At 69.8% G+C, this 57,113-nt stretch carries 51 protein-coding genes (1 of these 51 running past the window's edge); 28 read left to right on the top strand and 23 right to left on the bottom strand.

What is annotated here, in order from left to right; translation table 11 throughout:
• Nucleotides 1-2,359, bottom strand: the 5' portion of a protein-coding gene (locus tag VFZ39_RS02360) for a S8 family serine peptidase (RefSeq protein WP_330864118.1). The gene continues 2,051 nt to the left of window position 1, outside the view; only the first 2,359 of its 4,410 coding nucleotides appear in the window; its start codon is at nucleotides 2,357-2,359; its stop codon lies beyond the left edge, outside the window.
• Nucleotides 2,360-2,709: 350 nt separating this feature from the next.
• Here VFZ39_RS02360 and VFZ39_RS02355 point away from each other — a divergent pair, with 350 nt between their 5' ends.
• Together VFZ39_RS02355 and VFZ39_RS02350 are read left to right on the top strand one after the other, a co-directional pair.
• Complete coding sequence (locus tag VFZ39_RS02355; RefSeq protein ID WP_330864117.1) at nucleotides 2,710-3,282, top strand: winged helix-turn-helix domain-containing protein; 573 nt, start codon at nucleotides 2,710-2,712, stop codon at nucleotides 3,280-3,282.
• 9 nt (nucleotides 3,283-3,291) lie between these two features.
• Nucleotides 3,292-5,388 carry an NAD(+) synthase gene (locus tag VFZ39_RS02350; protein WP_330864116.1) on the top strand — a complete coding sequence of 699 codons (2,097 nt, stop codon included), beginning with the start codon at nucleotides 3,292-3,294 and terminating at the stop codon, nucleotides 5,386-5,388.
• A gap of 15 nt (nucleotides 5,389-5,403) precedes the next feature.
• Here VFZ39_RS02350 and VFZ39_RS02345 read toward each other — a convergent pair whose 3' ends face one another.
• Nucleotides 5,404-5,904, bottom strand: a complete 501-nt coding sequence (locus VFZ39_RS02345; RefSeq protein WP_330864115.1) for a GNAT family N-acetyltransferase — start codon at nucleotides 5,902-5,904, stop codon at nucleotides 5,404-5,406.
• Between the two features lie 239 nt (nucleotides 5,905-6,143).
• Here VFZ39_RS02345 and VFZ39_RS02340 point away from each other — a divergent pair, with 239 nt between their 5' ends.
• The 8 genes from VFZ39_RS02340 (at nucleotide 6,144) to VFZ39_RS02305 (ending at nucleotide 15,096) form a co-directional block, all read left to right on the top strand.
• Nucleotides 6,144-7,481, top strand: a complete 1,338-nt coding sequence (locus VFZ39_RS02340; RefSeq protein WP_330864114.1) for a glutamine synthetase family protein — start codon at nucleotides 6,144-6,146, stop codon at nucleotides 7,479-7,481.
• Between the two features lie 75 nt (nucleotides 7,482-7,556).
• The gene (locus VFZ39_RS02335; RefSeq protein WP_330864113.1) at nucleotides 7,557-8,273 is read left to right on the top strand and encodes a type 1 glutamine amidotransferase; all 717 of its coding nucleotides are present in this window, start codon (nucleotides 7,557-7,559) and stop codon (nucleotides 8,271-8,273) included.
• Entirely contained in the window at nucleotides 8,270-11,245 is a 2,976-nt protein-coding gene (locus VFZ39_RS02330) for a bifunctional [glutamine synthetase] adenylyltransferase/[glutamine synthetase]-adenylyl-L-tyrosine phosphorylase (protein WP_330864112.1), read from the top strand. The genes VFZ39_RS02335 and VFZ39_RS02330 overlap by 4 nt, the downstream gene beginning before the upstream one ends.
• Before the next feature lie 23 nt (nucleotides 11,246-11,268).
• Nucleotides 11,269-12,036: an isocitrate lyase/PEP mutase family protein gene (locus VFZ39_RS02325; protein WP_330864111.1), complete on the top strand. Its 768-nt coding sequence runs from the start codon at nucleotides 11,269-11,271 to the stop codon at nucleotides 12,034-12,036.
• Nucleotides 12,037-12,118: 82 nt separating this feature from the next.
• Nucleotides 12,119-12,748, top strand: coding sequence for a SatD family protein (locus tag VFZ39_RS02320; protein WP_330864110.1), 630 nt, complete (start codon nucleotides 12,119-12,121; stop codon nucleotides 12,746-12,748).
• Nucleotides 12,745-13,491 carry a hypothetical protein gene (locus VFZ39_RS02315; protein WP_330864109.1) on the top strand — a complete coding sequence of 249 codons (747 nt, stop codon included), beginning with the start codon at nucleotides 12,745-12,747 and terminating at the stop codon, nucleotides 13,489-13,491. Before VFZ39_RS02320 ends, VFZ39_RS02315 begins: the two co-directional genes overlap by 4 nt.
• 97 nt (nucleotides 13,492-13,588) lie before the next feature.
• Nucleotides 13,589-14,836, top strand: a complete 1,248-nt coding sequence (locus VFZ39_RS02310; RefSeq protein WP_330864108.1) for a glucose-1-phosphate adenylyltransferase family protein — start codon at nucleotides 13,589-13,591, stop codon at nucleotides 14,834-14,836.
• Between the two features lie 29 nt (nucleotides 14,837-14,865).
• Nucleotides 14,866-15,096, top strand: coding sequence for a hypothetical protein (locus tag VFZ39_RS02305; protein WP_330864107.1), 231 nt, complete (start codon nucleotides 14,866-14,868; stop codon nucleotides 15,094-15,096).
• Nucleotides 15,097-15,114: 18 nt separating this feature from the next.
• On the opposite strand, the gene VFZ39_RS02300 is transcribed toward VFZ39_RS02305, so the two are convergent.
• From VFZ39_RS02300 to VFZ39_RS02275, 6 genes are all read right to left on the bottom strand, one after another.
• Nucleotides 15,115-15,810 carry a hypothetical protein gene (locus VFZ39_RS02300; protein WP_330864106.1) on the bottom strand — a complete coding sequence of 232 codons (696 nt, stop codon included), beginning with the start codon at nucleotides 15,808-15,810 and terminating at the stop codon, nucleotides 15,115-15,117.
• The gene (locus VFZ39_RS02295; RefSeq protein WP_330864105.1) at nucleotides 15,807-16,265 is read right to left on the bottom strand and encodes an RNA polymerase sigma factor; all 459 of its coding nucleotides are present in this window, start codon (nucleotides 16,263-16,265) and stop codon (nucleotides 15,807-15,809) included. The genes VFZ39_RS02300 and VFZ39_RS02295 overlap by 4 nt, the downstream gene beginning before the upstream one ends.
• A 62-nt stretch (nucleotides 16,266-16,327) precedes the next feature.
• The gene (locus VFZ39_RS02290) at nucleotides 16,328-17,956 is read right to left on the bottom strand and encodes an AMP-binding protein (protein ID WP_330864104.1); all 1,629 of its coding nucleotides are present in this window, start codon (nucleotides 17,954-17,956) and stop codon (nucleotides 16,328-16,330) included.
• Nucleotides 17,957-18,095: 139 nt separating this feature from the next.
• Entirely contained in the window at nucleotides 18,096-18,434 is a 339-nt protein-coding gene (locus VFZ39_RS02285) for a TraR/DksA family transcriptional regulator (RefSeq protein WP_330864103.1), read from the bottom strand.
• Complete coding sequence (locus VFZ39_RS02280; protein ID WP_330864102.1) at nucleotides 18,431-20,731, bottom strand: aminotransferase class III-fold pyridoxal phosphate-dependent enzyme; 2,301 nt, start codon at nucleotides 20,729-20,731, stop codon at nucleotides 18,431-18,433. Before VFZ39_RS02280 ends, VFZ39_RS02285 begins: the two co-directional genes overlap by 4 nt.
• Nucleotides 20,732-21,065: 334 nt before the next feature.
• A complete protein-coding gene (locus VFZ39_RS02275) occupies nucleotides 21,066-21,761 on the bottom strand; it encodes a GAF and ANTAR domain-containing protein (protein WP_330864101.1) in 696 nt (231 codons plus the stop codon).
• 246 nt (nucleotides 21,762-22,007) lie between these two features.
• On the opposite strand from VFZ39_RS02275, the gene VFZ39_RS02270 reads away from it, so the two are divergent.
• Entirely contained in the window at nucleotides 22,008-23,507 is a 1,500-nt protein-coding gene (locus VFZ39_RS02270; protein WP_330864100.1) for an arylsulfatase, read from the top strand.
• Nucleotides 23,508-23,635: 128 nt separating this feature from the next.
• Here VFZ39_RS02270 and VFZ39_RS02265 read toward each other — a convergent pair whose 3' ends face one another.
• A complete protein-coding gene (locus VFZ39_RS02265; RefSeq protein WP_330864099.1) occupies nucleotides 23,636-25,012 on the bottom strand; it encodes a glutamate decarboxylase in 1,377 nt (458 codons plus the stop codon).
• Between the two features lie 2 nt (nucleotides 25,013-25,014).
• Nucleotides 25,015-25,632, bottom strand: coding sequence for a hypothetical protein (locus tag VFZ39_RS02260; protein ID WP_330864098.1), 618 nt, complete (start codon nucleotides 25,630-25,632; stop codon nucleotides 25,015-25,017).
• Between the two features lie 365 nt (nucleotides 25,633-25,997).
• Here VFZ39_RS02260 and VFZ39_RS02255 point away from each other — a divergent pair, with 365 nt between their 5' ends.
• The 8 genes from VFZ39_RS02255 (at nucleotide 25,998) to VFZ39_RS02220 (ending at nucleotide 33,192) form a co-directional block, all read left to right on the top strand.
• Nucleotides 25,998-26,432: a pyridoxamine 5'-phosphate oxidase family protein gene (locus VFZ39_RS02255; RefSeq protein WP_330864097.1), complete on the top strand. Its 435-nt coding sequence runs from the start codon at nucleotides 25,998-26,000 to the stop codon at nucleotides 26,430-26,432.
• Nucleotides 26,433-26,549: 117 nt separating this feature from the next.
• Nucleotides 26,550-27,098, top strand: coding sequence for a dihydrofolate reductase family protein (locus VFZ39_RS02250; protein ID WP_330864096.1), 549 nt, complete (start codon nucleotides 26,550-26,552; stop codon nucleotides 27,096-27,098).
• A 184-nt stretch (nucleotides 27,099-27,282) separates the two neighbouring features.
• Nucleotides 27,283-28,212, top strand: a complete 930-nt coding sequence (locus VFZ39_RS02245) for an ABC transporter ATP-binding protein (protein WP_330864095.1) — start codon at nucleotides 27,283-27,285, stop codon at nucleotides 28,210-28,212.
• Nucleotides 28,209-29,834: an ABC transporter permease gene (locus VFZ39_RS02240; RefSeq protein ID WP_330864094.1), complete on the top strand. Its 1,626-nt coding sequence runs from the start codon at nucleotides 28,209-28,211 to the stop codon at nucleotides 29,832-29,834. The genes VFZ39_RS02245 and VFZ39_RS02240 overlap by 4 nt, the downstream gene beginning before the upstream one ends.
• 425 nt (nucleotides 29,835-30,259) lie before the next feature.
• The gene (locus VFZ39_RS02235) at nucleotides 30,260-30,739 is read left to right on the top strand and encodes a CPBP family intramembrane glutamic endopeptidase (protein WP_330864093.1); all 480 of its coding nucleotides are present in this window, start codon (nucleotides 30,260-30,262) and stop codon (nucleotides 30,737-30,739) included.
• Between the two features lie 50 nt (nucleotides 30,740-30,789).
• Nucleotides 30,790-31,239: a sulfatase-like hydrolase/transferase gene (locus VFZ39_RS02230; RefSeq protein WP_330864092.1), complete on the top strand. Its 450-nt coding sequence runs from the start codon at nucleotides 30,790-30,792 to the stop codon at nucleotides 31,237-31,239.
• Nucleotides 31,240-31,319: 80 nt separating this feature from the next.
• Nucleotides 31,320-32,234 (top strand): formylglycine-generating enzyme family protein, encoded by a 915-nt coding sequence (locus VFZ39_RS02225; RefSeq protein WP_330864120.1) that lies wholly within the window; start codon nucleotides 31,320-31,322, stop codon nucleotides 32,232-32,234.
• Nucleotides 32,235-32,265: 31 nt separating this feature from the next.
• On the top strand, nucleotides 32,266-33,192 hold the full coding sequence (locus VFZ39_RS02220) for an HAD family hydrolase (protein WP_330864091.1): 927 nt from the start codon (nucleotides 32,266-32,268) through the stop codon (nucleotides 33,190-33,192).
• Nucleotides 33,193-33,209: 17 nt separating this feature from the next.
• Here VFZ39_RS02220 and VFZ39_RS02215 read toward each other — a convergent pair whose 3' ends face one another.
• Nucleotides 33,210-34,487, bottom strand: coding sequence for a cation:proton antiporter (locus VFZ39_RS02215; RefSeq protein WP_330864090.1), 1,278 nt, complete (start codon nucleotides 34,485-34,487; stop codon nucleotides 33,210-33,212).
• Between the two features lie 843 nt (nucleotides 34,488-35,330).
• Here VFZ39_RS02215 and VFZ39_RS02210 point away from each other — a divergent pair.
• Nucleotides 35,331-35,831 carry an LURP-one-related/scramblase family protein gene (locus VFZ39_RS02210; RefSeq protein ID WP_330864089.1) on the top strand — a complete coding sequence of 167 codons (501 nt, stop codon included), beginning with the start codon at nucleotides 35,331-35,333 and terminating at the stop codon, nucleotides 35,829-35,831.
• 131 nt (nucleotides 35,832-35,962) lie between these two features.
• On the opposite strand, the gene VFZ39_RS02205 is transcribed toward VFZ39_RS02210, so the two are convergent.
• Nucleotides 35,963-36,343, bottom strand: coding sequence for a RidA family protein (locus VFZ39_RS02205; RefSeq protein WP_330864088.1), 381 nt, complete (start codon nucleotides 36,341-36,343; stop codon nucleotides 35,963-35,965).
• Nucleotides 36,344-36,952: 609 nt separating this feature from the next.
• Nucleotides 36,953-38,371, bottom strand: a complete 1,419-nt coding sequence (gene glnA / locus VFZ39_RS02200; RefSeq protein WP_330864087.1) for a type I glutamate--ammonia ligase — start codon at nucleotides 38,369-38,371, stop codon at nucleotides 36,953-36,955.
• 262 nt (nucleotides 38,372-38,633) lie between these two features.
• Between glnA and VFZ39_RS02195 the strand changes: the two genes are divergently transcribed.
• A complete protein-coding gene (locus tag VFZ39_RS02195) occupies nucleotides 38,634-39,014 on the top strand; it encodes an RDD family protein (RefSeq protein ID WP_330864086.1) in 381 nt (126 codons plus the stop codon).
• Between the two features lies 1 nt (nucleotide 39,015).
• Here VFZ39_RS02195 and VFZ39_RS02190 read toward each other — a convergent pair whose 3' ends face one another.
• The 5 genes from VFZ39_RS02190 to lipB all read right to left on the bottom strand — a co-directional run bounded on the left by VFZ39_RS02190 (nucleotide 39,016) and on the right by lipB (nucleotide 43,563).
• Nucleotides 39,016-39,723, bottom strand: coding sequence for a DUF4191 domain-containing protein (locus VFZ39_RS02190; RefSeq protein WP_330864085.1), 708 nt, complete (start codon nucleotides 39,721-39,723; stop codon nucleotides 39,016-39,018).
• Between the two features lie 28 nt (nucleotides 39,724-39,751).
• Complete coding sequence (gene lipA, locus VFZ39_RS02185; RefSeq protein ID WP_330864084.1) at nucleotides 39,752-40,690, bottom strand: lipoyl synthase; 939 nt, start codon at nucleotides 40,688-40,690, stop codon at nucleotides 39,752-39,754.
• Between the two features lie 57 nt (nucleotides 40,691-40,747).
• Nucleotides 40,748-41,731, bottom strand: a complete 984-nt coding sequence (locus VFZ39_RS02180; protein ID WP_330864083.1) for a hypothetical protein — start codon at nucleotides 41,729-41,731, stop codon at nucleotides 40,748-40,750.
• Nucleotides 41,728-42,660 carry an ABC transporter ATP-binding protein gene (locus VFZ39_RS02175; RefSeq protein WP_330864082.1) on the bottom strand — a complete coding sequence of 311 codons (933 nt, stop codon included), beginning with the start codon at nucleotides 42,658-42,660 and terminating at the stop codon, nucleotides 41,728-41,730. Before VFZ39_RS02175 ends, VFZ39_RS02180 begins: the two co-directional genes overlap by 4 nt.
• Nucleotides 42,661-42,822: 162 nt before the next feature.
• Entirely contained in the window at nucleotides 42,823-43,563 is a 741-nt protein-coding gene (gene lipB, locus VFZ39_RS02170) for a lipoyl(octanoyl) transferase LipB (RefSeq protein WP_330864081.1), read from the bottom strand.
• A gap of 63 nt (nucleotides 43,564-43,626) precedes the next feature.
• On the opposite strand from lipB, the gene VFZ39_RS02165 reads away from it, so the two are divergent.
• Nucleotides 43,627-44,163, top strand: a complete 537-nt coding sequence (locus tag VFZ39_RS02165; RefSeq protein ID WP_330864080.1) for a hypothetical protein — start codon at nucleotides 43,627-43,629, stop codon at nucleotides 44,161-44,163.
• On the opposite strand, the gene VFZ39_RS02160 is transcribed toward VFZ39_RS02165, so the two are convergent.
• The 3 genes from VFZ39_RS02160 to lpdA are packed head-to-tail and all read right to left on the bottom strand — an operon-like array spanning nucleotide 44,151 to nucleotide 48,379.
• Complete coding sequence (locus VFZ39_RS02160; RefSeq protein WP_330864079.1) at nucleotides 44,151-45,038, bottom strand: TIGR01777 family oxidoreductase; 888 nt, start codon at nucleotides 45,036-45,038, stop codon at nucleotides 44,151-44,153. The two genes, VFZ39_RS02165 and VFZ39_RS02160, sit on opposite strands and share 13 nt — an antisense overlap.
• 20 nt (nucleotides 45,039-45,058) lie before the next feature.
• Nucleotides 45,059-46,951, bottom strand: coding sequence for a 2-oxoglutarate dehydrogenase, E2 component, dihydrolipoamide succinyltransferase (gene sucB, locus VFZ39_RS02155; protein WP_330864078.1), 1,893 nt, complete (start codon nucleotides 46,949-46,951; stop codon nucleotides 45,059-45,061).
• A 45-nt stretch (nucleotides 46,952-46,996) separates the two neighbouring features.
• The gene (lpdA, locus tag VFZ39_RS02150; protein ID WP_414690254.1) at nucleotides 46,997-48,379 is read right to left on the bottom strand and encodes a dihydrolipoyl dehydrogenase; all 1,383 of its coding nucleotides are present in this window, start codon (nucleotides 48,377-48,379) and stop codon (nucleotides 46,997-46,999) included.
• 123 nt (nucleotides 48,380-48,502) lie between these two features.
• Here lpdA and VFZ39_RS02145 point away from each other — a divergent pair, with 123 nt between their 5' ends.
• Nucleotides 48,503-48,862, top strand: a complete 360-nt coding sequence (locus tag VFZ39_RS02145; protein ID WP_330864076.1) for a hypothetical protein — start codon at nucleotides 48,503-48,505, stop codon at nucleotides 48,860-48,862.
• 101 nt (nucleotides 48,863-48,963) lie between these two features.
• Nucleotides 48,964-49,269: a hypothetical protein gene (locus VFZ39_RS02140; protein WP_330864075.1), complete on the top strand. Its 306-nt coding sequence runs from the start codon at nucleotides 48,964-48,966 to the stop codon at nucleotides 49,267-49,269.
• Here the strand turns inward: VFZ39_RS02140 and VFZ39_RS02135 are convergent.
• Together VFZ39_RS02135 and VFZ39_RS02130 are read right to left on the bottom strand one after the other, a co-directional pair.
• Nucleotides 49,198-52,131 (bottom strand): helix-turn-helix transcriptional regulator, encoded by a 2,934-nt coding sequence (locus tag VFZ39_RS02135; RefSeq protein ID WP_330864074.1) that lies wholly within the window; start codon nucleotides 52,129-52,131, stop codon nucleotides 49,198-49,200. The genes VFZ39_RS02140 and VFZ39_RS02135 overlap by 72 nt on opposite strands.
• A gap of 44 nt (nucleotides 52,132-52,175) precedes the next feature.
• Nucleotides 52,176-53,681, bottom strand: a complete 1,506-nt coding sequence (locus VFZ39_RS02130; protein WP_330864073.1) for a leucyl aminopeptidase — start codon at nucleotides 53,679-53,681, stop codon at nucleotides 52,176-52,178.
• An 87-nt stretch (nucleotides 53,682-53,768) separates the two neighbouring features.
• Here VFZ39_RS02130 and gcvT point away from each other — a divergent pair, with 87 nt between their 5' ends.
• From gcvT to VFZ39_RS02110, 4 genes are all read left to right on the top strand, one after another.
• Nucleotides 53,769-54,890: a glycine cleavage system aminomethyltransferase GcvT gene (gene gcvT / locus VFZ39_RS02125; RefSeq protein ID WP_330864072.1), complete on the top strand. Its 1,122-nt coding sequence runs from the start codon at nucleotides 53,769-53,771 to the stop codon at nucleotides 54,888-54,890.
• Nucleotide 54,891: 1 nt separating this feature from the next.
• Nucleotides 54,892-55,149: a hypothetical protein gene (locus tag VFZ39_RS02120; protein WP_330864071.1), complete on the top strand. Its 258-nt coding sequence runs from the start codon at nucleotides 54,892-54,894 to the stop codon at nucleotides 55,147-55,149.
• A gap of 32 nt (nucleotides 55,150-55,181) precedes the next feature.
• Nucleotides 55,182-56,720 carry an RNA polymerase sigma factor gene (locus tag VFZ39_RS02115; RefSeq protein WP_330864070.1) on the top strand — a complete coding sequence of 513 codons (1,539 nt, stop codon included), beginning with the start codon at nucleotides 55,182-55,184 and terminating at the stop codon, nucleotides 56,718-56,720.
• A 16-nt stretch (nucleotides 56,721-56,736) separates the two neighbouring features.
• A partial coding sequence (locus tag VFZ39_RS02110; RefSeq protein WP_330864069.1) for a PhzF family phenazine biosynthesis protein occupies nucleotides 56,737-57,113 on the top strand: 377 nt, incomplete at its 3' end.

Here is a 57,113-nt window from a genome sequence, read left to right as displayed (position 1 = left end):
GCACGCTGGTGGTCTGGTGCAGCACGGTCTGCCAGGTCTGGCCGCCGTCGACACTCACGTCCACGTCTGCGATGTCACCAAGGTTGTTGTAGTCCTGCTTGAACCCGACGACCGGCGCGGTCAGCGACGACATGTCGACCACCGGCGACACCAGTGAGGTGTCCTGTATGCCGGTCGAGCCGTAGTAGTCGCTGTCCATGATCGCGAAGTTCCCGCTGCCACCGGTCAGGTTGGCCCGGCTCCTCGGGTTGTTGAACAGCCAGACCTGCCCGTTGCCCTCGTGATCGACGACGGTCCAGCCGTCGGGGGCCTCGGTGGAGTCGAAGGACTCCGTGACCCCGGCGGTGTTGAACTCGTACCCGGGGGCGATGCAGGTGGCGGTGTTGACCGTCAGCGCCACGTCGTGGGTCGTGTCACCGTCGCCGATCGCGACCGTCTCGGTGGAGGCGGTGTAACCGGGGTAGTCGGCGGTGATCGTCACGTCGTACGACGCATTGCTGGGCACCGTGACCGAGTACTCACCCGTCTCCGGGTCGGTCCAGGTGTCCTCGGCCGGTCCGCCCACGTCGACGCGGGCGTACAGCGGCCAGTCGTGGCCCGATCCGTCGGCGACCGTCCCGCTCAGCGTCACCGACGGTGCCGCAGTCAGCGCGTGGTCGGACGTCGTGGTCTCCCCGGCCACGACCGTGAGCGTGGTCGTCTCGGTCACGTAGCCGAACTTCGACACCGTGACGTCGTAGTCGCCTGCCGACAGCGCGACCGAGTAGGTGCCGTCGTCACCGGTCAGGACATTGCGGTTGGACTCACCGACGAAGGCGATCGTCGCGTCCGCGAGCGGGTCGCCGCTGCCGGCGTCGGTGACAGTGCCGGCGACCGTGCCGGCGTCGCCGACCGGTGCCGCCTCGAGCAGCGCGAGCGCGTCGAGTCGACCCTCGCCCCACACGTTGTTGTCGTCGGCAGTGCCACCACATGTGGTGTCGTTGACGTCGATCGCGGTGTCGTCCAGCAGCTGCCGGGTGCCCGGGATGTCGCCGATCAGGCCCGGCGCGGCAGACCACAGCAGCGCGATCGTGCCGCCCAGGTGCGGTGCGGCCATCGAGGTCCCGCTGATCGACGCGTAGCCGTTGCCGGGAACGCTCGAACGGACGTTGACGCCCGGCGCCGAGATGTTCGGCTTGATCTCACCGTCCTGCCCCGGTCCGCGGCCAGAGAACGACGCGATGACGTTGTTGATGTCGTACGCACCGACGGAGTAGGTGATCGTCCGGCTGCCGGGAGATCCGGAGGTCGCGCACGCCGGTCCGCTGTTTCCGTTCGACCAGGTGCCGAAGATCCCTGCGGCCTCCCAGGCGGCGATGACGTCCTCCATGAAGGGGTCGTTGGTCGGCACCTGGCTGCCCCACGAGTTGTTGATGATGTCGGGGCGCTTGCTGGTGTCCGCGTTCTCGCCGTTCAGGTCGGTCGGCGCGATCATCCACTCACCGGAGGAGATGAGGGCGGCGTCGGAGGGGCAGCAGCCGTTGGCCGCGATCCACGTCACACCCGGAGCCACGCCGATCTGGTTGCCGGCACCGTCGTCGCCGGCCATGGTGCCCATGGTGTGGGAGCCGTGGCCGTTGTTGTCGCACGGCGCGTCGCCACAGGTTCCGGCCGCGTCGAACCAGTTGTAGTTGTGGTCGAACGTGCCGTCGCCGTTGTTGCCGCGGTAGGAGTCGACGAGCGCCGGGTGGTCGAACTGGACGCCGGTGTCGATGTTGCCGACCACGATGCCCTCACCGGTGACGCCGAACTGGCTCCAGACGTCGTCGGCATTGATGTTCGCGATGCCCCACTCGACGGCCTGCGGCTGGCGGATGTCCTTGCCCTTCTTGGGCTCTTCCAGGCGGTAGTCGAACTGCGGGTAGAGAGCCGTGACCTCGGGCGTCGCAGCGACGGCCAGGGCGAGATCCTCGGATCCGCCGTCGACCCGGATCGCGTTCGTGGCCCAGAAGGACTGGTACGACGCGCCGTCGTCCTCGAGGAGGGAGCGGACCTCCTTCTGCCGCTCCTCGGCGGCCTTGGTCAGGGTGTCGTAGACGGCTTGGCCGCGCTTCTCCCAGTCGTCGATCTTCGACGCCGCGGAGAGGTCCGCCTGCTCGAAGCGGATCCAGAAGGTGGCCTCGCCCTTGGCGTCGAGCTGTTGAGCGAGCTTCGGCCTGATCTTGTCGGCCGCTGATTGCGGCTCGGCGGCTGCGGGGGCAGCCGCTCCTGTGACGACGAGGGCCGCCGCGGCCATGACCAGCGCCAGCAGCTGTAGCAACAGCTGGCGTGGTGACCCGCGATCGGCCCGAGCGAACGCCCGAGGGGTGGGACTTGACATGGTGGTTTTCCTCCCGAGAGACGCTCCGGAAGCGCATGTCGCACGCCCACGGAGCAGGGTGTGAGGGGGGTTGTGACGCTGCCCCGGTGCGGGGCAGCCCTTCGACCGTAGGAAGCCGGAGTCAGGCGGACAACGGCGTACGCGCGGCAACTAACGGGCGAACCGGGCAGGTCACGGTCGCATTGCGGTCATCGGGAACCCTTGACTTCCTTCGCCCCTAGGGGTGAAGGTCTGGCCAGCGGAAAGGATGAGAGATGTCTCTCGCTCGGGGAGAGGCTCTTGTTCCGGAGGCAGTTGCGGGCTCGTCGTCGGAGAACGAACCGGCGGTCGTGATCGCGATCGCTGCATCCATGGATGAGCGCCTGAGAGTCGCCAGGATCGTGAGCCCGCATGCGCCCCTGCTGCTGGTGGCCACTCGCGAGGAAGCACTGCAGCTGCTCGCACGGGGCAACTTCGAGACGGTGCAGCCGGTTGGGACGGTCACGGCCGTCCCACCGATCGAGCCGGTCGACGCGGCGCCCCAGCTGTCGGCTCCCGACCCGCCACCGCTGGTCGACGGGGTCGAGGTCGACTCGGAGTGGCGCACCATGCGCTGGCAGGGGTCGAGCGTCGCGCTCTCGCCGCTCGAGCACGACCTGCTGCTCTGCCTGCTGGACCCGCCGCTGCGGACCTGGACCTTCGAGCTCCTCCACCGCACTGTGTGGGGCAACGACCACCTCGCGGGTCGCGACGACGTGCAGTCTGTGGTGAAACGCCTGCGACGCAAGCTGCGCGACGTCTCCAGCCCGCTGGGGATCCGCGCCGTGCGCGGCGTCGGGCTGCGCATCGTCGACCACCGCCAGCCGCTCCCGGTCCAGCGGTCGGCGGCCGAGCCCACGCGGGTGCGAGGCGGGCCGGCCGGGCCAGCGGAGGCCGCACCCTAGACTCGAGGCGTGGACTTCCTCTCGGCGTACGACCAGGGATTCGCCCGGGTGGCCGCCTGCACCGTCCCCGTGTCGATCGCCGACCCCGCGTCGAACGCGACCACGATCCTCGAGCAGGCGCGGGCCTGCCACGATGAAGGTGCGGCGGTGGCGGTGTTCCCGGAGCTGTCGATGTGTGGCTACGCGATCGAGGACCTGTTCCTGCAGGACACCCTGCTGGAGTCGGTTGTCGAGGGGATCGGGACGGTCGTGGCGGGGTCTGAGGAACTGACGCCGATGATCGTGGTCGGTGCTCCTCTGGTGCACGGCTCACGCGTGCTCAACTGCGCCGTGGTCATCCACCGTGGTCGCGTGCTCGGCGTGGCTCCCAAGTCCTACCTGCCCACCTATCGCGAGTTCTACGAGCGGCGATGGTTCGCGGCCGGCGACGACCGGCGCGGGTCGACGATCACACTGCTGGGTGCTGAGGTGCCGTTCGGGCCGGACCTGCTCTTCACCGCGACCGACGTGCCGGACCTGGTGGTCCACGTCGAGATCTGCGAGGACATGTGGGTGCCGGTGCCGCCCAGCTCGGAGGCCGCGCTCGCGGGAGCCACCGTGCTGTGCAACCTCTCCGGCAGCCCGATCACGATCGCCCGCGCCGAGGACCGCCGGCTCCTGGTGCGCTCCGCGAGCTCGCGCTGCAGCGCAGCGTACGTCTTCGCGGCCGCGGGCCAGGGCGAGTCGACGACCGACCTGTCGTGGGACGGGCAGACGATGATCTACGAGTGCGGCGATCTGCTGGCCGAGAGCGAGCGCTTCCCCGACGGTCCACGTATGAGCGTCGCCGACGTCGACTTGGACCGGATCCGGCAGGAGCGACTGCGACAGGGCACCTTCGACGACAACCGGCGCGGGGTCGCGGAACGTTCGGTGCTGGGCGACTTCCGGACCGTGGAGCTCGAGCTACGCCCGCCCACCGGTGACATCGGGCTACGCCGCAAGGTCGACCGGTTCCCGTTCGTCCCCGACGAGGCGGAGCGGCTCGCGCTGGACTGCTACGAGGCCTACAACATCCAGGTCTCCGGGCTCGAGCAGCGGTTGCACAGCCTGGAAATCAAGCAGAGCGGACAGCCCAAGATCGTGATCGGCGTCAGCGGGGGTCTCGACTCGACGCACGCGCTGATCGTGGCCGCCAAGGCGATGGACCGGCTCGAGCGCCCGCGCGAGGACATCCACGCGTTCACCCTGCCCGGCTTCGCCACCGGCGAGGAGACGAAAGCCTTCGCGACCCGGCTGTGCAAGAGCCTCGGGGTCACCTTCGAGGAGATCGACATCACTCCGGCGGCGAGCCAGATGCTGTCCGATCTCGACCACCCCTTCGCCGCGGGCGAGGAGGTCTACGACGTCACCTTCGAGAACGTGCAGGCCGGCCTTCGCACCGACTACCTGTTCCGGCTCGCCAACCACCGTGGCGGGATCGTGCTCGGGACCGGTGACCTCTCCGAGCTCGCCCTCGGCTGGTGCACGTACGGCGTGGGTGACCAGATGTCCCACTACGGCGTCAATGCCGGGGTCCCCAAGACGCTGATCCAGCACCTGATCCGCTGGGTGATCGACTCCGGTCAGTTCGCCGATCCCGATGGGAGCAGCGACACGAACGACGTGCTCCAGGAGATCCTCGCGCAGAAGATCACGCCCGAGCTGATCCCCGGCGGCACCCAGAGCACCGAGGATTCGGTCGGGCCGTACTCGCTCCAGGACTTCACGCTCTACAACGTCATCCGACGCGGTTACCGGCCACGCAAGATCGCGTTCCTCGCCCACCACGCCTGGTCCGATGCGACGGTCGGCGAGTGGCCGCCCGGTTATCCGGAGGAGGGGCGACCGGCGTACGACCTGGCGGCGATCCGGCACTGGCTCGAGGTGTTCGTCAAGCGCTTCTTCGCCAACCAGTTCAAGCGGTCCGCCCTCCCGAACGGCCCGAAGGTCAGCGCCGGCGGGACCATGAGTCCGCGTGGTGACTGGCGGATGCCGAGCGACGCGAGTGCCGCCGCGTGGCTCGCCGAGATCGAGCGCGACATCCCCCGCGACATCCCCCGCGACATCCCCCGCGACACTGCCTGAGGCCCGACGCAGTTCCTACGGCTTCGGCTGCACCATCCACCGGTACTGCGTCGACTGGCCCTCGTTCCAGGCCGCCTCGGTGTCCGGGTCGACGAACCTGAACCCCGCCGCCTCATAGGCGCGATGTCCCGCCGTGTTCTCCGGCAGCACACGCAGGCACACGGTGGGGAGGTCCGGGTGGTGCCGGCGTGCGGCATCCGCGAGCAGCGAGGTCAGGGCGCGACCCACGCCCTGCCCGCGCCGGTCGGGTGCGACCAGCAGCCTCGCGAGCTCCACCTCGCCCTCCTCGTCGTCGAGCCACAGCTCGCCGTACGCGACGGGTGCGTCCCCGTCGCGGAGGAGGAACGCCTCGACGTCACCGGCCGTCGACCACTGCGCGATGACGTCGGGCGGTACCGGGGCCTCGGTCCGGGCGCACCAGGAACGGACCTCCGCCGCGGTCGGCGCCCACGAGCTCACGAGGTCGGCCTGCGCAGAGGCGAACGGCACGAGGTCGAATTCGAGATCAAGAGTCATGGTCGGACTCCCATCGGATCGCGTGCTCCGCAGGCTAGTGGGCGGTGAGCGGTTCTGGCACGCCGTGGTGCATCACTGGGCACCTCGTGCTCCACGTTGTGTCACGGTCCGTGACACAACGGTCGTCCGCGTCCCCCGGGATCGGGACCCCCTTGTTCCAGCCCGTTCCTTCCTCACCGTGTTCCAGAACCGGGCCGAGGCGACACATGTCTGCAACATGCGGGCCATAGGGTGGCGCCATGGGCAAGCAGGAAGACTTCGTGCTGCGGGCGCTCGAGGAGCGTGACGTCCGGTTCGTGCGGCTGTGGTTCACCGACGTCCTCGGTTTCCTCAAGTCGGTCTCGGTCGCGCCGGCCGAGCTCGAGGGGGCCTTCGAGGAAGGCATCGGGTTCGACGGCTCCGCGGTCGAGGGTTTCGCCCGCGTGTACGAAGCCGACATGCTCGCCAAGCCCGACCCCAGCACGTTCCAGATCCTGCCGTGGCGAGGGGAGGGTCCATCCACCGCGCGGATGTTCTGCGACATCGAGATGCCCGACGGGTCCCCGTCGTACGCCGACCCTCGCTTCGTGCTCAAGCGCAACCTCGCGGTGGCGGCTGAGCGGGGCTTCACGTTCTACACCCACCCCGAGATCGAGTTCTACCTGTTCAAGCACACCCCGGGCCCGGGCGACGAGCCGGTCCCGGTCGACCGGAGCGGCTTCTTCGACCACACGGCCCAGTCGCGCGGATCGGACTTCCGGCGCGAGGCGATCACGATGCTGGAGTCGAGGGGGATCTCGGTCGAGTTCAGCCACCACGAGGGAGGCCCGGGGCAGCAGGAGATCGACCTCCGGTACGCCGACGCGCTGTCGACCGCCGACAACATCATGACGTTCCGGACCGTCGTGCGTGAGGTGGCGCTGTCGCAGGGGATCTGGGCCAGCTTCATGCCCAAGCCGTTCACCACCCACCCCGGGTCCGGCATGCACACCCACGTGAGCCTCTTCGAGGGCGACCAGAACGCGTTCTTCGAGGCCGGCGCGGAGTACCAGCTCTCCAAGACCGGCCGGCAGTTCATCGCCGGCATCCTCCACCACGCCAGCGAGATCTCGGTCGTCACCAACCAGTGGGTCAACAGCTACAAGCGGCTGCTGGCAGGAGACGAGGCGCCGCCGTACATCTGTTGGGGGCACAACAACCGCTCGGCGATGATCCGGGTGCCGATGTACAAGCCCAACAAGGGCCCCTCGACCCGGATCGAGATCCGCACGATCGACGCTGCGTGCAACCCCTACCTCGCGTTCGCCGTGATCCTCGCCGCCGGCATGAAGGGGATCGACGAGGGATACGACCTGCCGCGCGAGGCCGAGGACGACATGTGGTCGCTCACCGAGCGGGAGCGCAAGAGCCTCGGGATCGAGCCGTTGCCCAAGAGCCTCTACGACGCGATCGGGATCGCGGAGAGCTCCGAGCTGCTCGCTGAGGCCCTGGGGGAGCACGTCTTCGACTTCTTCCTGCGCAACAAGCGCCAGGAGTGGGCGGACTACCGCATCCAGGTGTCGCCGTTCGAGCGCGACCGGATGCTCCCGGTCATCTGATCGCCTCCCGACCCAACCCGCTGACCGGGTTCCATGGGTACACAACTGACTGGGCGGCATAGGAGGGTGGAGGGTGTGAGCGCTCAGATCCTGGTGGTGGAGCACGAGGCCGGCTGCCCGCCGGCCCGCGTCGCGACCTGGCTCACCGACGCCGGCGCGGACCTCGACGTGTGTCGGCCGTGGGCCGGCGACGAGCTGCCGCCCGTGACGTCGTACGACGCGGTGGTGGTGCTCGGCGGCTCGATGGGGGCCAACGACGACGACCGCCACTGGTGGCTCGGCCCGGTCAAGGAGCTGATCCGCGAGGCCGTCGAGCAGGCGACCCCGCTCCTCGGGATCTGCCTCGGCCACCAGCTGATGGGCGTCGCCATGGGTGGCGTGGCCGAGCCCAGCCCGCTCGGCCAGCAGGTCGGGCTGTACGACGTGGGCTGGCTGCCCGAGGCAGCGGCTGACCCGCTGGTCGGTGACCTCGGGCCGGTGCGCGGCATCCAGTGGAACCACGACCTGGTCACGAAGCTGCCGGACGGCGCCGCCGCCCTCGCCCAGACGCCCCAGGGTGAGCTGCAGGTCGCGCGGTTCGCCCCCTCCGCGTGGGGTGTCCAGCTGCACCCCGAGGCCGATGAGCTGGTGATCGCCTCCTGGGTGGAGGACGACCGTGCGGAGCACGACGCCCGCGGGATCGACACCGACGCCCTGCTCACCGAGATCGCCGCGGCTCGGGCCGAGCTCGACGACGCGTGGCGTCCGCTCGCCGAGCGGCTGGTCGAGCTGGCTCGGAGTGCCGACCGGTGAGCAGACCCGACCGGGGTCGCGCGGCGCTGGCCCGGTTGGGCTTCGCCGACCCCGAACAGGCGACCGCGCAGCTGGACCGGATCGGCTCCGTCGGCGAGCAGCTGGTGGAGGCGCTCGGCCACAGCCCCGACCCGGACCTCGCCCTGGCCGGGCTATCGCGACTGGTCGACGCGACCGACGACCCTGCCGAGCTGCTCGCCACGCTGTCCGACGACGAGGGCACCGCGACCCGGCTGCTCTGCGTGCTCGGTGCCAGCGTGGCCCTCGGCGACCACCTCAGCCGGCACCCCGAGCACTGGCGCGAGCTGACCGACCGGGCTTTGGAGTCGACGCGCGCCCCCGCCTTCGCCGTGCGAACGGGGCTGATGCAGGTGGTCGGCGCGGATCCCGACGACCCGACACCGACCGCGACCGTGCCTCAGCCCGAGGCGCTCGATGCGCTGCGCGTGGAGTACCGCCGGGTGCTGCTGCGACTGGCCGCCCGCGACCTGGCCCACGCGCAGCGGCTCGACGACACCGCGGCCGAGCTCTCCGACCTCGCCGCAGCCACGCTGGACGCCGCGCTGGCGATCGCCCGGGCACAGGTCGGCGAGGCGAGCCGGAGCGCGCGGCTCGCCGTGATCGCGATGGGAAAGTGCGGTGGTCACGAGCTCAACTACGTGTCCGACGTCGACGTCATCTTCGCCTTCGAGCCCGCCGACGGCGTCGACGAGGCCGACGCCACCCGGGTGGCCACCCAGCTCGCCACCCACCTGATCCGGGCCTGCTCCGACCACACGGGTGAAGGGACGATCTGGCCGGTCGACGCGGCGCTTCGCCCGGAGGGCAAGGCAGGCCCGCTGGTGCGGACCATCGCCAGCCACCGCGGCTACTACGAGCGATGGGCGAAGACCTGGGAGTTCCAGGCGCTGCTCAAGGCCCGGCCCGCGGCCGGAGACCTCGCCCTCGGTCGCGAGTACGTCGAGATGGTGCGGCCGTTGGTGTGGCAGGCCGCGGAGCGCGACGGCTTCGTCACGGACGTGCAGGCGATGCGGCGCCGCGTCCTCGACACGATTCCCGCCGAGCACTCCGAGCGGCAGCTCAAGCTCGGCTCCGGTGGGTTGCGCGACGTCGAGTTCGCGGTCCAGCTGCTCCAGCTCGTGCACGGGCGTACTGACCCAGGCCTGCGCGCCCCGGCCACGCTGAGCGCACTGGCGGCGCTGACCCAGCGCGCCTACATCGGACGACGCGACGGCGAGGCGATGCACGAGGCGTACTCGTTCCTGCGCACCCTCGAGCACCGGATCCAGCTCTTCCAGCTGCGGCGCACCCATGTGGTCCCTGACGACGACGCCAGCCTGCGCCGTATCGCTCGGAGCATGGGGTTCGTCAAGGACCCGGTCGCCGAGCTGGAGGCCGCGTGGCGTCACCACCGCCGCGAGGTACGACGGCTGCACGAGAAGCTCTTCTACCGCCCGCTGCTCGCGGCGGTCGCCAGGCTCCCCGGCGACGAGGCGCGACTCTCGCTCGAGGCAGCGACGGCTCGGCTGTCGGCGCTCGGCTACCTCGACCCTCGGGCCGCGCTGCGCCACCTCGAGGCGCTCACGACCGGGGTCACCAGGGCCGCCCAGATCCAGCGCACCTTGCTGCCGGTCATGCTGGAGTGGTTCGCGGACGCACCGGACCCGGACGCGGGACTCTTCGGCTTCCGTCGGCTGAGTGAGGCGCTCGGGAACACCCCGTGGTACCTCTCGACGCTGCGCGACGAGGGCGAGGTCGCCCAGCGGCTCGCGACGCTGCTGGCGACGTCGCGTTACGCGACCGACCTGCTGGAGCGCGAGCCCAAGGGCGTGAAGATGCTGGGGGAGGACCTCACGCCGCTCACCGCGGAGGCGCTCGCCGAGGAGATGGAGGCGACGGCCGGCCGACGCGACGACCCCGAGGACGCCTCACGGGCCATCCGCGCCGTACGTCGTCGTGAGCTGTTGCGGATCGCGGCCGGTGACCTGGTGGGTCTCACGGACGTGGCGGAGGTCGGCGTGGCGCTGACCCGGCTGACCGACGCCACCCTGGGGGCCACGCTGGCGGTCGCGGAGCGCTCAGTGCGCGAGACCCGCGACCTCGACGAGGCGCCCACCGCGATGGCGATCGTGGCGATGGGGCGCTACGGCGGGTTCGAGCTGTCCTACGGCTCGGACGCCGACGTCCTGTTCGTCCACGACCCTCGACCCGACGTCGACCAGCGGGTCGCGTCCGACTACGCGGTCGCGGTCGCGAACGAGGTGAGACGGCTGCTGGCCCTGCCCGGCTCCGACCCGGCGCTGGAGGTGGACGCCGACCTGCGCCCCGAGGGCAAACAGGGACCCCTGGCCCGCTCGCTCGAGTCCTACGCCGCCTACTACGCGAAGTGGTCACGGGTCTGGGAGGCGCAGGCGCTGCTGCGTGCGGACGCCGTGGTCGGCGACCCGGAGCTCCGCCGGCGGTTCACCGCCCTGATCGACCCGCTGCGCTACCCCGACGGTGGCTTGTCGCACGACGACATCGTCGAGATCCGCCGGATCAAGGCGCGGGTCGACACCGAGCGGCTGCCGCGCGGCGCGGACCGCAACACCCACCTCAAGCTCGGTCGCGGCGGCCTCGCCGACATCGAGTGGACGGTGCAGCTGCTGCAGCTCCGCCACGGTGCAGAGGTGCCCGGGCTCCGGACGACCCAGACGCTCGCCGCCGTGGCGGGCGCGCGCGAGGCGGGCCTGCTGAGCCAGGACGACGCGCAGGTGCTGGCCGATGGCTGGCGCACGGTCAGCCGGGTCCGCAACGCGATCACGCTGGTCCGGGGCAAGCCGGGCGACCAGCTGCCACCCAACACCCGGGAGCGGGCGGCGGTGGCGATGTCCATCGGCTACCCGCCGGGAGCCACGGACGAGATGCTGAACGACTACCTTCGCCGAACCCGTCGCGCTCACGCGGTCGTCGAGCGCGTCTTCTGGAGCTGACCCCACGTGATTGGATCATGAGCATGGCCGATGCGACCGACTTCCTCCGACTCCACCGCGACCCGACGCTGCTGACGGTCGTCAACGTCTGGGACGTGATCAGTGCGAAGGTGGTGGCGCAGACCCCCGGCACCCGGGCGCTCGCCACCGCCAGCCACGGCATCGCAGCGACGCTTGGGTATCCGGACGGGGAGAACATCAGCGCCGACGAGATGCTGGACATGTGCGGTCGGATCGCCGCGGCGGTCGATCTGCCGGTCACAGCCGACCTCGAGGGCGGGTACGGCGACGCGCCCGAGACGATCCGACGGGCGATCGGGCTCGGCATCGTGGGCGCCAACATCGAGGACCAGATGAAGCCGCTTCCCGAGGCAACGCGCCAGGTCGAGCAGATCGTGGCGGTGGCCGCGGAGGAGGGGGTACCCGACTTCGTGCTCAACGCTCGGACCGACGCCTTCGTGCGGGCTGGTGACCGTGACCCGGGGGCGGTGCTCGCGGATGCGGTCGAGCGTGGCCGGGCGTACCTCGACGCCGGTGCGCCGCTGGTGTTCGTGCCGGGCAGGCTCGACGAGGCGCAGGTCTCGACGTTGGTGGACGCGTTCGGTCCGCAACGGCTCACGCTGATCGGCGTCCCGGGATCACTGCCGCCGAAGGCGTTGGAGGAGCTCGGCGTGGCTCGCGTGTCGTACGGACCGAATCCGCAACGCGTGGCCCTGACCGCCCTGCAGGAGCTCGTCGAGTCGGTGCACGCTGGGGGAGGGCTCCCCGCGAGCATGCGGATCCTGACCTGACCCGGGCCGGCAGCCAACAGCGTACTGCTAACTTTCTTCACAAGTGAAGTAATATGCTAAACTTCGCTCGAGGTGAAGAGAGATGCCGATCGCCACGCTCATCGGGGACGTCCGCCAGGCGCGACGCGCAGCCGACCGCGACCAGGTCCACCAGCGGCTCACCCGGGCATTGCTGGAGGTCAACCAGTCGTTCAAGCCGGTCACGCCGCTGCGGATCACGGTCGGTGACGAGTACCAGGGCGGCTTCGCCCGGATCCATGACGCGGTCCGGGCGACCCTCCGGCTCCGGCTCGCGCTCGCCCCGGACGTCGAGGTGCGCCACGGCATCGGCTGGGGAGACGTGCAGGTGCTGCAGGACGACCCGCGGGTCGAGGACGGCCCCGGCTGGTGGGCGGCCCGCGACGCCATCGAGGCGGCGGCCGAGGCGGAGGCGCGGCCCGGGACCCGGCATCGGCGTACCGTCTTCCGGCGCGCCGACGGCCACGAGGCACCGGATCCTGCGACGCTCGAGGCCATGCTGATCCTGCGCGACGAGCTGCTGGGCGGGCTGTCGGAACGGTCGATGCTGGTCCTGCGGGGGCTGTTGGCCGGCCGGACCCAGCGTGACCTGGCCGAGGAGCTGGGGGTCACGGCCTCGGCCGTGTCGCAGCGGGTGCGCGCCGACGGACTGGCCGCACTGGTCGCCGCCGACGAGGAGCTGGGGGCCCGATGATCTGGACCGCGCTGCTCCTGATCGGGGTCGGGGTCACCGACCTGGTGTTCTCGGTCCGGCCGATGCGTCATGTCCCGGAGATCGTCGGGGCCGTCACGGTGGTGGGCGTCGGCCTGCTGTCGGACCTGACCGAGGTGCGTCACCTGCTGCTCGTCGCGATGGTCGCGCTCGCCGTCCTGGCCTGGGGGCAGGCGGTCACGCGCGGGTTCGCCGTCGGTGGCCGCGCGTGGGTGCCGCTGCTGGTCTTCGGGGGCTCGCTGACGTTGGTACTGGCGCTGTCGCCGATCGACCCCCGAGGCGGGGGGCTCGTCGGGGAGTGGCTGGGCCGCACACCGCTGACCGTGCTCGCCGACCTGCCCGTCGACCGAGCCCTGCTGCTCGTCGGGGTGCTGCTGGCGCAGCTGTCGACGGGCAACGTGCTGGTGCGCCTGGTGCTCCGCGCCACCGGCACCGTCAACCCCGCCCGGGTCTCGGGACGCTCGGTGCCGTCGTACCGCCTCAAGGGCGGTCGGCTGCTCGGGCCGATGGAGCGGGTCTTCATCATCGGGCTGGGCCTGGCGGGGGAGCTCACGGCCGCGTCGGTCGTCGTCGCGGCGAAGGGGCTGCTGCGGTGGCCCGAGCTGCAGGCGGCGCGCACCGAGGGGCAGCGCGGTCCGGGGATCCACGCGGTCACGGAGTACTTCCTGGTCGGCAGCTTCGTGAGCTGGATGCTCGCGCTCGGCTCGCTGGTGCTGCTGGCCTGAGCAGGGCGCTGGCACCCGCAGGGGTGGTGGCCGTCCCGCCGACCGTTCCTAGGGTGGGGTCACGGCCTGCGGGCACCCACCACCGGGAGGTACAGTCATGACCCGAGCTGAGGGGGCGGTTCGTACGCCGCGCGTGCTGGCGCTGATCCAGGCCGGCGGCACCGGAAGCAGGATGGACGTCCTCACGCGGGAGCGTGCCAAGCCTGCGCTTCCTGTGATCGGCGTGTACCAGCTGGTCGACTTCGCGCTGTCCAACCTGTCCCACAGCGGGATCAGCGACGTCTGGCTCTCGGTCCAGTACCACGGCACGTCGCTCGAGGACCAGGTCGCGAACGGCCGGCCGTGGGACCTGGACCGCACGCGGGGCGGACTGCGGCTGGTGATGCCCGAGGAGGGCACGGGCGGCGCCGACGAGGAGGGCTTCGCCCGGGGGAACGCCGATGAGCTCTACCGGATCCGCGACCAGATCGAGCAGTCCGGGGCCGAGGTCGTGCTCGTGATGAGTGCTGACCACGTCTACCGGTTCGACTTCCGCGATCTCGTGCAGGCTCATCTGTCCGGGGGTCACGAGTGCACGGTGGTGACGACCGAGGTCGACGTGACCGATGCGGGTGACCACGCCGTCGTCACCGTCGAGGAGGGGAAGGTGGTACGGGTCGACCACAAGCCCGACGACCCGCAGCACGGCACGGTCGCGGCCGAGATCGTCGCCTACCGGACCGACGCCCTGCTCGACGTGGTGCAGGAGCTCCATCGCGAGCTGGGGCCCGACGCACCCGAGGGTGACTCCGGCCTGGGCGACTTCGCCGAGCACCTGCTGCCGAGGTTCGTCTCCCGGGGCCGTACCGGAGCGCTCGCGCTCGAGGGCTACTGGCGCGACCTCGGCCAGCCTCACTACTACCTTCGCGCGCACCGCGAGATGCTGCGCGAGGACGTGGGCGTCATCGACGTACCCGGGTGGCCGATCCTCAGCCGGCAGGCGCCCCGTGGCCCGGCTCGCGTGCTGGACGGAGCGGAGCTGGTCGACAGCCTCGTGAGCCCCGGGTGCACCGTGGCCGGTCGCGTCGAGCGCAGCGTCCTGGGTCCGGGGGTGCGCGTCGAGGCAGGTGCGCGGATCCGCGATGCGGTGCTCTTCGACGACACGGTCGTCGAGGGCGGCACCACCGTGAGCCGCGCGATCGTCGACAAGCGATGCCGGATCGGCGCCGGGGCGCAGGTCGGGTCCGACGACGCCGATCTGGACGACAGCGACGACATCGCGCTGCTGGGTGCAGACTCCGTGGTGGCTCCCCAGGGGCAGGTGCCGCGCGGTGCTCGGCTCGAGCCGGGCGGCCACGCGAGCTGACGACCGACGACCAACCCAGGAGGCGAACCATGGCCACGTACGACCGTGACCTGCAGGCGGCCGTCGACGCGACGTCTGTCGCGCACGACGCAGGCACCGCCGAGGACCTCGAGTCCTACTTGCGACAGCAGCTGGCCGAGCGCGAGATCGAGACCAACGACGACGCCTGGCTCACCTACGTCGTCGAGCAGATCCGGGCCGACCCCAACTACATGATCGACCGCGAGCCCGAGGACTTCGAGAAGCGCCACCGCCGATGAGAGCGGTCCACCCGTCCGTCACCCGGTGGGAACGACGTGCTCCCGCCGCTCGTCGGCGGGTGGTGGCACGGGCCGACCGTCGACGAGGTAGTCGACGGTGAAGACTGCCGTCCCGGGCGGAACCTCCAGGAGGTAGTAGGTGTCGCCCTCGTGCTGGAACGTGTCGACCTCGAAGCCCTCGCCGCCGTCGAGCGACGCGCGCACCTCGTCGACTTCGCTGTGGAGCGCGCCCATCCAGAGCATCCCGTCGGAGACGACCACGCCGCCGTCGGAGTGGTACGTGTCTGCGGGCCCGCCCCGGCCGGTGACGCAGCCGTCCTCCGTGTAGGAGCCGAAGGCGGCTCCGGTGGTGTTCCACTCCTGACCGACCAGGTTGTCCTCCTCGACGATCAGCTCGATCCCGGACGGACTGCCCGCGCACCGCGGTATGTCGCGGCCGTCGACCAACCAGTACCGCTCCCCGTCGAGGCTGCCGCTGACGATCGGGTTCGCGGGCGGGATCCGGTCGACGTACTCCGGGCCGAACTGCACCCACGCACCAGCTGCGAGGGGGAGGGCTGCGATCGTGACACCCGCACCGATCGCACGTCCGCGGCGGCGGCGCGGCTTCGCGACGGTGACCGGTTCGTCGTCGACCGTCGCGGCCACCGCCTCGAGCGTGCGACGCAGCCGCTCGTCGAGGTCGGGGTCGACGTCGTGCTGTCGCGTGGTCATGACAGGTCCTTCCGGAGACGGGCGAGGGCGCGGCGGAGGTCCGAGCGCACGGTGCTCGCGGGGCGGTCGAGCAGCAGGCCGATCTCGACGAGCGGCAGGTCCTCGTAGTAGTGCAGGACCACGACCCTTCGCTGGGTCAGGGGCAACCGGCGTACGAGCGCCCAGGTCTCGTCGAGCTCGGGGATGGCGGTGACCGGTTCCGGGGCGGGTGGCAGCAGTCGACGGTGACGGAACTCCCGTCGTTGACCGTCCTTGGCTAGGTTGACGACGCTCCGTCGCAGGTACGCCCGGGGATCGTCGATCTCCGGCCAGCGGGGGGTCGCCGAGGCGAACGCGCTCTGCACGACGTCCTCGGCGGTCTCGCGGGAACCGGTGAGCAGGAATGCCAGCCGTAACAGCGGTAGCCGCAGATCCCGGTAGGTCTCCTCGATCACCGGCAGCTCCGAGTCGCTCATGTCCAGGTGGGTCACACCCGTTAAGTCGTCCGAGGCGGGCACAGCGTTGCAGCTGCGCCGGGTCAGGCGTCGAGGCCCAGGTCCGTCGCCGTCTTCTCGCGCATCTCGACCTTGCGCACCTTGCCGGTGACGGTCAGGGGGAACTCGTCGACGACCATGACGTAGCGCGGGATCTTGTAGTGCGCGAGCCGTCCCGTGGCGAACGCCCTGACCGCGTCAGCGTCCAACGGTTGCTTCCCGGCCTTGACCTTGATCCAGGCGCAGAGCTCCTCGCCGTACTTCTCGTCCGGCACCCCGATCACCTGGACGTCCTCGATGTCGGGATGGGTGTAGAGGAACTCCTCGATCTCCTTGGGGTAGATGTTCTCGCCGCCGCGGATGACCATGTCCTTGATCCGGCCGACGATCGTGGCATAGCCGTCCTCGCGCATCTCGGCGAGGTCCCCGGTGTGCATCCAGCCCTCGGCGTCGATCGCCTCGGCGGTCTTCTCCAAGCCCTCGTCCTCGTCCAGCGGCCAGTAGCCCAGCATCACGGAGTAGCCACGCGTGCAGAGCTCGCCCGCCTCACCACGCTCGACGGTTCTCCCCGTCGCAGGGTCGACGACCTTGATCTCCACGTGCGGGTGGACCCGGCCGATGGTGGCGGTACGCCGGTCGAGGTCGTCGTCGGCCCGGGTCTGCGTCGACACCGGGCTGGTCTCGGTCATGCCGTAGCAGATCGACACACCGGCCATGTGCATGTCGTCGATGCAGTGCTTCATCACCTCGACCGGGCAGATGGAGCCGGCCATGATGCCCGTGCGCAGCGACGACAGGTCGTACGACGAGAAGCCGGGCGCGTTCTGCATCGCGATGAACATCGTCGGCACCCCGTAGACGGCCGTGCACCGCTCCTCGGCGATCGTCCGCAGGGTGATCTCCGGATCGAACCCGGGGGCGGGGATGACCATCGTCGCGCCATGGGTCACGCAGCCGAGGTTGCCCATGACCATGCCGAAGCAGTGGTAGAAGGGCACCGGGATGCACAGCCGGTCCTGCTCGGTGAACTCGATCAGCTCGGTGGTGAAGAAGCCGTTGTTGAGGATGTTGCGGTGGCTCAGCGTGGCGCCCTTCGGCCGCCCCGTCGTGCCCGAGGTGTACTGGATGTTGATCGGGTCGTGAGGGGAGAGGCGGTAGTCGACCAGCTCCAGCAGTGTCACCCCGGGGTCGTGGACGTTGTGATCGGTCCACTCCGGGCTGCCGAGGAACAGCACCTGCTCGAGGGCGGGGCAGTCGCCGCGGACCTCCTCGACCATGGCGCGGTAGTCGCTGGTCTTGAACGCCGGCGCCGAGATCAGCAGCTTGGTCCCCGACTGCTGCAGCGCGTACGCCAGCTCGTGGGTCCGGTACGCGGGGTTGACGTTGACCAGGATCGCCCCCAGCTTCGCGGTGGCGAGCTGGGTCAAGGTCCACTCCGCACAGTTGGGCGACCAGATCCCGACCCGGTCGCCCTTCCCGATGCCCGCGCGATGCAGGCCGATCGCGAGCGCGTCGACGTCCCGGTTCAGCTCCGCCCACGTCCATCGCCGGCCGCTGGCGACCTCGACCAACGCCTCCCGGTCCGGGTGCCTGGCCACGGTCGCCTCGAAGTTCTGCCCGATCGTCTCCTCGAGGAGTGAAGGAGTGGTCTCGCCCCGTGTGTAGCTCTCCATCACGTCACGGTAGCGCTGGCCGAGCCGGGCGGCGGTGAGTGTGGCACCGATCCCGGCTGACTAACCGCGCAGGACTCACTGCCGCGGTTCAGCTGAGCCGATCACCGATTGGCCCGCGCGACGAACAGGGGCACACCCGTCAGGGCTGGGACGCGCACCGGACGCAGCGCCGGGCAGTCGGCCGCGCCTCCAGCCGCTCCGCGGCGATCGGCTGCTCACAGCGCTCGCACACACCGTAGCTGCCGACCTCGAGGCGCGTCAGCGCGGCTGCGATCTCGTCGAGCTGCTCGCGTGCCTGTCCGACCAGGGCCCCGACCTGTGAGCGTTCGAAGGCGATCGTCGCTCCTTCGGGATCATGCTCGTCGTCCGCGTTGGTGTCGCGGGACGCGGCGACCACTCCGTCGTAGTCAGCGCTGAGCGCGGCCAGCCGCTGCTCGGTGCGGCGTCGCTCCTCCGCGAGCCGTGCACGCTGGCTCATCGGCCCTGGCGTTGCGTGGTGTGAGCCACCGCGGCCGCGACCACGTCGACGATCCGGTCGACCTGAGCCCGGGTCACCACCAGCGGTGGCCGGATCTTCAGGACGTCGGACCGCGGGCCCGTCGTACCGATCAGCACGCCCTGTTCCCGGACCCGGTCGACCACGGACTCCACGGTCGCCGTCGGGGTCCCGGCCAGGTCGACGCCGACCAGCAGACCCCGGCCGCGGACGTCGCGGACCGCGGAGCAGCCCGCGGTGGCGGCGCGCAGCCGACTCCGCATCCGTTCGCCGGTCGCTGCGGCATGCCGGACGAGGTCGGCGTCCTCGATCACGTCCAGGACGGCGAGCGCGGCCGCGGCTGCCACCGGGCTGCCGGCGAAGGTGCTGAAGAACTCCCCTTGCTTCCCCAGTGCCTCCACGTAGCTGCCCCGGGTGACCACCGCTGCGATCGGGTAGCCGTTGCCCATCGGCTTGCCGAGCGTGACCACGTCGGGTGAGAGGCCGGCCCCGGCGAACGACCACAGCTGCTCGCCGGTACGGCCGAAGCCGGCCTGCACCTCGTCGGCGACGACGACCGCACCGGCCGCGCGGGCCGCTGCGCTCAGCGCCCCGTGGTAGTCCGGCCCCGGGTCGAGGATGCCGTCGCTGGTGTAGGCGGTGTCGACCATGAGGAGGGCGGGCTCGTGACCGGCCGCCTGCAGCCTGCCGACTGCCGCCACGAAGGACTCGGTGTCCGGATGCGGGCCGGCAGGGGCGCTGAACCGTTCCACGTGCCCCGGCGACCAGCCGCCGGGCCACTCCTCGGGGGAGAGCGCCGTGGCCGCGGTCGTGACCCCGTGATAGGCGAACTCGGTCACCAGCGCGCCGCTGCGACCGGTGGCAGCGGTCGCCAGCCGCCAGGCCAGGTCGGTCGCCTCGCTGCCGGAGTTGACGAACAGGACGGTGTCGAGGCCGGACGGCACGGTTGCGATCAACCGCTCGGCAAGCTCGATGGCTCGTGGGTGCAAGTAGCGGAGGTTGGTGCTGAGCATCCGGGCCTGGTCGGCGACCGCGCCACTCACCCGAGGGTGGGCGTGTCCGACGACCGGGACGTTGTTGTAGGCGTCGATGTACGTCGTGCCGTCACTGTCCGTGAGGGTCGCGCCCGTGCCGCTCGTCAGGTGCAGCGGCCGGGAGTAGGTCAAGGGGGCCAACGCGTTCCCGAAGACCCCCGCCCGGCGCCGGGTGAGTGAAGCCGTCTCCGGCGGCGGCACGATGCCGCCGAGCCCGCGGGTGACGCCCACGTGGCCGAGCTCGTCGAACTGCCGGAGCAGGCTCAAGGAGATGTCGTCCCACGCCTGGATGTAGCGCGCGTTCTCCGGGTGCTCGGCGGCTCGCCAGGCCGAGATGCACAAAGTGACCGCCGCACGCAGAGCGACCGTGTCACCGAGGACCGACAGCTCCGCCGGCTCCAGCGCCGTCACGGAGCGATAGCCGTCGAGGAACAGCCGGAGCGTGCGGAACAGCGCATCACCCTGGAGCGTGGCGCTGAGCGAGCCGAACGCGGACGCGATATCGAAGACCAGGGCCGAGTGCGTGAGGTCCCCGAGGTCGAGGACGCCCGTCACGTCGAAGCCGTCGATGAGGACGTTGTCGAGAGTGAGGTCGCCGTGCACCACCTGAGCGCGCAGCTCTCCCCAGCTGGCTCCGACCCGTTCCTCGAAGCGGTCGAAGGCCGTCTCGACCAGGCCCCGAACGGAAGGGTCAGCGATGTGGTGGCTCAGCCGGCGGGTGTTCTCGCGCTCCTCGACGTGCCAGAGCACGCGACGCCCGGCGGCCGGGTGGAAGAACCCGCGCAGGGCCCGCCCGGTCCTAGCCGTCATCGCCCCGTAGGCGATCACGGTGGGCGCGTCCAGCGCGGCGCCGTCGAGACTCGCCCGACCAGGAAGCCGGTCGTAGGCGCGGAGGAAGTGCGTCGCCCCGCTGTCCGGGTGTTGTACGACGGAGTGGCCGACGGCCGCCCCGCGCACGGGCAGCGGGGTGCTGAGCGGGAGCCCCGGGTCCGCGGCGACGGCCCACCGGGCCGCTGACTCCTCCAGGTCGATGTTGGTCGCGGACTCCGACTCGTTGGAGAGCTTCACGACGAGCTGCCGTCGGTCACCGCCGAACAGGACGACCTGGTCCCGCTCGGAGTTCAAGGGCTGGAGGACGCTCCCCTCGACGTCGTACGCGTCGCGGACGAGGGCCGAGATCGCTGCCTCGGGGAATCGCGGGGCCGCACTCGTCAGCACCGTTCCCGTGCCGGCCGGGAGTGACATGGGCCGATGCTAGACCGCGTCGCGCCGTCGTCGTCGACGATCTCGGCCGGTCTAGCGCCGTGGACGATTCCGTCGTGCCGCGGCGCCGGGCGCTGGTAGCCTTTCGACGGCACGCGTCGCTCACAGTGATGGGTTTCCACGAGCGTTGCTCGTCCCCACCCACCGCCAGGAGCGACGTACCGAACGGTTCTTGGTCCCACCCGTGACCGTTCAGCCGAAGCGCCTCCGACACCACGGCAATTGGTGTCGGGGGCCGCTTCGCTTTCAGGTGAGACGGGCTCCCGACGGAACCGTGACGCAGAAACCAGGAAGTTCTCGTCTGCGGGGCGAACGGCTACGTGGCCGCCCGGCCCCCTCCGGGGAGGCTCTGCACGATCTCCTTCGCGATCTCCCGCAGCTTGACGTTGCGGTGACTCGACTCGCGTCGGAGGTAGGCGAAGGCGTGCGCCTCGTCGATCCGGTAGCGCTCCATCAGGATGCCGGTCGCCTGGCCGATGACCTTGCGGGTCTCCATCGCCTCGGTCAGGTTCGTGACCACGGCCGCGCCCCCGATCGCCACCGCCGCCTGGGCGGCGAAGACCTCTGCGAGGGAGCGCGCCTCGTCGTCCAGCGCCGGCTCTGTTGCGGCGTAGAGGTTGAGGCTGCCGAGGGTGCCGGTCCGGTCGAGCTGCATCCGCGCCGAGATCTGCGCGACGGCGCCGAGCTGCACGGCCCGGGGTGTGTACCGCGGCCACCGCTGCTCGTGCCGGAGGTCGGGGACGACCACCGCCTGAGGCCCCTTGAGGACCTCCACCGCAGGTCCTTGCTTCGCCTGGGCCTGAAGGCCGTCGAGCTGCTGCGCGACCTCGTCCGTCCACGCGCGCTCGGAGAGCCTGCCCTTGACGCTGATCAGCAGGCCGGCGCGGTCGAATCCCTTGATCGACTCAAGTGCCGAATCCAGTATCGACCGCAGCGTCTCGTCGAGACGCGCCGGTTCCACGAAGGCGTCGGCCGACGCACCGACCGCTTCGGCCAGCTCATTCAGGGGCATATCGTTCTATCTCCGGGGTAGGGCCATCAAGGATCGACGCCACCTGCTCGACGAAGACTGGGGAAACCATAACCGCCGGGTGGCGAATGCGTCGGATCGACCCGCGCCCGGGACTGTCGGCGGCCGCGCTCCTCGACGCCGTCGTCTACGGCCTCCCACGCCGCGGGTGATGTGACGGCCAGGGTTCGGCCATACGTTCGCGAGGACGGGCCCTTGCGTGCTCGTGCCGAAGACCGAGGAGGGTCCATGACGGACAGGCCGAACATCCTGATCATCTGGGGCGATGACATCGGGATCAGCAACCTGAGCTGTTACAGCGAGGGACTCATGGGCTATCGGACACCCAACATCGACCGGATCGCGGCGGAGGGCGCTCGCTTCACCGACTACTACGGCGAGCAGAGCTGTACCGCTGGCCGCGCGGCTTTCATCACTGGCCAGAACCCTTACCGCACCGGACTGACCAAGGTCGGCATGCCGGGCGCGGACATCGGTCTGCGCGCCGAGGACCCCACCATCGCGACCGCCCTGAAGGCGCTGGGCTACACCACCGGGCAGTTCGGGAAGAACCACTTCGGGGACCGTGACGAGTTCCTGCCCACGCTGCACGGGTTCGACGAGTTCTTCGGGAACCTCTACCACCTCAACGCGGAGGAGGAACCGGAGCTCGACGACTATCCGACCGATGAAGCGTTCCCTGACTTCCGCAAGAACTTCGGGCCGCGCGGCGTCATCCATGCCTGGGCGAACGGTGACGGCACCCAGCGGATCGAGGACACCGGACCCCTCACCAAGGAGCGCATGAAGACCATCGACGAGGAGGTCGTGCCGGAGGCACTGCGCTTCATGTCCGACGCCAAGGCCGCGGACACCCCGTTCTTCGTCTGGCTGAACACCACCCACATGCACTTCCGGACACATGTGAAGGACGGCAGCCGCGGCAAGGCGGGCCGCTGGCAGTCGGCGTACCACGACACGATGTGTGACCACGACGAGCTGGTCGGCGAGGTCCTGCAGTTCCTCGACGACCACGGTCTCGCAGAGGACACGATCGTCGTCTACTCCACCGACAACGGGCCGCACATGAACACCTGGCCCGACGGCGGCATGACACCGTTCCGTAACGAGAAGAACTCCAACTGGGAGGGCGCGTACCGGGTACCCGCCATGGTGCGGTGGCCGGGCAGGATCCCTGCGGGGCAGGTGCTGAACGGCATCGTGTCTCACAACGACTGGTTCGTCACGCTGTTGGCCGCGGCGGGGGACACCGACGTGGCCGAACGGCTGAAGCAGGGAACCGATCTCGCCGGCACCACCTATCGGGTGCACCTGGACGGGCACAACCAGCTCGACTACTTCACCGGTGCCTCCGAGTCGAGTCCTCGTCAACACTTCTTCTACGTGTCCGACGACGGTGACCTGACCGCGCTCCGCTACGACAACTGGAAGTTCGTCTTCCTCGAGCAGCGGGCTCAGGGCACGCTGAACGTCTGGGCAGAGCCGTACACCGTGCTCCGGGTCCCCAAGATCTTCAACCTGCGGACCGACCCGTACGAGCGGGCAGACATCACGTCCAACACGTACTACGACTGGCTGCTCGACCACGCGTGGGCCGTCGTCCCCGCCCAAGCCTTCGTCGCACGCACCTTGAAGACGTTGGCGGAGTTTCCGCCCCGCCAGGAGCCGGCCGACTTCAGCATCACGTCGATGATGGAAAAGCTGAAAGCCGGCGTCGGAAGTCACTGACGCCGGTGGCTTCGGTGACCCGTTCGACACCTGGTACGCAGCATGGCGCATGACTGGCACACGGTCTTCGTCCCCCGCTAGGAGAAGACCGGTGGTCAGGCGAGCCACGGCTGTCGCTGGGCGGCGTGTCAGTACCCCGTACCCACCTTGGTCTGCTGACGTTCGACATGCGCCACGCCCCCTTTGTGGTCCAGCGTCGCGCAAGCATCGAGGAGGTCGCGGGTCAGCCGTTCGACCTGTTCGCGACTCATTGTCTCCTTGACCAGCGCGCGCATGATCTTCACCTCCTGGGCGTTCGGGGGAAGCGTGTAGGCCGGCACCATCCAGCCCCGCTCGGCAGACAGCTGCCAGGCGACGTCGGACTCGTCGTACGAAGCGTGGCCGCCCGCGAGCCGGAAGGCGACCAGGGGCAGCTGTTCCGTACCGTCATCGATGACCTCGAAGCGACCGGTCTCGCGCAGGTTCGCCGCAAGCGCGTCAGCGTTCTGCTGCATCTGCCTCATCACGTAGGTGTACCCCTCACGCCCGAGCCGGACGAAGTTGTAGTACTGCGCCAGCACCATGGCCGCACCCGTGGAGAAGTTCAGCGTGAAGGTCGCGTCGGTCTTGCCCAGATAGTTCTCGTAGAAGACGAGGTCCTCAGCGAGGTCGGACTCCTCGCGGAAGATGAGCCAACCGATCCCCGGGTAGACGAGCCCGTACTTGTGACCGGAAACGTTGATCGAACGGACCTGCTCGAGCCGGAAGTCCCATGCGGAGTCGGGATACAGGAACGGCCACACGAACGCACCGCTGGCGCCGTCGACGTGGAGGGGGATGTCGAGGCCCCGCTCACTCTTCGCGTCGACCAGCAGCTGGTTGATCCCCACGATGTCGTCCTTGTGCCCGGTGAACGTCGTGCCGAGGACGGCTGCGACACCGATCGTGTTCTCGTCGAGCTGTGGCTCGACGTCCTCGGGGCCGATCGTGTACTTACCCTTCTCGAGCGGAACGATCCGGGGTTCGACGTCGAAGTAGCGGCAGAACTTCTCCCACACCACGTGGACGTCGCCCCCGAATACGAGGTTGGGCCGATCCGTCGAGCGCTTCGCTGCCTCCCGACGCTCCTTCCACTTCCACTTCAAGGACAGCGCCCCGAGCATGATCGCCTCGGACGATCCCTGCGTCCGGCACCCCGTGGTGGCACCGGGTGCGTTGAACAGGTCTGCCAGCATTCGGACGCAGCGCTGCTCGATCTCGGCAGAGATGGGGTACTCCGCATGGTCGATGAAGTTGCGGTGCAGGTTCTCGGCGATGATGCGCTGGGCCTCGGGCTCCATCCAGGTCGTCACAAAGGTCGCCAGATTGCGCTGCGGATCCCCCTCGAGGTTGAGGTCCTCGTCGACCAGACGCATGGCATCGGTCGGGCGCATCCCGCTGTCGGGGAAGGACGTCGCCGGGGCCGCTTCGGTCAGGAACCGATTGCCGAACAGTGCCTCGGCGTCCCTGTCACTGAGCTTCGTCATGGTCATGAAACCTTTCTCGATGCGGGTGTGGGTGTGTCGAAGGCCTGAATGACCCCGCCGAGCGCAAAGCACACCGCGCCGGCGAAAGTCCCCCAGTTGACCAGCTGCGCGTCGAGAGCTTGCGACGTCGCTGGTCGGATGAACGACGCGATCCCGGCGAGGAAGAACAGGATCGAGCCGGTTTGGTTGACCGCCACCACCCACCAGCCGATCCGCCGGACACGGCCTCCTTGGGCTTCCTCGGAGACCGCGCGCATGGCCAGGTGCCCTGAGACGAGGAAGCAGACGCACCCGAGGATGTCCGGCAGCCAGATCCATCCGTTGGACTGACGCGGCGTGAGGCCCTGGGCGAAGGCCGCAACGAGGCTCAGTCCGAAGAGAAGAGTCCCGGCGAAGAGCACGACGGCGCTCGACCAGGCCTCCTGGTGGAGCCGGATGCTCCACCATGGGACTCGTCCCCTGTCACCGGCGGTGCGCGGGTCGCCGATGGTCCTCATCACGAGCAGGATCGACGCGTAGCCGCCCAGGCTGAAGAACACACCCCCTGCCAGATAGGTGATGTTGACCCCGATCAGCTTGACGGCACCTGTCTGCGCAAGCACCGCGCCGAGTGCGAACAAGGAGCCACCGAGCACGAAGTTGGTGGCTGCCGCGAGGTTGAGGCGCCAGAGGCGAGTCTCAAGACCGCTGCGCGCTGGGTCCACAAGCTCCCAACTCATCTAGACACGCCTTCCACGCCTAGGCGCTGAGGGTGTACCGGGGTGCACGGCGCCGCAAGTGCCGGGCAGCTCCATCCACGGACGCCTGAGGGGCGAGTATCCGCGTGAGCAGGACACACACGGCAAGCACGACTGCTCCTCCCGATTCCATTGATTCCACCACGCTGCACTGTCGAGGAATTGAGAGCGTCATCCATGAGGGATGAATGCCCGCCCAGGGACCAAGGACCCTGCCGGCGAGGGCTCGTCCCGGTGACGATCGAGGCATGACCACCCTCCGTCCCCTCTCCGTCAGCGAATGCGAGCGCCTGCTGCGCGCCAGCGTGTTCGGAAGGCTGGTCCTGCCCACCCCGCGTCAGACCGAGATCCTGCCGGTCAACTTCGCCGTCATGGGCGATTCGGTCGTGCTCCGTACGGCGCCGGGCTCACTCCTCGACCGCCACGCTGACGGAGCCCCGCTCCTCCTGGAGGTGGACGCCGTCGACCACGAGCGGTGGCAGGGCTGGTCCGTGGTGGTCCGGGGGCGGGGCGAGCGGATGTCCGAGGACTCGCTGACGGTCGCGGAGCGTTCCTCGCCCGGTCCGCCCCAGTGGGCGGCCGACCGCGACGTCTGGATCCGGCTGGGGTTGAGCGAGATCACCGGTCGAAAACTGGGTGACGGTCCCCTCGTACCACCCGCGACTCGACGCACGTGGCGTTGACCCGCAGGCCCGAGACGCGAGGTATCTGGACAGGCATCCGGTCGCTCATGTGAGTGGTCCACACGCCTCCGGGGAGGCCATCAAGAAGAACCACGTCCGCCGCCGTACCGTCGGGACATGCGACCCCTTCGCTACTCCATCAACGTCACCTGGGACGGGTGCTGCGACCATCGGGCCATCCCTGCGGACGAAGAGTTGCATCGTCACGCGGTCGAGAACCTCGAACGGGCCGATGCCCTGCTCTTCGGCCGGGTGACGTACGAGATGATGAGGTCAGCGTGGGCGCTGCCCGTAACGACGGACGCACGACCCGAGTGGATGGAACCCTTCGCCGAGACGATCAGCGCGGCGAAGAAGTACGTCGCGTCGAGCACCCTGGACACTGTTGACTGGAACGCCGAGCTCCTGCGCGGCGACCTGGGCGAGGCCGTACAGCAGCTGAAACGGGAGCCGGGCGAAGGACTGTTCGTGGGAGGGGTGCAGCTGCCCCTGGCGCTGACCGAGCTCGGACTCATCGATGAGTACGAGCTCGTCGTACATCCCAGGCTTGCGGGCCACGGGCCTACGCTGTTCGCCGGCCTCTCGACCCCCGTCGACTTGAAGCTCGTCGGCCGGCTGGAGTTCGACTCGGGAGCAGTGGCGATGCGCTACGAGCCGCGCAGGTAGGTGAAGGCGTTCTCGTAGCTTGCGCCTCTACGCCCAACGGGTCGTGGGTTCGCGGGCCATGCTGTTTGGAGGACCAACGGCCGGTGTCTGAGTGGCGTTCGGCCCTGGCTGTTCCTGCCCGACTGCGGTGTGTTTGAGATGGGGGTCGAGCCCCTTGGACGTCGGCGGTCAAGGAAGTGATGGCATGAGTGCGATTGCGATTTCCGGACTGGTGAAGGACTTCGGGCCCAGGACGCGGGCGCTCGACCGTCTCGACCTGACTGTCGAGACGGGGGAGGTGCACGGGTTCCTGGGACCGAACGGCGCGGGCAAGACCACCACGATCCGCGTGCTGCTCGGGATGCTGCGTGCTGATGCCGGACGGGTCGCCCTACTCGACGGTGACCCGTGGCGCGATGCGGTGGCGCTGCACCGGCGGCTGGCGTACGTGCCAGGGGAGGTGAACCTGTGGCCCAACCTCACCGGCGGCGAGGTGATCGACCTGTTGGCGGATCTGCGGGGTGGACTCGACCCAGCACGGCGTGAGGTGCTGCTTGAGCGCTTCCAGCTCGACCCGACCAAGAAGATCCGGGCCTACTCCAAGGGCAACCGGCAGAAGGTAGCGCTGGTGGCGGCGTTCTCCTCCGACGTCGAGCTCTACCTGCTCGACGAGCCGACCTCGGGGTTGGACCCGCTGATGGAGGCCGTCTTCCAGGAGGTCGTCCAGGAACTGCGTGCCGCTGGTCGGAGCATTCTGTTGTCGAGCCACATCCTGTCCGAGGTCGAGGCGCTGTGCGACCGGGTCACGATCATCCGCGCCGGCCGAGCGGCCGAGACCGGCACGTTCACGGAGTTGCGTCACCTCACCCGCACGTCCGTGGTGGTCGACACCGTCAAGCCGCTCGCGTCGGTGACGGGGTGGTCCGGTGTCCACGACGCGCGGGTCTGCGACGGGCACGCAGAGTTCAGCGTCGACCCGAGCGAGCTGAACCGAGTGCTCGAGCGCCTCGTCGACCTCGAGGTGCGGTCGATGACCACTTCGCCGCCCACCCTGGAGGAGCTGTTCATGCGGCACTACGGCGACGACGTCTCGGTACCTGGCGGAACCCATGAGGCTGAGGTGGCGGGGCGATGAGCGGCTTCACCGGCACGGCCCGGCTCGTCCGGCTCGCGCTTCGACGGGATCGGGTGGTGCTCCCCGCGTGGATCCTGGGGATGGCCGGGTTCCTGGCGGCGACGACTGCGATGTTCGACGAGAGCTACGCGACACACCCGGAACTGCTGGAGCCCGACACCCGGATCGTGGTGGAGAACCCCGGCATGCGGGTGCTCGGCCTGGTGACGGGCGCCAGCGTCGGCGGCTACACCCTGCACCGGGACGCCCTGACCCTGGCCGTGCTCGCAGCGATGATGAGTGTGCTCGCGGTCATCCGGCACACCCGGCAGGCGGAGGAGCTCGGCCGTCAGGAGATGCTCGCCGCGGGGGTGGTCGGCCGCTACGCGTCACTGAGCGCGGCCGTCGTCGTCGCGCTGGCCACCAACGTCGTGCTCGCCCTGATGCTGGGGCTCGCCATGGCCGTCTCCGGACAGGTCGTGGCCGGCTCACTGGCGGGAGGCGCATCGATCGCCCTGGTCGGCGTCGTCTTCACCGGTGTCGCCGCGGTGACCTCCCAGCTGGCGTGCACCACCCGCGGCGCGACTGGTCTCGCCGGCGCCGGTCTCGGGGTCTCGTTCATGTTCGCGGCGCTGGGCAACATGATGGGTGCCGTCGACTCCGCCGCGCTCCGCGTCACCAGCGCCTGGCCGTCCTGGCTGTCCCCGATCGGCTGGGGCCAACAGATGCGGCCGTTCGCGGACAATTCGTGGTGGCCGCTGGCTCTGGCGGTGATCGTCGCGGCCTCGCTCTGCGGGCTGAGCGTCGTGCTGATCGATCGACGCGACGTGGGTCGGGGCATGTGGCCCGAGCGCCGGGGTGCCGCCCACGCGAGCCTCCCGCTGCGGAGCCCCATCGGCCTGGTCTGGCGGCTGCAGCGTGGCGCCATGCTCGGCTGGGCAATCGGGATGCTCGGGTTCGGATTGATCTTCGGGGCGTTGAGCGACCGGATCGAGGGGCTCGAAGGAGCGGCGACAGACTGGTACTCCGCCTTCGGCGGCGACGTGGACCTGCTCGGCGCCTACTGGGCGTCGATGATGCAGGTCGCCGGAATGGCCGTGGCGGTCTACGGCGTGACGTTGATGCTTCGGCTTCGTCACGACGAGACGCAAGGCACTCTGGAATCCGTGCTCGGCACCGCGGTCTCCCGGCTGCGCTGGCTGGGCGCGTACGCGGTGAACGGGCTTGTGGGGGCGACCCTGCTGATGCTCGTCTTCGGCGTAGCCATGGCCATCACCGCCGGGCAGGTCCTCGGGGGGACCGGCTCGCTGGTGCGCGACATCGTCGGCGCGGCGCTCATCCAGCTCCCCGCCATCGGCGTGCTCGGCGCTGCGGTCGTCACCGTGGTCATGGTGCTACCGCGGTGGTCTGTCGGTCTGTCCTGGCTGCTGGTGGTGTTCTGTGTCTTCGTCGGGCCGATGTTCGGTCCCTCGTTGGAACTTCCCTCCTGGCTGCTGGACCTCTCGCCGTTCACCCACGTGCCGAACTCCCCTGCTGTCGCGATCACCTCCGGCCCACTCCTGGGTTTGGGAGTGACCTGCGTACTGCTAGGCGCCGCTGGAACCCTCATGCTGCGACAACGGAACCTGACGCTCCCGGCATGAGACGGGGGACGCGATCAGACGGGCAGCGTCGCTACAGCCTGAGCGCGGCGCACCGTGACTCGCGCCCCGAACCAGGTCGAGGGCTCCAGCGACCGCTGAGTGCTGTCGCCGGTCATCCCAGTCCGGTCGAGAGCCTGGCCATGACCCAAGTCGGTGACGGTGACGAACTGCGGCGCGTGGTGACGACAGACGGCCGGGTCGAGTCCGCGCGGTGGCTGTGGTGGTATGTCGCGCTGGCGTGCTTGTTCTCCTGGGCCTGGTGGATACCAATGGCGGCCGCTGGCGTGGTTTCCAGAGGAGGTCAGGGATGGCCGACTCATCTGCTGGGCCTCACCGGCCCGGCGGTGGCCGCCGTCGTAGTCACCGCAGTGGCACGCGGGCGACCGGGGCCGGTCGACCTGTGGCAACGTGCGGTGCGATGGCGAGTGGGACTCAGGTGGTGGCTGATCGTCATGGTGACGCTCGGGCTGTGCGGGCTCGGCTTCGCTGCCGGTTGGTGGCAGGGCGAGCCGGTGCCCGGGCGCAGCCTGGGGGTGTACTCCGGGGCACCCGCTGCCCGAGGTGCCGCGCTGCTCGTCCTGCTGGCCTACGTGCTGCTGGTCAACGGGTTCGGCGAGGAGGTTGGCTGGCGTGGCTTCCTCGCTCACCACCTGCTCGCGAGGTGGGGTCGCCTGCGAGCCGCGTCCGCCGTCTGGCTGGCCTGGGCGCTCTGGCACGCCCCGCTCTTCTTGGTGGGTGGAAGTGCCATTCGCGCACCGGCTCTCGTGCTCGCGGGATGTGCTGCCTGTTCGCGGGCGGACCGCAGTCGGTTGGGTTCTCACACACCGAGGGTGATGTGCCCCGGGTTGTCCACGGATGAGGCTGGGGCCGTCACAGCCAACGAGCGCCGTGTGGCGATTGGATGAGCAGCACCTTCGCGCCTCCACCGAGCAGGGCAACTATGTGAGGGGCATCTATGCCGACGGACAGGCCGAACGTTCTTCTGATTCTCGCCGACGACGTCGGCTGGTTCGACGTAGGTGCCTACCACCGCGGGGTGATGGGGACCAGGACTCCGAACATCGACAGGATCGCGGCAGAAGGCGCGCTGATGACCGATGGCTATGCCCAAGCCAGCTGCACGGCCGGGCGGGCGGCGTTCATCACCGGTCAGCTGCCGATGCGAACCGGGCTGACAACGGTCGGGCTGCCGGGGGCCGAGCAGGGTCTGCAGCCGGAGGACCCGACGCTGGCCGAGCTGCTCAAGCCCCAGGGCTACCTGACCGCCCAGATCGGCAAGAACCACTTGGGTGACCGCAACGAGTTCCTGCCCTCGCCAGGCCCCGCCCGACTTCAATCCGCAGGCCATCGTGGACTCGGTCATCGGCGCTGCCGCCCAGCGGCAGGGGAACTAGGTGCGGAGTGACGGACGCCATCGTGGGTGGGGGTTCGGCCTCGTCGCCGCAGCGAGGCTCGGTTGACGTGCCGGCGCACGTGCGTCCCGGCATGGTCTGGGTGCCAGGAGGAACCTTCGTGATGGGTTCCGACCAGCACTACCCGGAGGAAGCACCGACCCACCGCGTCTCCGTAGACGGCTTCTGGATCGACGAGCACACGGTGACGAACCAGGAGTTCGCCCACTTCGTGCGCGCAACCGGGCACGTCACCGTGGCCGAGCGCGCGCCGGATGCGGCCGACTACCCGGGCGCCAAGCCGGAGATGCTCGTCGCGGCGTCCACCGTGTTCGTCCAGCCGCCCCAGCGCGTGGACCTGGCCAACCCCTACAACTGGTGGACCTGGCTCCCCGGTGCGGACTGGCGTCATCCGCAGGGCCAGGGGAGCTCGGTGAAGAAGAAGCCGGACCACCCGGTCGTGCACGTCGCGTGGGACGACGTCACGGCGTACGCCGCGTGGGTGGGCAAGGAGCTGCCGACCGAGGCCGAGTGGGAGTTCGCGGCGAGGGGAGGGTTGGACGGGGCGACCTATGCCTGGGGAGAGGACCTCACCCCGGGTGGCCGCTGGATGGCCAACACCTGGCAGGGCGAGTTCCCGATCCACAACACGGCTGAGGACGGTCACCGCGGCACTGCCCCGGTCGGAAGCTACCCGCCCAACGGCTACGGACTCCTCGACATGATCGGCAACGTCTGGGAGTGGACCACCGACTGGTACCAGGCGCATGCCGAGACGTCCCACGCCTGTTGCACCGTCGCGAACCCGCGGGGCGGTCGCCAGGAGGCCAGCTTCGACCCCGACATGCCCGACGTGCCCATCCCGCGCAGGGTCATGAAGGGCGGGTCGCACCTGTGCGCGCCGAACTACTGCCGGCGCTATCGACCGGCGGCACGCATGCCCCAGGCCGTCGACACGTCGACGTCGCACCTGGGTTTCCGTTGCATCAGTCGTCCTAGTCCCGCATGACCTGTGATTGGCGAGATCGAGGGAGCCTCACATGCCCGAGCAGCTCGTGACGTGGAACGAGGGCGCAGCCAAGCACGCCATCCTCGACTTCGTCGCCCGGACCTGCGCCGAGGACTCACCCGAGGTAGTGCCGATCCCGCACCGCGTCGCGGTCTTCGACAACGACGGGACGCTGTGGTGTGAGAAACCGATGCCGATGCAGCTCGACTTCATCCTGCGCCGGCTGGCCGAGATGGCCGAGACCGATCCAGCCCTGCGGGATCGCCAGCCCTGGAGGGCCGCCCACGAGCGAGACTACGGCTGGCTGGCGCAGACGATGACCGATCACTACGCAGGTGACGACACGAACGTTCGCACGCTGGGCGCGGGGATCCTGGCAGCCTTCGCGAACCTCAGCGTCGATCAGTTCGAGGCCGACGCCGAGGCCTTTCTACGCAGCACCCGTCATCCCACGCTGGACCTCGGCTACCTCGAATGCGCCTACGCGCCCATGGTCGACCTCCTCGGCTACCTGAGGGCCAACGGCTTCGCGACCTACATTGCCTCGGGTGGTGGTCGTGACTTCATGAGACCGATCAGTGACGAGGTGTACGGCATTCCCCGAGAGGGCGTGATCGGCTCCGCCGTTGCACTCGCCTACACCGCAGACGAGCACGGCGGTGCGATCACCCGCCAGGCGGCTGCGGACTACCTCGACGACGGACCGGAGAAGCCGGTGCGGATTTGGAACCGGACCGGGCGTCGACCGCTCTTGGCTGCAGGGAACTCCAACGGCGACATCGAGATGCTCGACTTCACCCAGCACCGGGACAAGCCGTCCCTCAGACTCCTCGTGCTGCACGATGACGGCGACCGCGAGTTCGACTACGTCTCCGGCGCCGAGAAGGCCCTGGACCGCGCCCACTCCGAGGGTTGGACGATCGTGAGCATCAGGAACGATTGGGCCACGGTGTTCTGAGCGCGGAATCTGATGGTTCACTCTGCCTCCGGGCCGTGGCTGCCCCCGGACCGACGCGAGCGCGGGACGTCGGCCGGGTCGGCCTTCGCCTCCTCGCTGATGTAGCGGCCGCCGAGGGGACCGGCTGAGACTCCGTGGAGCACCACGCTTGACAGGACGGTGAGGGCAACCACCGCAATAGCCGGTCCGACCACCGGCGACTCATGCAGTTCCTCGATCGCCAGGAGCGCGAACACGACAGATGCCAGGCCCCTGGGACCGAACCACCCGACGAAGAGAACGGTCCATCGGTCAAGCCCCGTGCCCACCAACGAGATGGCGACCGGGACCATCCGGATCACGGTCAGGCTGAGCGCGGCGTAGACCACGGTCGTCACCGAGAGGTAGTCGAGCGCGACCGGCACGAGCGCCGCACCGAAGAGGAACCAGACGCCGATCGCCAACAGCTCGCCGACCAGTTCCGGCAGTTCTGCAACGTCCTCCACCTCAGCAACATCCGCGGGGAGCCCAGCCCCGAAGGCGATCCCCGCGACGAACGCCGCGATGAACCCGTTGCCGTCCAGCGTCACGGCAAGGGCAAAGCTGGCGAGTGCGGCAGCCAGCGTCGCCAGGCGCCGGCCGCCGTGGATGATCCAGCGCCGTCTCGAGCCGAACGCGATGACGACGCTACTGCCGAGCCCGACGGCGACGCCGACGACGACGCCCAGCGCGAGCTCGACCAGAGCCCGGGCCTCGGCGGAGTCGCCGTGGCTCTCCATGCCGAGCTGGCTCGCGGTGGCAGCGAGCATGAAGACGACGATCGGTGTGGCGATACCGTCGTTGAGCCCACTCTCCACGTTGAGCGCGCGGCGCAACCGCAGGGGTATCCGTTCGTCATTGATCACCTGAGCGCTCAGCGCGGCGTCCGTGGGGGCAAGCGTGGCGCCCACGAAGCCGGCGAGGGCCCAGGTGAAGTCGTCGAACATCCACGCGGCAAGGAGCGACCCGAGGATCACTGAGAGGGGGAGGCCGATTCCCAGCAGGCGGGCCGGGACGTAGATGTCGCGTCTCAGTTGCGACAGGTTCACCCGCGCCGCATCCGAGAACAGCAGGAGGGCAAGCGTCAGCTCGGCCAGCAAGTGGATCGACGACGTCTCCACGTCCACGGTCAACGCGCCCCAGGTCGGGTTGCCCAGCAGATATCCGGCGACCGTGAAGACGAGCGCACCGGTGATGTTCACTTTGGCCAGTCGGTAGGAGGTGACCGCCCAGGCCAGAACCAGGAGCATCAGTACGGCGAACGTGGTCTCGTCCACTGTGCCGCCTTCGCATCTCGAGGTCGACAGCGCGTCAGGGCCAGACCTGCCCGCGGACTACACGATGCGCGTATCGCCCACGGGTGTGCTTCACCCGCCCAGGATGAAGCTCGTCGCGCGGCGTACCGTGCTGAGCCTGACCTCACCCCGACGGGATGAGGTCAGCGACTGACGCCGACCCAGTCGTGAGAGAACAGCTCGGCGCGTGGAGGATCGCCTCTTCGCGACCGTGTTCCTGGGGAGCGGGCTGCTCTTCCTGGCGTTGATGTTCGTGCCTGCCGTCACGACTTTGAGCCTCATGGAGATGCTCGACAACCTAACGCCAGCCCGGACGTGTGGCGGTACGGCCGCGACACCTCGCAAGGGCTCATCACGGTGTACGCGATGCGGATGGCCGCAGTGTTCACTCTCTCTGTCAGCACGGCGGCCTCCGAGCTTCGGCGCTGCCGCGCTGGGTCTCTACCTCGGCTGATGAGCGGGTTTCTGACGGGCGATCCGCCGACATCGCCCTGGGCGACCGACGTGATCGGCGAAGCCAGCCTGGAGGCCTATCACCAACGCCGAGGCATGGCTGTCCTCGCAACCCTGAGTCACCCGACCAGGGTGAGCACACCGTCGACACATCACGACAACATCGGGGTGGCACGAACGCGGCTCCGGACTCGGAGGGCGGTTCGGCTCCTCGACCACGAAGGAAGTTGCTCCTCGTCACCAACTCGCCGCGTACACCCACCCAAGGCAGATGCTCATCTCACGAGCCCTCGCTGCAAGGCAGCCATCCGCTCGCGGCCAGGACCGCCGCCAGTGAGTACGACCAAACCCGTCGACCGAAGGAGAAGCACCATGGGATTCCGTGACCGGGGCCTTGACGGCCCCACGTTCCAGATGCGCGAGAAGATGATGGCGATCGGGGATGACTTCTGGATCGAGGACGACGACGGTCACCGACTCTTCAAGGTCAACGGCAAGGCCGCTCGTCTGCGCGACACCTTCATCCTCGAGGATGCGAACGGCAACGAGCTGTCGAAGATCCAGGAGAAGAAGCTGACCGTGCGCGACAAGATGACCATCGAGCGCGGGGACACCACGGCGACGGTGCGCAAGCGGCTGTTGGGCATCCGAGACCACTACATCATCGAGGTCGACGGCGGCGAGGACCTCAAGGCACATGGCAACATCGTCGACCACGAGTACGAGATCGAACGAGACGGTGACACCGTCGCGAAAGTGTCCAAGAAGTGGTTCCGGGTCCGCGACACCTACGGCGTCCAGCTGGCCGAGGGCGAAGATGTCGCCCTCATCCTGGCCATCACGGTCTGCGTCGACGCGATGGCCCGTGGCTGACGCGAGCTCGCCAGGACTGATGGGCGGAGTGTGGCCGATGCCGACTCCGAGAACCTGGTCGACGTCCTCGTCGCAGCCACGCAGCCTCGACGCATGACGGGTGGAGCACCGGTTAGCAATCCATCTGACGGTCAGGCAAGGTATGCCGTCATGCGAATCGAGATGAGTAGTCCTGGGATCTCGGCTCCTAACTTGGCCGCGTAGCGGGTCGGTGGATCCGACGGAAACCAGCGGGCGTACTCCTCGTTCATGCCATCGAAGTCGCCGGGGTCGGTGAGAAGTACGCCTACCTCGACGACATCATCGAGCGTCGCGCCGGCACCCCGCAGGACGGCCTCGCAGTTCGCCAGTGCCTGGCGGGTCTGAGCCTGGATGCTGTCACCGGCCATTCGACCGGTGCTCGGATCGATACCGGTGGTTCCCGAGATGAACACCTGGGATCCGGCTCTGACGCCCTGGCTGAAAAGCGGCGAGCGCGGTGCGTTTGACGTCGTGATGATCTGACGCGGCATCTCGAACCTCCTGGCTGATCGTCCCATCGTCCGAGGTTCCCGGGAAGGCGCTCTCCGCATCGGGATGCGTCCCCGCCGATCACCGTGTTGAGGTGTGGCTCAACAGGGGACTGCCCAGCTCTCGGGCGGCCTGGCTCGGTGGCGATCCCGCACCTCCGATGACGATGGCCCAGAGGGGGTCCGGGGTCATCGTCGATCGAATACGAGTAACCCGATCAGGCACGACCTGAACGTCGCAGTACAGCTCGAACTCGACCCGCGTGGGTTCACAGTGTGAAGACGAGGACGGCTGGATAGTGGTGGAGGAGTGGTTGCCGGCTGGGCTGCTCGACGCCGCGGACGGGCTCCGCACTGCTCCGTAAAATCGACGTTCCGCATGGGGCTCTATGAGCGTGTTGCGCCGTAGAATCGCTCGAAGCGCGGGGGAAGCCGAGGGGCCGCGGGACGCCGAGGCAAACGCCCGACCACATCGCCCTCGTTTGGCACCCTACGGGTCACCAGCGGCGGGCTCAACGAGAAACACTGACTCGTGACGACACATCACGAGATGAATAGCCGCAGATCAGAGCACATGTTCACGCACCGCCGCAGGTCAGAGCAACGCGCGATTTAGATGTCGTAGTACAGCTCGAACTCGTGCGGGTGCGGGCGCAGCTGCACGGGAGCGATCTCGGCGGTGCGCTTGTAGTCGATCCAGGTCTCGATCAGGTCCGGGGTGAACACGTTGCCCTCGGTGAGGAAGTCGTGGTCGGCCTCGAGCGCGTCGAGGACGGCGCCGAGGGAGGTCGGGACCTGGTCGATCTCGGCCAGCTCGTCCGGCGGGAGCTCGTAGATGTCCTTGTCGATCGGCTGCGGCGGCTCGATCTTGTTCTTGATGCCGTCGAGGCCGGCGAGCATGAGGGCGGAGAAGGCGAGGTAGGGGTTCGCTGAGGGGTCGGGGAACCGGGTCTCGACCCGTTTGGCCTTCGGGTTCGCCCCCGTGATCGGGATCCGGACCGAGGCCGAGCGGTTGCGCGAGGAGTAGACCAGCGAGATCGGGGCCTCGAAGCCGGGGACCAGGCGGTGGTAGGAGTTCACGGTCGGGTTCGTGAACGCCAGGACCGACGGGGCGTGCTCGAGGATGCCGCCGATGTAGTAGCGGGCGACATCCGACAGCCCGGCGTACCCGGTCTCGTCGTAGAACAGCGGCTCGCCGTCCTGCCACAGCGACTGGTGCACGTGCATGCCGGAGCCGTTGTCGCCGAAGATCGGCTTGGGCATGAACGTCACGGACTTGCCCTGCTCCCAGGCCGTGTTCTTGATGATGTACTTGAACTTCATGACGTCGTCGGCGGCCTTGAGGAGCTCGTCGAACCTGTAGTTGATCTCGGCCTGGCCGGCCGTGCCGACCTCGTGGTGGGCACGCTCGACCTGGAGCCCGGCCGCCTCCAGGTTCTTGACCATCTGGTCCCGCAGGTCGGTGTAGTGGTCGTACGGCGCCACCGGGAAGTACCCGCCCTTGAGCCGCGTCTTGTAGCCGAGGTTGTCGCCCTCCTTGCCCGAGTTCCACCAGCCTTCGACGGAGTCGATGTGGTAATAGCCCTCGTTGACGCCGGTGGAGTAACGGACGGAGTCGAAGATGTAGAACTCGGCCTCCGGTGCGAAGTACGCCGTGTCGCCGATCCCGGTCGAGGTGAGGTACGCCATCGCCTTGCGGGCGATGTTGCGCGGGTCGCGCGAGTAGGCCTCACCGGTGATCGGGTCGTGGATGAAGAAGTTCAGGACGAGGGTCTTCGCGTCGCGGAACGGGTCGATGTACGCAGTGGTCGGGTCCGGGAACAGCGCCATGTCGGACTCGTTGATCGCCTGGAAGCCGCGGATCGACGAGCCGTCGAAGTTGAGCCCGTCGTCGAAGACGGCCTGGTCGAAGGAGGACACCGGCACCGTGAAGTGCTGCATGATGCCCGGCAGGTCACAGAAGCGGACGTCGACCATCTCGACGCCCTCGTCCTTCACGAACTTCAGCAGCTCGTCGCTGTTTGCGAACATTCATCCTCCTCGACCGCCCCGGTAGGGCCGGTCCACAAGTTCTGTGCGTCACGGTGGCCCGGTGCTGCGCTGCACCGGCTGGCCCGAACCTAGGTAGGGGCAGTTTCTCGACCGTATCCCGATTGTTTCGCGCGTGTAACAGTTGCCGCATCGGCACCTGCGGAGGTCGGGAGGTCATGCGCATCGCGCGCTATAGCGACCAGGATGCATGACGTCCGACGCGCCGCGGGAAGCCGACCGGCAGCCCTCTAAGGTGGCCCGCGTGCTGGAGACCGCGTCGTGGGTACGTCGGACGGTGGCCCTGTTCGTCGACTGGATCGCCTCGACGCTGGTGGTGATGCTGATCATCGGGCCGGCCGGGTGGAGCGAGGACCGGGCGGCGGGGTTCTACACGATGGGCGTCTTCATCCTGGAGAGCGCCCTGCTGATGGCGCTGGTGGGTGGCTCGTTCGGCCAGATCGCGACCAAGATCCGGGTGATCCGCATCGACGGCACCCGGCGGCCGCCGGACCTGCTGCGGTCGCTCGGCCGGCAGGTGATGATCTGCCTGGTGATCCCGCCGCTGGTGTTCAAGCCGGACGGCAGGGGGCTGCACGACATGGCCATGGGCACGCAGACGACGCTGCTCGAGCACCTGACCTGAGTCAGCGGCCGCGCATCTGGCCCCGGAGGCCCTTCATGCTGGTGGGCATCGGGCCCTTCGGGATCGGCAGGTTCGAGCGGTTCGCGTCGATCGCCTTGAGCCGGCTCAGCACGTCGGTCAGGTCGGCGCCCTTGACGTTGCGGCCGAGCTTCTGGACGTGCCGGACGAGCTTGCGGATCGGGACCTGACCCTCCTCGTCGCCGACGACCACCACGTGGATCGGGACCTCCGAGGCGACCCGGGCGTGGCGGCGCTCCTCGTTGGCCAGCAGCGTCCGCAGCCGGTGGGGGTTGCCCTCACCGACCAGCACGATGCCCGGTGGCCCGACGACGCGGTGGACCATGTCCTGCTGCTTGTTGAACGCGACCACCTGGTCGGTGCGCCAGCCGCGCCGGAGCATCGACAACGCCCGGGCTGCCCCGCCGGGCTGCCCCTCCATCTGGGCGTACGCCGCCGACTGGGCGCGTCGGCCGAAGACGATCACCATCGCCAGCAGGCCGAACATCAGGCCGCCGATGATCGCGATGACGAGGCCGATGACACCCGCGCCGGGCAGCACCCAGTTGAACACCGCGAAGCCGAGGCCGCCCACGAGCAGGAAGGTCCCGAGCATCAGCCACGGCAGCCACGGATAGGTCTGCTTCGCCATCTTGTAGGTGGCGGACATCTGCTGACGGCGGCTCATCGAGGACGGGTCGACGTTCGACATTCGAGTGCTCTCTGGGTGTGCGGTGGGCTCAGTGGACGGACGCGCGGGCGTCCATGGCCTGACGGTACAGCCGCCCGGCGCGGTACGACGAACGGACCAGCGGCCCGGACATCACGCCGGAGAACCCGATCTCGTCGGCCTCGGCCTTGAGCTCGACGAACTCCTCCGGCTTGACCCACCGCTCGACGGGGTGGTGGCGCACCGAGGGCCGCAGGTACTGGGTGATCGTCACCAGCTCGCACCCCGCGTCGTGCAGGTCGCGCAAGGCCTGGCTGACCTCCTCGCGGGTCTCGCCCATGCCGAGGATCAGGTTGGACTTGGTGACCAGGCCGAAGTCACGCGCCGCGGTGAGTACGGCGAGCGAGCGGTCGTACCGGAACGCCGGTCGGATCCGCTTGAAGATCCGCGGCACCGTCTCGACGTTGTGGGCCAGCACCTCCGGGCGCGACTCGAACACCTCGGCGAGCAGGTCGGGCTGACCGTTGAAGTCGGGGATCAGGTTCTCGACGCCGGTGTCCGGGTTCAGGTCGTGGATGGCCCGCACCGTCTCGGCGTACAGCCACGCGCCGCCGTCGGGCAGGTCGTCGCGGGCGACGCCGGTGATGGTGGCGTAGCGCAGCCCCATCTTCTGCACCGACTCCGCGACCCGGCGCGGCTCGTCACGGTCCAGCGGCTCCGGCTTGCCGGTGTCGATCTGGCAGAAGTCACACCGCCGGGTGCACTGGTCGCCGCCGATCAGGAAGGTGGCCTCGCGGTCCTCCCAGCACTCGAAGATGTTGGGGCAGCCCGCCTCCTGGCACACGGTGTGGAGCCCCTCGGACTTCACCAGGTTGTGGAGCTCGGAGTACGCCGGGCCCATCTTCGCCCGGGTCTTGATCCACTCCGGCTTGCGCTCGATCGGGGTCTCGGCATTGCGGACCTCGAGCCGGAGCAGCTTGCGTCCTTCGGGGGCGGGGGCGGTCGTCACTCCAGCAACTGTACCTAGACGACTAAGTCCAAGGGATCACCCCTTGGACTTGGTCGTCTAGGGCACGTCACGCCGCCGGAAGGACCACAGCGAGGCGGCTGCGGCCAGCGCTAGCAGGACGGCGAGGTTGCGCGCGGCCGTCCACAGCTCCAGCTTCTCCAGGCCGCTGCAGTCGAGTCCGCGCGGCGGACGCCCCTCCACGAAGCACGCCATGGGCGGCTCGATGTAGTACCTCGTTCCGTCCCAGATGACGGCACCCAGGTTCTTGTTCGGGAACCACGCCTCGCTGATCCCGAGCAGCGCCATCACCAGCGTCGCCCCGACGACGACCGCAAACATCGCGCCGAGGGTGAACACGGTGCTGCGCACGAGCATGGTCACGGCGTACGCCCCGACGGCGGCGGCCCCGATCAGCAGCACGGCGCGGCTGCCGCTGGCGGCCATCCAGCCCACGACCCCGTCGGGTACCACGATGTCCCACACGTTCGCGAGCAGCAGCAACCCGCCCCCGAATGCGGTGATCAGGAGCGCCGAGGAGGCGACGGCGACTGCGAGTACCCCGGCCGCCTTGGCCAGCCATACGCGGGGCCGGCGCGGCTCGAACAGCAGCTGGTTGCTCATCGAACCGGAGTTCCAGTCGGCACCCGCGAACGTGGTCCCGACCAGCATCAGCAGGCCCATCAGGATCGTGATGACACCGAGGCCCGCCTCGCGGAAAGCGGTGCTGACCCGCAGTGGCTCACGGCCGACGAACCACTCGACCTGGGGGCCGACCTGCGCGGCACACTGGTCCGCGTCGGTGACGCCCCACCGGTCCGGGTGCCTCTCGCACTGCTTGATCTGCCGCTGCATGTAGGGCTGCTGGAGCTCGAACTCGACCTGCTCCTGCGCGTTCGCGAGATCGGCCTCGGACACCGGCCGGTAGGACCAGGCCGTGCCGACGAGGATGACGCCGGTGATGAGCGTGCACGCCACCAGCAGCACGACGACGGCGCGCCGCCAGCGGAGCCTGGTCAGCTCGACCCCGATCAGGCGGATCACTTCACTTCTCCTTGGCCCAGGGCCTCACCTGAGGTGAGCTCGAGGAAGACCGTCTCGAGGTCCGGTCGTACGGCGGTGAGCTCCTCGAGCCACAGCTGCGACTCGCCCAGGACGCGGGTGATGTCCGCCGGCGGCCGGTCGGTCTCCACGCGCATCACGCCGTGGTCGGGCTCGACCGCGAAGCCGGCCTCCTCGAGCAGATGTGCGGCACGCTCGTGGTCGGTGACCCGGACCCGGTAGACGTTGCTCGCGCCGAGCAGGTCGTCGACCCTCCCCGAGGCCAGCATCCGGCCGTTGCCGATGATCGTCACCGAGTCGCAGATCTGCTGCACCTCGGCGAGGATGTGGGAGCTCAACAGCACCGTCACGCCCGCCTCGCCGAGGGTGCGGATCGTGTCACGGATCTCGCGGATGCCGGCGGGGTCGAGGCCGTTGGTCGGCTCGTCGAGGATCAGCAGTGCCGGGTCCTTGAGGAGGGTGGCCGCGATCGCGAGCCGTTGCTTCATGCCCAGCGAGTAGGACTTGTAGCGGTCCCGGTCGCGGCCGGTGAGGCTGACGGTCGCCAACGCGTGGTCGATCCGGCCGGCGTCGATGCCGCGGGTCCGCGCGAGCAGCTGCAGGTTCTGCCGTCCGGTGAAGTTGGGGGAGAACTTCGGTGACTCCACCACTGCGCCGACCTGGTCGATGACACCCGGCAGGCCGTGCGGCACCGCGGTGCCGAAGAGCCGCATCGAGCCCTTGGTGGCACGAGCCAGCCCGAGCAGCATCCGGATCGTGGTGGTCTTGCCCGACCCGTTGGGACCGAGGAAGCCGTGGACGCCGCCGGCAGGGACCGCCAGGTCGAGGGACTGCACCGCGACCCGAAGGCCTCCCCGCCGTGTTCGGAACTCCTTGCGCAGACCGGTCGTCTCGATGACGAGGTCGCTCATAAATACGGAGTATGTACTACGGCGTCACCAGGTCGATGCGCGACACGCGCACGCGCGAGCCGTCACTCGTGCGGCTTTGACAGGGCGCGAGCCGTCACTCGTGCGGCCTCAGAGCTGCGCAGTTGACGGCTCGGCGCTGTCTGAACCTGCACAAGTGACGGGTCACGGGATGGGGGTGACGAGGTCGATCGTGGGCGTGTGGCCCGGCGTCGGACGCGGGTCGTAGTCGGGGGTGGCGTCGTACGGCTGCCACGAGAGGTACGAGGAGAGGTGCCGCTCCACGATCGGGATCACCTCGGCGACGGTGACGTCGCGGCCGAGCTCCTGACTGAGCGAGGTGACGCCGGCGTCCGCGATGCCGCACGGCACGAACCGGTCGTACCAGCCGAGGTCGACGTCGCAGTTCAGGGCGAACCCGTGCATCGTCACCCCGCGACTCACCCGGATGCCGATCGCACCGACCTTGCGCTCCGGGCGGTGTCCGATCGACGGGTCGTCGGCACGCAGCCAGACCCCGCTGCGGCCGGGCACTCGCGCGGTGGTCACGCCGAGATCGGCGCAGGTGCGGATGAGCGCCTCCTCGACCCGACGCACGTAGTCGACGACCTTGACGTGGTCGGGCAGCGTGACGATCGGGTACCCGACCAGCTGGCCCGGGCCGTGGAAGGTGATCTTGCCGCCTCGATCGACGTCGATCACCGGCGCGCCACCGGGGTCGGGCGGCCGCTCGTGCGGCTCGGTGCGTTTGCCGCACGTGAAGACCGGCGGGTGCTCCAGGAGTAGGACGGTGTCATCGGCAGTGCCGGAGGCGACGGCCTCGTGGACCTCGCGCTGCAGGTCCCAGGCGGCGACGTAGTCGACGGCGTCGGGCCCGAGACCCGCGATCCGGTACTCCAACGTCACGTTCGCAGAGTACCCCTGTGGATGACGCCCACCGGGACCGGCCGATCCGGGTAGGAAGGGCGGGTGACCTCGGGAACTGTCGCGGTGCGCCTCCTCACCGTCCTGCTGCTGGCGGGGCTGGGGTGCGTCGTGGCCGCCGGCATCGCCGCGCCGGGTCGTCCCGGACCGGCTCCCCTGGCGGTACCGCCAGGGCCAGCGCCGATGGCCGCAGCACCCGACGGCACCACCCCGCTCGACGTGCTGCGCGACTGGGACGCCGCCCGGGCGGCTGCCTGGCGGCGCGGCAACGCCGCCCGGCTCCGGGACCTGTACGTCGAGGGGTCGACGGCGGGTCGCGCCGACCAGGCGCTGCTCGCGGCGTACCGCTCGCGCGGCTTTCGCGTGGTGGGGATGACGATGCAACGCTCCGACGTCCGCGTGCTGACGGCGTCCGGCGACCGGATGGTCGTCCGGGTCACCGACCGGCTGGTCGGCGCGACCGCCGTCGCCCGTGACCGGCGGGTGGCTCTTCCCCGCGACGCGTGGTCGACCCGGGTCGTCGTGATGGTGAGCGCGGGGGAGCGGTGGCGGGTCGCCGACGTGCGGGATCAGGCGAGCTGAGCCATGACCGCGTCGACGTCGCGGTCCTCGAACTCGAACCCCTCGGCCAGCAGCGCGGCTGGTCGCATGTTCATCGAGCGCAACAGCTCACCGGCCATCGGCCCGGCACCCAGCCGCAGGATCGGGGCCGGCACGGCCAACCGCGCCCGGCGCCCGAACGCAGCCGCGAACTTGTCGGTGAACTCGGCGTTCGTGGGTGTCTCCGGGCAGCACACGTTGAACGCCCCGGAGGCGGTCGTCGACTCGATCAGGAACATCGCCGCCGACACGCGATCCCGCTGAGACACCAGGGGGAAGTACTGACGGCCGGAGCTGAGCCGGACGCCGAGCCCGAGCCGGAACATCGGCACCAGCACGTTCGTCGTCTCGCTCCCGGGAGAGATCACCGGGGCGGTCCGCATGATGCACACCCGCGCGCCGGCGTCACGGGCCGGCGTCGTTGCCGCCTCCCAGTCGCGCACCAGCCGAGCGAGCGGCTCCGTGCCGCGCAGCTCGGACTCCTCGGTGACGGGCGAGTCGCCGTGGTCGCCGTACGCCGACGACCCGCAGGCCACGATCATCGCCGCGGGGTTCGTCGACCGGGCGATCGCGTCGGCGAGCACGCGGGTCGGGGGGACCCTGCTGGAGCGGAGCTTCCGGTAGTAGCCGGGGTTGTAGGGGATCCCGAGCAGCCGCGAACCGCACAGGTTCACCACCACGTCGGCCTCGTCCACGACCTCGTGGCCGAGCATCCCGACGGCGGGGTCCCACTGCCGCTCGTCGGGAGCGGTGGGCGGCCGACGCACCAGTCGCACCACGTCGTGGCCCGCGGCGCGCAGTCGCCGGGTCAGCTCCTGTCCCAGGTAGCCGGACGAGCCGGCCATCACGATCAACATGCGACGCGGTACCCGGGAAATCAGATCTCGAACTGCCCGGCTTCGAGGCGTCCCTTCACGTCCTGCAGGAAGCGGGCGGCGTCCGCGCCGTCGACGATCCGGTGGTCGTAGGTCAGCGACAGGTAGGCCATCTGCCGCACCGCGATCGTCTCGCCGAGGTTCGGGTCGTCGATCACGACCGGCCTCTTGACCACGGTGCCGGTGCCGAGGATCGCCACCTGGGGCTGGTTGATGATCGGGGTGTCGAAGAGCGCGCCAACGCTGCCGGTGTTGGTGAGCGTGAAGGTGCCGCCCGACAGCTCGTCCGGCTTGACCTTGTTGGTGCGGGTCCGCTCGGCGACGTCCGCGATCTTGCGGGCGAGGCCCGCGACGCTGAGGTCGCCGGCGTTGTGGATCACCGGGCTGAGCAGGCCGCGCTCGGTGTCGACCGCGATGGCGAGGTGCTCGGCGTCGAAGTAGGTGATCTCGCCCTTCTCCTCGTCGACCTGGGAGTTGAGGGCCGGGTGGACCTTCAGCGCGTCGATCGTCGCCTTGGCGAAGAACGGGAAGTACGACAGCTTGACGCCCTCGCGGGCCAGGAAGTCGGCCTTCACCGCGTCACGCAGCCGGGCGATGTTGGTGACGTCGACCTCCACCACCTGGGTGAGCTGGGCGGAGGTCTGCAGCGACTCCATCATCCGCTTGGCGATCACCTTGCGCAGCCGAGACATCGGCTCGGTCTTGCCGCGCAGTGGCGAGGGAGCCGGTGCGGCCGCAGCCGGGGCCTGCGCGGGCGCGGCCTCCGCGGCCGGTGCAGCGGCGGGGGCTGCTGCCTCCTTCGCCTGGGCAGCGGCGTCGAGCACGTCCTGCTTGCGGATCCTGCCCCCCACACCGGTGCCGGTCACCGACGCCAGGTCGACGCCGTGCTGGGCGGCCATCTTGCGCACCAGCGGCGTGACGTACGACGACGGGTCGCTGCGGTCGCCGGACTGGCTCGCCGCGGGCGCGGCCGCCGGCTCGGGCTCCGGCTGGGCCTCCTCCTGCTCGGGTTCGGGCTGGGTCTCGGGTTCGGGCTCGGGCTCGGGCTCGGGCTCGGGCTCGGGCTCGGGCTCAGGCTCCTCCTGCTGCTCCTGAGTGGGGGCCTCGTCACCACCGGAGGGCGCAGCGGACTCGTCGCCGACGATCGCGAGCTCAGCGCCCACCTCGACGGTCTCGTCCTCCTGCACCTTGATCTCCAGGAGCTTCCCGGCCACCGGGGAGGGGATCTCGGTGTCGACCTTGTCCGTGGAGACCTCGAGCAGCGGCTCGTCGACCGCCACGTCGTCGCCCACCTGCTTGAGCCACCGGGTGACCGTTCCTTCAGTCACCGACTCGCCCAGCGCGGGCAGCGTCACGGGCGTCCCGCCACCGCCGCCACCACCGGAGGGCTGGCCCCCGGACTCGCCGGACTCCCCAGACTCGTCGCTGGACTCACCCGAGTCGCTCGCCGACTCGGCGGCCGGCTCCTGCTGCGAGGGAGGTTCGCCGCTGGAGTCCTGCTCCTCGGCCTGCTGCTCGGCCTGCTCCTGCTCGACGTCCTCACCGCCGCCGGCCTCCTCCTGGCCGCCGGCGTCGTCGGACGACTCGGCGCTCTCCGACTCCCCGCCTCCGCCCGACTCGTCGCCCTCGGACGACTCGGCGGAGCCGCCGCCCTCGCCCTCGTCGCCCACCATGGCCAGCACGGCGCCGACCTCGACCGTGTCGTCCTCGTTGGCCTTGATCTCGAGCAGGGTCCCGGCCACGGGGGAGGGGATCTCGGTGTCGACCTTGTCGGTGGAGACCTCGAGCAGCGGCTCGTCGACCGCGACCTGGTCGCCGACCTGCTTGAGCCAGCGAGTGACGGTGCCTTCGGTGACGGACTCGCCGAGTGCGGGGAGGGTGACTTCGGTGGCCAATGGTCTTCCTTCGCTAGCGGTGGTCGGGCGGGTTCGTGGTCTCGGTCAGGAGTGCGCGTGCAGGGGCTTGCCGGCGAGCGCGAGGTGGGCCTCGCCGAGGGCTTCGTTCTGGGTCGGGTGGGCGTGGACGAGCGGGGCGACGTCCTCGACGTGCGCCTCCCAGTTGTAGATGAGCTGCGCCTCTCCGATCAGCTCACCGACCCGGTCGCCGACGAGGTGGACCCCGACGACCGGTCCGTCGCTGCGGCGGACCAGCTTGACGAAGCCCTGCGTGGCGAGGATCTGGCTCTTGCCGTTCCCGCCCAGGTCGTAGGTCAACGACTCCACCTGCTCGGCGCCGAACTGCTCGGCCGCCTGCGTCTCCGTCAGCCCGACCGAGGCGACCTCGGGGTGGGAGTAGGTGACCCGCGGGATCCCGAGCTCGTCGATCGGCGTGGGAGAAAGACCGGCGATGTCCTCCGCGACGAAGATGCCCTGCTGGAAGCCGCGGTGGGCCAGCTGCAGCCCGGGCACGATGTCGCCGACGGCGTACACCCCGTCGACGTTGGTGCGGCACCGCTCGTCGGTGGTCACGAAGCCACGCTCCATCGCGACCCCCTGCTCGGCGTACCCGAGGCCGTCGGTCACCGGCCCGCGTCCGACCGCGACCAGCAGAAGCTCGGCCTCGATGACGTCGCCTCCTTCCACCGTCACCGCGACCCCGGTGTCGGTCGTCTTCACGCTCTGGAAGGGGGTGCCGGTCCGGAAGACGACGCCCCGCTTGCGGAACGCGCGCTCCAGCGCCTTCGACGACGACTCGTCCTCGGTGGGCACCAGCCGCGGCAGCGCCTCGATGATGGTGACCTCGGCGCCGAAGCTGCGCCAGACGCTGGCGAACTCACAGCCGATCACGCCACCGCCCAGCACGATGACCGACGCCGGCACCCGCTCCAGCCGCAGTGCGTGCTCGGACGAGAGGACGCGCTCGCCGTCGATGTCGAGCCCGGGCAGGGATCGGCTGTAGGACCCGGTAGCGAGCACGACGTGGCGACCGGTGTGCGTCGCGTCGCCGACGGTGACCTCGTGCGGCCCCGTGAGCCGACCGTCGCCCTCGATGACGGTGATGCCGCGGCCCTTGATCAGGCCGGTCAGTCCCTTGAAGAGGCGCCCTACGACGCCGTCCTTGTAGGCGTTGACGCCCGCCATGTCGATGCCCTCGAGCGAGGCTTGGACGCCGAACTTCTCCGACTCCCGTGCGCTGTCGGCGACCTCGGCCGCGTGGAGGAGGGCCTTGGTGGGGATGCAGCCGACGTGGAGGCAGGTGCCGCCGAGATTGCCCTTCTCGACCAGGCCCACGGAGAGCCCGAGCTGGGCCGCGCGGAGCGCACAGGCATAGCCGCCAGAACCCGCCCCGAGAATGAGTACGTCGTATTCGGCCTCGGCCACCATGCTCCTCGCGCGCTCCCGTCCGTCAGCCCCTCGTGAGCCGGGGCCCATCTTTGCACTTCATCTTTGCACCTGATGCGGACGAGTCGACACCACCCCGAGGGCGGACGCGGCACACTTGTCCCCATGGGGTTGTTCGACCGGTTCCGAGGCCGCGCGCGGTTGCGCCGTCCGTCGGGTGACACCGCCCGCACGGGCTCGACCACCGTCCGCGGGAGCGATCGTGCGGACGAGCAACACCTGCGGACGTTCGTCACGTCTCGACGCGGCGTCGAGGGTTTCGTCGAACCCCGTACCGCCGTCAGCGACGTGACGCTCCTCCTGGTCGCTCACGACGGGGAGTGGACCCGGCGCCGGGTGCCCTCGGTCCAGTGGGCGCACCAGTTCTGCAACAAGCACCAGGTGCCGTCGTACGACGCCGCTGTCGTCGGCGTGCCTGCCCGGATGCGCGAGTACAACCGCCGCAAGAAGACCGGAGAGATCTGAGGGGTGCCTGCCGCTATCTGAGGGGTGTCCCCCGATGTCCGGGAGTGCCGATCCGGCAACCGTGGGGTGGTAAGTCACCCCGAGCCGGAAGGACCCCGACCATGAGCATCACCATCCGCCGAATCCTCACCACTGCCGCCGCGGCCGGCATCCTCTCGCTCGCCTGCGCCGGTCCCGCGGCCGCCGAGCACGAGCCGGGCACAGGCCCGCGGACCGTTACCCGCGAGGGCCTCGTCGACGACGATGATCTCGTGTACTTCCGGGCCGGCCTGGGTGCCCTGTTCGGTATCGCCCTCACCGGAGCCGCCGCGGGTGGCATCCACCGGCACCGCCAGTCAGGGAGTGGCGGCGGTCCGTCGCGCGAGCTCGGCGACTTCGAGACGACTTCTCGTGCCGGTCTTGCGTAGCAGGTTCGACACGTGCGCGCTCACGGTCTTCTCGCTGATGAACAGGGCGTGAGAGATCTCGGCGTAGGTGCGACCTGCGACCAGGTGTGAGAGCACCTCGTGCTCACGGGGCGTGAGTCCGGACAGCAGCTCGGTGCTTCCGGACGAGTGCGCGGCGGCAGCTGGTTCCGCGAGCGGCATGTGGGCCTGGCGGGCCAGCTCCTCGACATCACGAAGGACCGGGGCGGCCCCGACGTCGGATGCGATCCGCGCTGCGTGGCGCAGCGCCTCGGCCGCCTCGCTGCGAGGACCCCGCTCGACCACGAGCGCCCGTGCCAGGCGGTACGACGCGAGTGCCTCGTGCCACACCAGGCCTGCCTCACCGCAGGCCGCCGTGGCCGTCCGCCACAGCGAGGCCGTGTCGTCGGCGCCGTGGCACCGGGCGCGGTCGGCGGCGAAGAGGGTGCCCCTGGCGGGGTGGATCACGTCCCCCGCGCTGGTCGGCTCGAACCACGACGCGGGCTCCGGCCCGCGCTGCTGCTCGACCTTGTCCAGCAGCGCCACCGCTTCCTCCCGGGCTCCCGGCTCATCTGCCAGGTCTGCAGCCGCCCGCGCGCAGATGACCAGGAGCTCGTCGGCACTGCCCGGGTCGAGGGAGACCTCGTGGGGCATCAGCTGCACGGCGAGCGACAGCGCCTCCCGCGGCTGCCCCATGGCCCATTGCGCCTCGACCTCGATGGGATCCAGGGGATTGCGGGCAGCGACCGATCGGGGACACAGCTCCCGTGCCCTGGTCAGATGCGCTCGGCCGGCAGGGATGTCTCCCGCCCTGAGGGCGAGCAGGGCGGCGACTCCTCGGGTCAAGGCGCCCAGGCCGGTGGTGAGACGGTGGCTGAGCAGCAGGCGCAGCACCTCGCGGGCCTCCTCCCACCGACCGAAGTCGATCAGGAACAGGGTGCCGAACGCGGGGTTCGCGTACATCGCGTCGTGGACCGAGCCAGTGTCGACCAGCCGTCGGAAGGTGGTGAGCAGCAGCTCGGCGGCCTCGAGGTCGCGACCGAGGATGCCCAGCCGGTTGGCGCTCGCCACGGCGGCCGACCCGACGAGCGCCGGGTCGCCGACCTCGTGGGCGAGGGCGAGGGCCTCAGTGGCATCCGCGAGCGCACGTTCCCACGGGGGTGTGTGAGACCGGGTGCACAAGGCCCAGGCCAGGGCTTCGGGCGACCCGGTCCGCCGCGCCAGCTCCACTGCCGTCGCCGCGTGCGTCACAGCCTCGTGCTCCTCGTCCCTCACTTCGGCGAGGGCATGGAGAGCGAGCGCCTGCACGTGCTCCGGCGTGCCGGGACACCGCGACTCCGCCAGCTCCAGGACGGAGCCAGTGGACTCCACCGACAACGCGGTGTCGAAGCCGCAGGCAAGCCGCCACGAGGTCAGCCGCAGCCGCAGCCGCACGGCCCGGGCCGGATCCTCGTGCTCGTCGACGAACGCGATCGCCTCCTCGCGGAGCCTGACGGCGAGGACGTGCTCGCCGGCGCTCCACGCGGCGTCGCTGGCGCGACGCCACAGGTCGGCCGGGTGTCCAGCGGCGGCGCGCGCGTCCTCACCGACGTGCTCCCAGAGCCGGCAAGCCCGGTGCAGGTGGTCACACACCTCGGCGTAGCCGCTCACCGCTGCCGCCTCGTCGGCAGCCCGTATCGACCACGAGAAGGCGCCGTCGGGATTTCCGGCTCCGTGGTGGTGGAGCGCGAGGTGCGCGGCTCGCGAGGACAGGGCGAGGTCTGCGGACGACTCGAGCGCGTCGACGTACTCGCGGTGGATCCGACCCCTCGCGGTGGGGCTCAGGGTCGTGGCGACCACCTCCGCCACCAGGGGGTGGTGGAACCAGGCCTCGCCGTCCGACCCGACGGTCGTCAGACCCGCCGCAGTCGCCTGTTCCAGTGACGAGGCGACTCGCTCGGGCGCTCCTCCGCGGGCGGCCACCAGCAGGTCGAGCACGCCCACGGCCACCGGGCGACCACCCAGGGCGAGCAGCTGCAGCAGCTCGCGGGCGTCCCGGCCGAGGCGGTGCCATGAGCTGAGCAGGGCCTGCCGCAACCCCTCGTCCGCCCCGGAGCCGGCCCGGCCGGCAGAAGCACGCACCAGCAGCTCGGCGTAGTAGGGGTTGCCGCCAGACTTCTCGAAGACCTCTTCGGCGAGCCGTCGCGACTGGTCAGCGCCGTTCAGCCGGGAGACGAGCTCCTCGGCGTCGGCGAAGCCGAGGCGCTCCAGACGGATCCGGGAGACAGCGGGCAGCCGAGCGGCGTCGGCGAGCCAGCCGTGGAGACGGTGGCCCTCGTCCAGGTCGGTGTCGCGGTAGGTGATCAGCAGGCAGAGCCGCTGCCCCTCGGTGAACCCCGCGACCAGGTAGGCGAGCAGGTCCAGGGACGAACCGTCGGCCCACTGGGCGTCGTCGATGACGAGGGCAAGTGGCGTGGACACCGCGATCCGGTCGAGCACGGCCGCCACCAGCGGCACCACCCTGCCGGCCTCGGCCGGGCCGGACGCCGCGCCCAGCGCGGGCGCGATGCTCGCCAGCTGCTCGGCCCCGGTCAGGACGCGCGCCCGTTCGGCCTCATCCGCTTGGCGGTGCCACTGGGCCAGCAGCTGGCCGATCGGCAGGAACGGCGAGGAGTCGGCCCCGAACCGGAGGCAGCGTCCCCACAGCACCATGTGGTCCGATGCGGCCGGTCCGCACGTCACCTCCGCGACCAGGCTCGTCTTGCCGATCCCGGCCTCGCCCGCCACCAGCACCGCGCCCGGTCGGCCCACTGCCGAGTTCTCCAGGAGGGCGGCCAGCGGCTCGCGCTCGGAGTCCCGGCCGACCTGGAGCCCCCCTGCTCCCATGGCCAACATTCTGCACCCGTTCGGCCTTCGCGGGCCGGGGTCACCTACCGCTTCTGCTGGGACAGCGTGCGTGCGTACTCCACGACCGTCGTCACCGCGAAGCCGGTGCCGCCGCTGGTGACGTGGCCGTACGCCGAGCCGCTGTGGAACGACGGTCCGGCGATGTCGAGGTGGCCCCAGGGGAGGCCACCGGTGAACTCCTGGAGGAACGCGCCGGCGTAGAGGCCGCCGCCGCTGCGGTTCCAGTCGTGCTGCAGCAAGTCGGCGATCTTGCTGGCCTTCACGCGCTCGACGATCGTCTCCGGGAGCGGCATCGCCCAGTGCGCCTCGCCCGCGGCCTCGCCGGCAGCGAGCACCTGGGCGACCACGTCGTCACTGCCCATGACGCCGCCGACCCGGTCGCCGAGAGCGAGCACCATGTGCCCGGTGAGAGTCGCCACGTCGAGCACGACGTCGGGCTTCGCCTCGGTGGCCCGCACCAGTCCGTCGGCCAGGATCAGCCGACCCTCGGCGTCGGTGTTGAGGACCTCGACGGTCTTGCCGCCGTACATCGTGAGCACGTCGCCGGGCCGGGTCGCCGACCCGGACACCATGTTCTCCGCCATCGGCACGAACGTGCTGACCTTGACGGGCAGCCCCAGCTCGGCGATCGCCAGCGTCGCCTGCACGACCGCGGCCGCGCCGGCCATGTCGGACTTCATGTCGCTCATGCCCTGCGCGGGCTTGATCGTGAGCCCGCCGGAGTCGAAGGTGATGCCCTTGCCCACGAGCGCGAGGTGGGCAACCGCACGCCTGGGGGAGTACGTCAGCTCGACCAGCCGCGGCGGAGCGTCCGAGCCGGCGCCGACACCCAGGATGCCGCCGCAGCCGAGCTCGGCGAGCCTGACCTCGTCGTGGACGACCGCCTTCACCTTGGTGCGACCGCGACCCTTGGCCGCGGCGGCCGCGGCCTCGACCACGGCCTCCGCGAACTCCGCCGGCCGCAGGTCGCCGGGCGGCATGTTGACCCAGTCGCGCGTGGTGGCGACCGCGGTGGCGAGGACCTGCGCCGACTCGAACGCCTCAGCCGTCTCCTTCTTGCGGGCATCCGGTGCGAGCACGGTGACGGTGCCCGGGGCGGTGTCGTCGGTCTGCTTCTTGTACGTCGTGAACGTGTACGCGCCGAGGTGGTAGCCCTCGGTCACGGCACGCACCAGCTCCGGTGAGGTGGCTGGCAGCGCCACCGCCACCGACGCGGCGTTGGTGACCGAGCGGGCGGCCACACCGGCGGCCCGTCGTACGGCGACCTGGTCGGTGTTCTTGCCGAGCCCCACGAGCACCAGCACCGGTGCCGCGATCGCGCCGTTGGTCGGGATCGGGTGCACCTCGCCCGCCTTGCCGGTGACGCCGAGGCCGGTGAGCAGCGGCCGGAACCGCCGGCCGTACGCCTTCGCGACGTCCTCCGCACCGGGTGCTGCTTGGGGTCCCTTGGCGTGCTGGACGACACCCACCACCACGGCGTCGGCACGGGTCTTCGCAGGGTTGGCAGCGCGCAGCTGGTATGTCGTCACCGGGGCAGGATACGGCGACTGACCGGTTCCGACGGCGGGCGGGTCGGCGGCCGTTCCGGGGCCGGGTGCTGCGGTAGGTTCGGCGCCATGAGCGACAGCGACGGCGCCCTCGACGCGACCCGGCAGTCGCCGCTGCACGAACGGCACGTCGCCCTCGGTGCGAAGTTCGCCGAGTTCGGGGGCTGGTCGATGCCGCTGGAGTACCCCGCCGGGACGGTCGCCGAGCACACGGCGGTCCGGTCCTCGGTCGGCATCTTCGACGTCAGCCACCTCGGCAAGGCGCTGGTGACCGGGCCCGGCGCCGCGGCGTACGTCAACGAGACGCTGAGCAACGACCTGGGCAAGATCCGGCCGGGCAAGGCGCAGTACACGCTCTGCTGTGACGAGTCCGGCGGGATCGTCGACGACCTGATCGCCTACTACCACGACGACGAGCACGTGCTGCTGGTGCCGAACGCCGCCAACACCGGCGAGGTCGTGCGACGGCTGCGCGAGCAGGCGTCCGACGGCGTCCAGGTGCTGGACCACCACGAGGAGTACGCCGTGCTGGCCGTCCAGGGCACCCGCTCCGACGAGGTGCTGGCCGCGCTCGGCCTGCCGGTCGGCCACGACTACATGTCGTTCGAGGAGGCGGACTACGACGGCACCGGGATCGTGGTGTGCCGGACGGGCTACACCGGTGAGCGCGGCTACGAGCTGATCGTCGGCAACGAGGCCGCTGTCGACGTGTGGGACCGGCTGCTCGAGGCAGGCCAGCAGTACGACGTGCAGCCGTGCGGTCTCGGAGCCCGCGACACCCTGCGCACCGAGATGGGGTACCCCCTGCACGGGCAGGACATCTCCCTCGACGTCACCCCCAACCAGGCCCGGATCGGATGGGCGGTCGGCTGGAAGAAGGAGCGGTTCTGGGGTCGCGAGAAGCTCCTGGCCGAGAAGGAAGAAGGACCGAAGCGGCTGCTGCGGGGGTTGCTGGCGACCGGCCGCGGCATCCCGCGGCCCGGCATGACGGTCAGCCTGGTGGCCGACGTCCCGCTGTGCGAGGTCACGTCCGGCACGTTCAGCCCGACCCTGCGGAAGGGCATCGGGCTGGCGCTGGTGCCGACGATGGTGGCGCCGGATGCCGAGGTGGGTGTCGACGTCCGCGGTCGGCGCGAGATCTTCCAGCTGGTGAAGCCGCCGTTCGTCGACACCAGCGTGCGGGAGTCCTGACGTGAACCTGCCCGACCAGCCCTCGACCTTCCGATCACCCAGTGCCGCAGAGCGACCGTGGTGGTGGCGACTCGAGGACGGCGACGGCCACGAGGTGCCGGCCGGTGAGGAGTACGCCGGCCAACGGTTCGCCAGCCAGGCAGACGCCGAGTCGTGGGTGGGCGAGATCTGGGCCGAGCTGGCCGACGCGGGGGTCGACCAGGTGACGCTGCTCGAGCACGACCGGGTCGTGTACGGCCCGATGTCGCTGCACGCCTAGTCCCGAGTCCACCGCGGGTCCGAGCCGTCACCATGAGTCGGGACGACAACGAGTTCGCCGCCTTCCTGGCCGCCCGCTGGCCGCTCCTGGTGCGGACGTTGGTGCTGCTCGGCGTTCCCGAGCGCGTCGCCCACGGCGTCGCCGAGGACGCCCTGTCCCGCGTGTATCCCGACTTCTCGCGGCTGAGTCGCGAGGAGGACCTCGACGTCGCTGTCTATCGCGAGCTGTTCGACGCCCGCGACCGGCACGCCAGACACCAGGAGACCAGCGAGGACGCCGGGGGAGCTGACCAGCCCGAAGCCGCACCGCCCTCCGACGTACCGGAATGGATGGGCGATCCCCAGGAGCGGCTCGAGCAGCTGCGCGCGGCACTCGACACGATGACGCCGCAAGAGCGCGAGGTCGTCGTGCTCCAGCACGTCGCCGAGCTCTCCGACGACCAGGTCGCCGACGTGCTCGAGCGACCCATGGGAGCTCCACCGCGGCTCGCCGCACCCGACGTCCGCCTCGCACTCGAGGCGATCCCCGTCGACCCCCTTCATGCGGGCGACGTGGCCGACGCCGCCCGGGTGCGCCGGCGACGCCTCTGGACGCGGACCGGGGGCGTGCTCCTCGGCCTGGTGCTCGTCGCCCTCGCCGCGACCTGGGTCGCCGACCGGCTCGACACGGTCGGCGACGTCCAGGCGGCCGACAACCCGCTCCCCGTGGCCTGGTACGCGGAGGGGACGCTCCACCTCTCCGAGGTCACGGTCGGCGTGCGGCCGGTGCTCGAGCTGGTCGGGGTACCGGACGGCGTCGTGCTCACGAACGACCGGGCGCAGGTGTTGTTCATCGAGCACGACGGCGACCAGCAGCAGATCGGCGACACCGTCACCGGCACCTCGCTGGTCGTTGAGCCGGACAACGGGTGGGTCGCCTGGGCCGATCCCGGCGACGGTGACCCCGAGCTGGTCGTCTACGACACCCGGGTGGGTGACGAGGTCGGACGCCGGTCGCTCGCGGACCCAGCATCCGGCGGCGGCCAGCCGGTGGGGGACAGCCACGCGGTCGCGATCGACGGGGAACGGGTCTACTTCCGGACCCGCGACACCGACTTCGCGTGGGCACCCCTGACCGGCGAGGCGTTCGCGCTCTCCGGTGAGCTCGTCGACATCGCCGCTGGTGCCCGGATCAGCCGCGCGCCGGACCCCGCGGCCCTCATCGTGCAGGCGCAGCCGTTCGACACCGGTCGGCTGATCGTCGGCACCGACGCCCGGTTGACGCCTGACGGCCGCTACGTGATGGCCGACGTCGACGAGGACCTCGCAGTCTTCGACGTCGCCACCGGGGAGGAGGTGCCGCGGATGCACTCGCCCAGCGACGAAGGGCGCTCGTGGACCTATGTCGGAGACGACACGTTCCTCGTGACCGTGCTCCACAAGCTCCAGGACAAGCGGTACCAGGACACCCTGCAGATGCCCGACCAGGGCGACTACCGCGTGTACGAGTGCGTGCCCGGGCGCGACGACGTCTGTGTCGAGGTGCACCGAGTGCCCCGCGAGTCGCCCGACGCACCGGTCCTGGCACGGTGAGCGCTAGCGTGTGACCGTGCCGGACTTCCGCCAGGTGGACGTGTTCTCCGACGCCGGTCTCGGCGGCAACCCGGTCGCGGTGGTGCACGGGGCGGACGGCGTGTCCGACGAGCAGATGCAGACCTTCGCCCGGTGGACCAACCTGAGCGAGACGACGTTCCTGCTCACCCCCACCGACCCGGACACCGACTACCGGCTCCGGATCTTCACCCCGTCCTCCGAGCTGCCGTTCGCGGGTCATCCCACCATCGGCTCGGCGCACGCCTGGCTCGAGGCCGGAGGAGCGCCGGCGGCCGACGACCGGATCGTGCAGGAGTGTGGTGCCGGGCTGGTGACGCTCCGTCGCTCTGGCGACCACGGTGCCGAGCGGCTGGCCTTCGCCGCACCGCCGCT

It is taken from the genome of Nocardioides sp. (assembly GCF_036374615.1).
In the GTDB taxonomy this organism is placed as follows: Bacteria; Actinomycetota; Actinomycetes; order Propionibacteriales; family Nocardioidaceae; genus Nocardioides.
This window is presented reverse-complemented; position numbering and strand designations above follow the sequence as displayed.

Coding starts and splice junctions, on each gene's coding strand:
- VFZ39_RS02355 (WP_330864117.1), top strand. CDS start 2,710: ATGGATGAGCGCCTGAGAGTCGCCAGGATCGTGAGCCCGCATGCGCCC.
- VFZ39_RS02345 (WP_330864115.1), bottom strand. CDS start 5,904: ATGACTCTTGATCTCGAATTCGACCTCGTGCCGTTCGCCTCTGCGCAG.
- VFZ39_RS02340 (WP_330864114.1), top strand. CDS start 6,144: ATGGGCAAGCAGGAAGACTTCGTGCTGCGGGCGCTCGAGGAGCGTGAC.
- VFZ39_RS02325 (WP_330864111.1), top strand. CDS start 11,269: ATGGCCGATGCGACCGACTTCCTCCGACTCCACCGCGACCCGACGCTG.
- VFZ39_RS02320 (WP_330864110.1), top strand. CDS start 12,119: ATGCCGATCGCCACGCTCATCGGGGACGTCCGCCAGGCGCGACGCGCA.
- VFZ39_RS02315 (WP_330864109.1), top strand. CDS start 12,745: ATGATCTGGACCGCGCTGCTCCTGATCGGGGTCGGGGTCACCGACCTG.
- VFZ39_RS02310 (WP_330864108.1), top strand. CDS start 13,589: ATGACCCGAGCTGAGGGGGCGGTTCGTACGCCGCGCGTGCTGGCGCTG.
- VFZ39_RS02305 (WP_330864107.1), top strand. CDS start 14,866: ATGGCCACGTACGACCGTGACCTGCAGGCGGCCGTCGACGCGACGTCT.
- VFZ39_RS02300 (WP_330864106.1), bottom strand. CDS start 15,810: ATGACCACGCGACAGCACGACGTCGACCCCGACCTCGACGAGCGGCTG.
- VFZ39_RS02295 (WP_330864105.1), bottom strand. CDS start 16,265: ATGAGCGACTCGGAGCTGCCGGTGATCGAGGAGACCTACCGGGATCTG.
- VFZ39_RS02290 (WP_330864104.1), bottom strand. CDS start 17,956: ATGGAGAGCTACACACGGGGCGAGACCACTCCTTCACTCCTCGAGGAG.
- VFZ39_RS02285 (WP_330864103.1), bottom strand. CDS start 18,434: ATGAGCCAGCGTGCACGGCTCGCGGAGGAGCGACGCCGCACCGAGCAG.
- VFZ39_RS02280 (WP_330864102.1), bottom strand. CDS start 20,731: ATGTCACTCCCGGCCGGCACGGGAACGGTGCTGACGAGTGCGGCCCCG.
- VFZ39_RS02275 (WP_330864101.1), bottom strand. CDS start 21,761: ATGCCCCTGAATGAGCTGGCCGAAGCGGTCGGTGCGTCGGCCGACGCC.
- VFZ39_RS02270 (WP_330864100.1), top strand. CDS start 22,008: ATGACGGACAGGCCGAACATCCTGATCATCTGGGGCGATGACATCGGG.
- VFZ39_RS02265 (WP_330864099.1), bottom strand. CDS start 25,012: ATGACGAAGCTCAGTGACAGGGACGCCGAGGCACTGTTCGGCAATCGG.
- VFZ39_RS02255 (WP_330864097.1), top strand. CDS start 25,998: ATGACCACCCTCCGTCCCCTCTCCGTCAGCGAATGCGAGCGCCTGCTG.
- VFZ39_RS02250 (WP_330864096.1), top strand. CDS start 26,550: ATGCGACCCCTTCGCTACTCCATCAACGTCACCTGGGACGGGTGCTGC.
- VFZ39_RS02245 (WP_330864095.1), top strand. CDS start 27,283: ATGAGTGCGATTGCGATTTCCGGACTGGTGAAGGACTTCGGGCCCAGG.
- VFZ39_RS02240 (WP_330864094.1), top strand. CDS start 28,209: ATGAGCGGCTTCACCGGCACGGCCCGGCTCGTCCGGCTCGCGCTTCGA.
- VFZ39_RS02230 (WP_330864092.1), top strand. CDS start 30,790: ATGCCGACGGACAGGCCGAACGTTCTTCTGATTCTCGCCGACGACGTC.
- VFZ39_RS02225 (WP_330864120.1), top strand. CDS start 31,320: ATGGTCTGGGTGCCAGGAGGAACCTTCGTGATGGGTTCCGACCAGCAC.
- VFZ39_RS02220 (WP_330864091.1), top strand. CDS start 32,266: ATGCCCGAGCAGCTCGTGACGTGGAACGAGGGCGCAGCCAAGCACGCC.
- VFZ39_RS02210 (WP_330864089.1), top strand. CDS start 35,331: ATGGGATTCCGTGACCGGGGCCTTGACGGCCCCACGTTCCAGATGCGC.
- VFZ39_RS02205 (WP_330864088.1), bottom strand. CDS start 36,343: ATGCCGCGTCAGATCATCACGACGTCAAACGCACCGCGCTCGCCGCTT.
- glnA (WP_330864087.1), bottom strand. CDS start 38,371: ATGTTCGCAAACAGCGACGAGCTGCTGAAGTTCGTGAAGGACGAGGGC.
- VFZ39_RS02190 (WP_330864085.1), bottom strand. CDS start 39,723: ATGTCGAACGTCGACCCGTCCTCGATGAGCCGCCGTCAGCAGATGTCC.
- VFZ39_RS02175 (WP_330864082.1), bottom strand. CDS start 42,660: ATGAGCGACCTCGTCATCGAGACGACCGGTCTGCGCAAGGAGTTCCGA.
- VFZ39_RS02160 (WP_330864079.1), bottom strand. CDS start 45,038: ATGTTGATCGTGATGGCCGGCTCGTCCGGCTACCTGGGACAGGAGCTG.
- lpdA (WP_414690254.1), bottom strand. CDS start 48,379: ATGGTGGCCGAGGCCGAATACGACGTACTCATTCTCGGGGCGGGTTCT.
- VFZ39_RS02145 (WP_330864076.1), top strand. CDS start 48,503: ATGGGGTTGTTCGACCGGTTCCGAGGCCGCGCGCGGTTGCGCCGTCCG.
- VFZ39_RS02140 (WP_330864075.1), top strand. CDS start 48,964: ATGAGCATCACCATCCGCCGAATCCTCACCACTGCCGCCGCGGCCGGC.
- VFZ39_RS02135 (WP_330864074.1), bottom strand. CDS start 52,131: ATGGGAGCAGGGGGGCTCCAGGTCGGCCGGGACTCCGAGCGCGAGCCG.
- gcvT (WP_330864072.1), top strand. CDS start 53,769: ATGAGCGACAGCGACGGCGCCCTCGACGCGACCCGGCAGTCGCCGCTG.
- VFZ39_RS02115 (WP_330864070.1), top strand. CDS start 55,182: ATGAGTCGGGACGACAACGAGTTCGCCGCCTTCCTGGCCGCCCGCTGG.